Origin of the sequence: Nocardiopsis terrae (assembly GCF_014651695.1) — a bacterium.
GTDB classification, from domain to species: domain Bacteria; phylum Actinomycetota; class Actinomycetes; order Streptosporangiales; family Streptosporangiaceae; genus Nocardiopsis; species Nocardiopsis terrae.
The window spans coordinates 78509-136179 of the sequence record NZ_BMXJ01000007.1 but is presented as its reverse complement, the minus strand read 5'-3'; the positions used below and the strand labels follow the sequence as shown (position 1 = coordinate 136179).

General features: G+C 71.1%; 49 protein-coding genes and 1 tRNA gene (1 of these 50 cut by a window edge). 16 read left to right on the top strand and 34 right to left on the bottom strand.

Translation table 11 applies throughout. The features are described 5' to 3' along the window. Positions 1–2984, top strand: the 3' portion of a protein-coding gene (locus tag IE195_RS20545; protein ID WP_225942538.1) for an SCO7613 C-terminal domain-containing membrane protein. 1228 nt of this gene lie to the left of the window's left edge; only the last 2984 of its 4212 coding nucleotides appear in the window; its start codon lies off the left edge, out of view; the stop codon is at positions 2982–2984. A gap of 81 nt (positions 2985–3065) precedes the next feature. Here the strand turns inward: IE195_RS20545 and phoH2 are convergent, their stop codons facing one another. The 3 genes from phoH2 to IE195_RS20530 form a co-directional block, all read right to left on the bottom strand. Beyond that, entirely contained in the window at positions 3066–4424 is a 1359-nt protein-coding gene (gene phoH2, locus IE195_RS20540; protein WP_229826339.1) for an RNA 5'-3' helicase PhoH2, read from the bottom strand. A gap of 306 nt (positions 4425–4730) precedes the next feature. After that, positions 4731–5492 (bottom strand): isoprenyl transferase, encoded by a 762-nt coding sequence (locus IE195_RS20535; RefSeq protein ID WP_191274044.1) that lies wholly within the window; start codon positions 5490–5492, stop codon positions 4731–4733. Positions 5493–5585: 93 nt separating this feature from the next. Beyond that, positions 5586–6197: an RNA polymerase sigma factor gene (locus IE195_RS20530; RefSeq protein ID WP_191274042.1), complete on the bottom strand. Its 612-nt coding sequence runs from the start codon at positions 6195–6197 to the stop codon at positions 5586–5588. A gap of 312 nt (positions 6198–6509) precedes the next feature. On the opposite strand from IE195_RS20530, the gene IE195_RS20525 reads away from it, so the two are divergent. Continuing rightward, positions 6510–7877, top strand: coding sequence for a serine/threonine-protein kinase (locus IE195_RS20525; RefSeq protein WP_191274040.1), 1368 nt, complete (start codon positions 6510–6512; stop codon positions 7875–7877). Here the strand turns inward: IE195_RS20525 and IE195_RS20520 are convergent. After that, positions 7874–9913, bottom strand: coding sequence for a thioredoxin domain-containing protein (locus IE195_RS20520; RefSeq protein ID WP_191274038.1), 2040 nt, complete (start codon positions 9911–9913; stop codon positions 7874–7876). The two genes, IE195_RS20525 and IE195_RS20520, sit on opposite strands and share 4 nt — an antisense overlap. 332 nt (positions 9914–10245) lie before the next feature. On the opposite strand from IE195_RS20520, the gene IE195_RS20515 reads away from it, so the two are divergent. Continuing rightward, the gene (locus IE195_RS20515; RefSeq protein WP_191274036.1) at positions 10246–10593 is read left to right on the top strand and encodes an alpha-amylase inhibitor; all 348 of its coding nucleotides are present in this window, start codon (positions 10246–10248) and stop codon (positions 10591–10593) included. Between the two features lie 161 nt (positions 10594–10754). Here IE195_RS20515 and IE195_RS20510 read toward each other — a convergent pair whose 3' ends face one another. Together IE195_RS20510 and mca are read right to left on the bottom strand one after the other, a co-directional pair. Beyond that, entirely contained in the window at positions 10755–11030 is a 276-nt protein-coding gene (locus tag IE195_RS20510; RefSeq protein WP_191274034.1) for a hypothetical protein, read from the bottom strand. A 5-nt stretch (positions 11031–11035) separates the two neighbouring features. Beyond that, positions 11036–11914 (bottom strand): mycothiol conjugate amidase Mca, encoded by an 879-nt coding sequence (gene mca, locus IE195_RS20505; RefSeq protein WP_191274032.1) that lies wholly within the window; start codon positions 11912–11914, stop codon positions 11036–11038. Positions 11915–12070: 156 nt separating this feature from the next. Between mca and IE195_RS20500 the strand changes: the two genes are divergently transcribed. From IE195_RS20500 to IE195_RS20490, 3 genes are all read left to right on the top strand, one after another. Further along, positions 12071–12487: a DUF4307 domain-containing protein gene (locus IE195_RS20500; RefSeq protein ID WP_191274030.1), complete on the top strand. Its 417-nt coding sequence runs from the start codon at positions 12071–12073 to the stop codon at positions 12485–12487. Positions 12488–12635: 148 nt separating this feature from the next. Further along, a complete protein-coding gene (greA, locus tag IE195_RS20495; protein ID WP_191274028.1) occupies positions 12636–13136 on the top strand; it encodes a transcription elongation factor GreA in 501 nt (166 codons plus the stop codon). A gap of 161 nt (positions 13137–13297) precedes the next feature. Then, positions 13298–13900, top strand: a complete 603-nt coding sequence (locus IE195_RS20490; RefSeq protein WP_191274026.1) for an RDD family protein — start codon at positions 13298–13300, stop codon at positions 13898–13900. 46 nt (positions 13901–13946) lie between these two features. On the opposite strand, the gene IE195_RS20485 is transcribed toward IE195_RS20490, so the two are convergent. Next, positions 13947–15338, bottom strand: a complete 1392-nt coding sequence (locus IE195_RS20485) for a DUF8814 domain-containing protein (RefSeq protein ID WP_191274024.1) — start codon at positions 15336–15338, stop codon at positions 13947–13949. Positions 15339–15587: 249 nt separating this feature from the next. Next, positions 15588–16742, bottom strand: a complete 1155-nt coding sequence (locus IE195_RS20480) for an FIST signal transduction protein (protein ID WP_191274022.1) — start codon at positions 16740–16742, stop codon at positions 15588–15590. A 136-nt stretch (positions 16743–16878) separates the two neighbouring features. On the opposite strand from IE195_RS20480, the gene IE195_RS20475 reads away from it, so the two are divergent. Further along, positions 16879–18300 carry a sigma 54-interacting transcriptional regulator gene (locus IE195_RS20475; RefSeq protein ID WP_191274019.1) on the top strand — a complete coding sequence of 474 codons (1422 nt, stop codon included), beginning with the start codon at positions 16879–16881 and terminating at the stop codon, positions 18298–18300. Continuing rightward, the gene (locus IE195_RS20470; RefSeq protein WP_191274010.1) at positions 18300–19454 is read left to right on the top strand and encodes a VWA domain-containing protein; all 1155 of its coding nucleotides are present in this window, start codon (positions 18300–18302) and stop codon (positions 19452–19454) included. Before IE195_RS20475 ends, IE195_RS20470 begins: the two co-directional genes overlap by 1 nt. Before the next feature lie 75 nt (positions 19455–19529). Here the strand turns inward: IE195_RS20470 and IE195_RS20465 are convergent, their stop codons facing one another. Then, a complete protein-coding gene (locus IE195_RS20465; RefSeq protein WP_191274008.1) occupies positions 19530–20342 on the bottom strand; it encodes a GntR family transcriptional regulator in 813 nt (270 codons plus the stop codon). A 7-nt stretch (positions 20343–20349) separates the two neighbouring features. Continuing rightward, complete coding sequence (locus IE195_RS20460; RefSeq protein ID WP_191274006.1) at positions 20350–21081, bottom strand: GntR family transcriptional regulator; 732 nt, start codon at positions 21079–21081, stop codon at positions 20350–20352. 297 nt (positions 21082–21378) lie between these two features. On the opposite strand from IE195_RS20460, the gene IE195_RS20455 reads away from it, so the two are divergent. After that, entirely contained in the window at positions 21379–21621 is a 243-nt protein-coding gene (locus tag IE195_RS20455; protein WP_191274004.1) for a hypothetical protein, read from the top strand. A 133-nt stretch (positions 21622–21754) separates the two neighbouring features. Here IE195_RS20455 and IE195_RS20450 read toward each other — a convergent pair whose 3' ends face one another. From IE195_RS20450 to IE195_RS20440, 3 genes are all read right to left on the bottom strand, one after another. After that, entirely contained in the window at positions 21755–22900 is a 1146-nt protein-coding gene (locus IE195_RS20450) for a cystathionine gamma-synthase (RefSeq protein ID WP_191274002.1), read from the bottom strand. 72 nt (positions 22901–22972) lie between these two features. Further along, positions 22973–23701: an acyltransferase gene (locus tag IE195_RS20445; RefSeq protein ID WP_191274000.1), complete on the bottom strand. Its 729-nt coding sequence runs from the start codon at positions 23699–23701 to the stop codon at positions 22973–22975. A gap of 143 nt (positions 23702–23844) precedes the next feature. Beyond that, positions 23845–25212 carry a cystathionine beta-synthase gene (locus IE195_RS20440; protein WP_191273998.1) on the bottom strand — a complete coding sequence of 456 codons (1368 nt, stop codon included), beginning with the start codon at positions 25210–25212 and terminating at the stop codon, positions 23845–23847. Positions 25213–25589: 377 nt separating this feature from the next. Here IE195_RS20440 and IE195_RS20435 point away from each other — a divergent pair, with 377 nt between their 5' ends. From IE195_RS20435 to IE195_RS20425, 3 genes are all read left to right on the top strand, one after another. Then, positions 25590–26660, top strand: coding sequence for an SGNH/GDSL hydrolase family protein (locus IE195_RS20435; RefSeq protein WP_191273996.1), 1071 nt, complete (start codon positions 25590–25592; stop codon positions 26658–26660). A 46-nt stretch (positions 26661–26706) separates the two neighbouring features. After that, complete coding sequence (locus IE195_RS20430; RefSeq protein WP_191273994.1) at positions 26707–27927, top strand: acetyl-CoA C-acetyltransferase; 1221 nt, start codon at positions 26707–26709, stop codon at positions 27925–27927. A gap of 292 nt (positions 27928–28219) precedes the next feature. Next, positions 28220–28471, top strand: coding sequence for a DUF4287 domain-containing protein (locus IE195_RS20425; protein WP_191273992.1), 252 nt, complete (start codon positions 28220–28222; stop codon positions 28469–28471). 124 nt (positions 28472–28595) lie between these two features. Here the strand turns inward: IE195_RS20425 and IE195_RS20420 are convergent, their stop codons facing one another. The 3 genes from IE195_RS20420 to pruA form a co-directional block, all read right to left on the bottom strand. Next, positions 28596–29483 carry a Bax inhibitor-1/YccA family protein gene (locus IE195_RS20420; RefSeq protein WP_191273989.1) on the bottom strand — a complete coding sequence of 296 codons (888 nt, stop codon included), beginning with the start codon at positions 29481–29483 and terminating at the stop codon, positions 28596–28598. Between the two features lie 245 nt (positions 29484–29728). Further along, positions 29729–30655, bottom strand: coding sequence for a proline dehydrogenase family protein (locus IE195_RS20415; protein WP_191273978.1), 927 nt, complete (start codon positions 30653–30655; stop codon positions 29729–29731). Positions 30656–30879: 224 nt separating this feature from the next. Further along, the gene (pruA, locus tag IE195_RS20410; protein WP_191273975.1) at positions 30880–32505 is read right to left on the bottom strand and encodes an L-glutamate gamma-semialdehyde dehydrogenase; all 1626 of its coding nucleotides are present in this window, start codon (positions 32503–32505) and stop codon (positions 30880–30882) included. A gap of 221 nt (positions 32506–32726) precedes the next feature. Between pruA and IE195_RS20405 the strand changes: the two genes are divergently transcribed. Next, a complete protein-coding gene (locus IE195_RS20405) occupies positions 32727–34508 on the top strand; it encodes a PucR family transcriptional regulator (protein WP_191273973.1) in 1782 nt (593 codons plus the stop codon). Positions 34509–35051: 543 nt separating this feature from the next. On the opposite strand, the gene IE195_RS20400 is transcribed toward IE195_RS20405, so the two are convergent. The 15 genes from IE195_RS20400 to eno form a co-directional block, all read right to left on the bottom strand. Next, positions 35052–35125 (bottom strand) — tRNA-Leu (locus IE195_RS20400). A 148-nt stretch (positions 35126–35273) separates the two neighbouring features. Continuing rightward, positions 35274–36650 (bottom strand): NAD(P)/FAD-dependent oxidoreductase, encoded by a 1377-nt coding sequence (locus IE195_RS20395; RefSeq protein WP_191273971.1) that lies wholly within the window; start codon positions 36648–36650, stop codon positions 35274–35276. Between the two features lie 705 nt (positions 36651–37355). Beyond that, positions 37356–38624 carry an ATP-grasp domain-containing protein gene (locus tag IE195_RS20390; RefSeq protein WP_191273969.1) on the bottom strand — a complete coding sequence of 423 codons (1269 nt, stop codon included), beginning with the start codon at positions 38622–38624 and terminating at the stop codon, positions 37356–37358. A gap of 2 nt (positions 38625–38626) precedes the next feature. Next, positions 38627–41125: an ATP-grasp domain-containing protein gene (locus IE195_RS20385; protein ID WP_191273968.1), complete on the bottom strand. Its 2499-nt coding sequence runs from the start codon at positions 41123–41125 to the stop codon at positions 38627–38629. Beyond that, positions 41122–42420: an MFS transporter gene (locus tag IE195_RS20380; protein WP_191273965.1), complete on the bottom strand. Its 1299-nt coding sequence runs from the start codon at positions 42418–42420 to the stop codon at positions 41122–41124. The genes IE195_RS20385 and IE195_RS20380 overlap by 4 nt, the downstream gene beginning before the upstream one ends. Further along, positions 42417–43085, bottom strand: coding sequence for a hypothetical protein (locus IE195_RS20375; protein WP_191273963.1), 669 nt, complete (start codon positions 43083–43085; stop codon positions 42417–42419). Before IE195_RS20375 ends, IE195_RS20380 begins: the two co-directional genes overlap by 4 nt. After that, complete coding sequence (locus IE195_RS20370) at positions 43082–44104, bottom strand: hypothetical protein (protein WP_191273961.1); 1023 nt, start codon at positions 44102–44104, stop codon at positions 43082–43084. Before IE195_RS20370 ends, IE195_RS20375 begins: the two co-directional genes overlap by 4 nt. Continuing rightward, positions 44101–44955: a hypothetical protein gene (locus tag IE195_RS20365; RefSeq protein WP_191273960.1), complete on the bottom strand. Its 855-nt coding sequence runs from the start codon at positions 44953–44955 to the stop codon at positions 44101–44103. Before IE195_RS20365 ends, IE195_RS20370 begins: the two co-directional genes overlap by 4 nt. Before the next feature lie 2 nt (positions 44956–44957). After that, complete coding sequence (locus IE195_RS20360; RefSeq protein WP_191273959.1) at positions 44958–45743, bottom strand: gamma-glutamyl-gamma-aminobutyrate hydrolase family protein; 786 nt, start codon at positions 45741–45743, stop codon at positions 44958–44960. Then, entirely contained in the window at positions 45740–46945 is a 1206-nt protein-coding gene (locus tag IE195_RS20355) for an ATP-grasp domain-containing protein (protein WP_191273958.1), read from the bottom strand. The genes IE195_RS20360 and IE195_RS20355 overlap by 4 nt, the downstream gene beginning before the upstream one ends. A 4-nt stretch (positions 46946–46949) precedes the next feature. After that, the gene (locus IE195_RS20350; RefSeq protein WP_191273957.1) at positions 46950–48566 is read right to left on the bottom strand and encodes a hypothetical protein; all 1617 of its coding nucleotides are present in this window, start codon (positions 48564–48566) and stop codon (positions 46950–46952) included. 948 nt (positions 48567–49514) lie between these two features. Continuing rightward, complete coding sequence (locus IE195_RS20345) at positions 49515–50504, bottom strand: Ppx/GppA phosphatase family protein (protein WP_191273956.1); 990 nt, start codon at positions 50502–50504, stop codon at positions 49515–49517. Continuing rightward, on the bottom strand, positions 50501–51085 hold the full coding sequence (locus tag IE195_RS20340) for a DUF501 domain-containing protein (protein WP_191273955.1): 585 nt from the start codon (positions 51083–51085) through the stop codon (positions 50501–50503). Before IE195_RS20340 ends, IE195_RS20345 begins: the two co-directional genes overlap by 4 nt. A 238-nt stretch (positions 51086–51323) precedes the next feature. After that, positions 51324–51698: an FtsB family cell division protein gene (locus tag IE195_RS20335; protein WP_191273954.1), complete on the bottom strand. Its 375-nt coding sequence runs from the start codon at positions 51696–51698 to the stop codon at positions 51324–51326. Positions 51699–51860: 162 nt separating this feature from the next. Beyond that, the gene (eno, locus tag IE195_RS20330) at positions 51861–53144 is read right to left on the bottom strand and encodes a phosphopyruvate hydratase (protein WP_191273953.1); all 1284 of its coding nucleotides are present in this window, start codon (positions 53142–53144) and stop codon (positions 51861–51863) included. A gap of 322 nt (positions 53145–53466) precedes the next feature. Between eno and IE195_RS20325 the strand changes: the two genes are divergently transcribed. The 3 genes from IE195_RS20325 (at position 53467) to IE195_RS20320 (ending at position 56359) form a co-directional block, all read left to right on the top strand. Continuing rightward, positions 53467–54936: an FtsW/RodA/SpoVE family cell cycle protein gene (locus IE195_RS20325; RefSeq protein WP_191273952.1), complete on the top strand. Its 1470-nt coding sequence runs from the start codon at positions 53467–53469 to the stop codon at positions 54934–54936. A gap of 182 nt (positions 54937–55118) precedes the next feature. Beyond that, on the top strand, positions 55119–55250 hold the full coding sequence (locus IE195_RS26525; RefSeq protein ID WP_264081841.1) for a hypothetical protein: 132 nt from the start codon (positions 55119–55121) through the stop codon (positions 55248–55250). Further along, the gene (locus tag IE195_RS20320) at positions 55247–56359 is read left to right on the top strand and encodes a methyltransferase domain-containing protein (RefSeq protein ID WP_191273951.1); all 1113 of its coding nucleotides are present in this window, start codon (positions 55247–55249) and stop codon (positions 56357–56359) included. Before IE195_RS26525 ends, IE195_RS20320 begins: the two co-directional genes overlap by 4 nt. Positions 56360–56616: 257 nt before the next feature. Here the strand turns inward: IE195_RS20320 and IE195_RS20315 are convergent, their stop codons facing one another. From IE195_RS20315 to IE195_RS20305, 3 genes are read right to left on the bottom strand one after another with little or no spacing between them, the layout of a single operon-like run. Next, positions 56617–56796, bottom strand: coding sequence for a hypothetical protein (locus tag IE195_RS20315; RefSeq protein ID WP_191273950.1), 180 nt, complete (start codon positions 56794–56796; stop codon positions 56617–56619). A gap of 28 nt (positions 56797–56824) precedes the next feature. After that, positions 56825–57019 carry a hypothetical protein gene (locus IE195_RS20310; RefSeq protein WP_191273949.1) on the bottom strand — a complete coding sequence of 65 codons (195 nt, stop codon included), beginning with the start codon at positions 57017–57019 and terminating at the stop codon, positions 56825–56827. Continuing rightward, positions 57016–57261, bottom strand: coding sequence for a hypothetical protein (locus IE195_RS20305; protein ID WP_191273948.1), 246 nt, complete (start codon positions 57259–57261; stop codon positions 57016–57018). The genes IE195_RS20310 and IE195_RS20305 overlap by 4 nt, the downstream gene beginning before the upstream one ends. Positions 57262–57671: the final 410 nt, after the last annotated feature.

Genomic DNA, 57671 nt, shown 5'->3' with positions numbered 1-57671 from the left:
TCGGCCTGGGCGCCCTGGCGCTGGTGCCGCTGGTCGCCGGTCCCGCACACCTGCCGGTGCTGCCCCGGCTGCCGGTCCTGCCGTGGAGCCTCGAACCGGCCGCGATGGCCGCCCCCGCCGTGGAGCTCCTCCAACTGGACCGGGCGAGCACACTGCCGCCGCTGAACCTCGTGTACCTGGCCGGGATCCTGGCCGCCACGGGGCTCGCCCTCGGCACGGTCCGGCTGCTGCGCCGCTCCGCCCTGTCCGTCACGCTCTCCCTGACCGCGCCGACCACGCTCCTCGCCCTTCCCCTGCTCCTCGGCCTGCCGCAGACCGTGGCGGCCGTGTGGGCGCTGGTGGTCGGCGGCTGCCTGGTCCTGGGTTCGGCGGTGCTGCGCAGGTGGACGGGCTCGGTCCCGGTGGTCACCGGGACACTGACCCTGGTGACCGGCCTGGTCTGGGCACTGCCCGAGCGGTACACGACCCTGGCCTGCCTGCTGTTGCTGGCGGTCACCGCGCTGGTCTGCGCGGCCGGGGCACGCCGGTTCACGGAACCGGGGCACAGCCCCGAACCGGGTGGCCGCGCCGCGACCCTCTACATGGGAAGCGTCCTGCTGTGGGGTCTGTCCCTGCTGCTCAGCACCGCCTACCTGCTCGGGAACCGGGGTGCGGAGGGCACCGTTCAGGCCCAGTGGTGGCTGCTGACCGGTGCCGTGCTGCTGTGCGGGACGACCGCGCTGCTGCTCAGCCGGGTGCGGGCCCCGTCCCCGCTCGCGGTGTCCTCCCCAGGACAGGACCGGGCCGCCGACCCCCGCCCGCTGTTCACCCTCGCGGGCCTGGCCCTGCTTCCCGGGGCACCGCTCCTGGCCCTGCCCGAACGCTCACCCGCCCTGACGCTGTTCTCCCCGCGCGTCTCCTGGTCGGAGCCGGCCGAGGCGATGTGGGCACCGGTGAACACCGTGCTCGGCCTCCCCGCGCAGCCGGGAGTCCTCTCCGCGGTGGGTTCGGCGCTCGGCGTCCTGTTGGTGGGCGCGCTGGTGACGGGCCTGGTGGCGTTGATCGACCGCCGTTGGCTCCCGGCTGCGCTGGCCCTGACCGTGCCGCCGACCCTGGTCCCGCTGCCGGTACTGGCGGGTGCACCGTTCGCCGCGGCAGTCGTGTGGACACTGCTCGTGGGCGCCGCACTGTTCCTGTGGGCGTCCAGGCTGCGGAGCCCCGACGCCTGGCTGCCCGGGGTCACCGGCCTGGCCACGATGCTGCTCGCCCTGGCCTGGTCACTCCCCCAACAACACACCACCCTGGTCACACTGCTCCTGGCAGCGGCGGTCGTGGCGCTTTCCGCGCTGGCACGCCGACGCCTCTCCCCCGCCGCCGGGACCCCGCCCGCGGCCCTCGCCGAGGAACGCCTCCTGACACAGCTCACCTACGGGCTGACAGCCATCGCATGGGGTGCGGTCCTCGCCTTCGGGTCCACCGCGCTGGTCGCCTCCGCGACCGTCGGAGCCACCGGCCAGCTCCCGTGGTGGCTGCTCGGTGCGGCCGCCCTCCTCCTCGGTGCGGCCGCGCTGGTACTCGGCCGCCGCGGAAGGGGGAGGGCACCGGAACCGGTCGTGTCGGGCGGGCCCGCCCCGTTCAGTGTGGCGGGGCTGTTCCTGCTGGCCGCCGTGCCACTGGTGGCGGGCCCCCGCGGCCTCCCCGCCCTCGCCGCCTTCTCACGAACCCACCCCCTCCACGAGGCACCGCTCTCCGCGCTCCTGGAGCCCGCGCACGTGTTCGTCGGACTGCCCGCCCCCGCCGACACCCTGAGCATGTTCACCGTCCCGCTCGGGCTCCTGGCCGCCGGAACGCTCGCCCTGGGCACGGTCCTGCTCCTGGACCGCGGACTGCTGCTCCCGGCAGCGGCACTGGTCGCCCCGCTCACCCTGGTCCCGCTACCGGTGGCGCTGGGCGCACCCTTCCTCGCCGCACTGGTGTGGACCCTCGCGGTCGGCGCCCTGTTGCTGACCGGGGCGGCACTGCTCCGCGGGGACCGGACCTCCTGGATGCCGTGGCTGACCGGGCTGTGCACACTCGCGCTGGCACTGAGCTGGGCACTCTCGGAGCGCTACAGCACCGTGGGGGTTCTGCTGGCGGCCGCCGTGATCACGTCGGTCAGCGCCGCACCGGCCCGAACCCGGTTCGTGGCGACGGCCTCCGCCTCGGCCGCCACGGCCGCCACGGGAGCCTTCTCCCTCACCCTGCTGCTGGCCCTGGACGCACCGGTCGGGTACGCGGCCTTCGGTCCCATCGTGGTGGCCGCCGCCGTCGCCGCGGTCGCCCCGCGCCTGCGCGGCCCGCTCGTGGCCGCCGCCGAGGTCCCCGCCGCGTTGTGGGCCGCCGCAGCCCTACTGCTCACGGTCCTCTCCCCCGCCCGCCCGGAAGTGGTGGCGGTGGCCCTGGCCTCGGTCGGCGTGGTGAGCCTGGCCAGCGCGGTCAGGCCGGACCGCCGATGGCTCGCGGTGGTCGGCGGCTTGCTGATGCTCCTCGCCCTGTGGACCGCGCTCGCCGCATGGGACGTCAGCGTCCCCGAGGCGTACACGGTGCCGCCCGCGATCGCCTTCCTGGTCATCGGTTGGGAGTGGTCGCGCAAGGCCGACCCGGCCCCGTCCAGTTGGCTGGCCCACGGCGGCGGACTGGCCCTCCTGCTCGGGCCCACGGTGTGGCAGGTACTCATCTCCGACGACACGCTCTGGCGGCTCCCGGCGGTGCTCGCGACCGGCCTGGCCGTCACCCTGTGGGGGCTGCGCCAACGCCGCCAGGCGGCCCTGGTCCTCGGCGGCCTCACCCTGCTCACCACCTCGCTGCGCGCCTTCGGCCCGCCCCTGTGGGAACTGACCCGGCTGATGCCCAACTGGCTTCCGTTCGCGGTCATCGGCCTGGTGCTGCTGTACATCGGTGCCCGCTACGAAGCCAGCCTGGCCCGCCTGCGCCAGGTCGGAAAACTGCTGTCCCAGATGCGGTAACCGGGGGCGGGTCGGGGTTCAAGCCACCCCAGGGGGTGTCTTGAACCCCGACCACGACCCGGTGCGCCCGGCGCCCCGCGCCTAGCTCTCCAGCATCTCCGTCACGAGTGCGGCGATGGGTGAGCGCTCGGAGCGGGTCAGGGTCACGTGGGAGAACAGCGGGTGGCCCTTGAGCTTCTCGATCACCGCGACGACACCGTCGTGGCGCCCCACCCGCAGGTTGTCGCGCTGGGCGATGTCGTGGGTGAGCACCACACGCGAGTTCTCACCCAGCCGGGACAGCACGGTCAACAGCACACCGCGTTCCAGGGACTGGGCCTCGTCGACGATGACGAAGGCGTCGTGCAGCGAACGCCCCCGGATGTGTGTGAGCGGCAGGACCTCCAGCATCCCGCGGTCCATGATCTCCTCGATGACGTCCTCGCTGGTCACCGCGGACAGGGTGTCGTACACGGCCTGGCCCCAGGGCGTCATCTTGTCGTTCTCGCTGCCGGGCAGGTAGCCGAGTTCCTGACCGCCCACCGCGTACAGGGGGCGGAACACCATCACCTTCCGGTGCTGGCCGCGTTCCAGGACGGCCTCCAGGCCGGCGCACAGCGCCAGCGCCGACTTCCCGGTACCCGCGCGGCCGCCCAGGGAGACGATGCCGACGTCGGGGTCGGTGAGCAGGTCCAGGGCGACCCGCTGTTCGGCGCTGCGCCCCTTCAGACCGAACACGTCCCGGTCCCCGCGCACGACCTTCACCGACTTGTCCGCCTGGACCCGGCCCAGCGCCTTGCCCTGTTCGGAGACCAGCACCAGACCGGTGTGGCAGGGCAGGTCCCTGGCCTCCTCGATCTCGCTCTCGCCGGCGGAGAACAGTTCGCCGATGTTGTGGGCGGGCACGTCCAGCTCCGCCATCCCGGTCCATCCGTGCTCGATGGCGAGCTCGGCCCGGTACTCGTCGGCGGGGAGGCCGATCGAGGAGGCCTTGATCCGCATCGGCAGATCCTTGCTCACCAGGACCACGGAGTCGTCCTCAGCGCGCTCCTCCTGGATGTTGCGGGCCACCGTCAGGATCCGGGTGTCGTTGTCGCCGAGCCGGAAACCCGCCGGAAGGATCGTCGGATCGCTGTGGTTGAGCTCCACCCGCAACGTGCCGCCCTGTTCGTTCACCGGAACGGCGACGTCCAGACGGCCGTAGGAGACCCTGAGGTCGTCCAGGCGGCGCAGTGCGCTGCGCGCGAAGTACCCGAGTTCCGGGTGGTGACGCTTGCTCTCCAACTCGGTGATCACCACCACGGGGATGACGACCTCGTGCTCGGCGAACCTGGCCATGGCCATCGGGTCGGCGAGCAGGACGCTGGTGTCGAGCACGTAGACGCGCGTGCCCTCTCCTACCTCCGCTCGGGGGGTGCTGGGGGGCTGGGTGTCACGGCGATCGGTCGAGGAACTAGCCACTCGTTCTCCCCTTGGGCACCACGGGGGTGCCCTGCTGTCACGGGATCATGGAGGACCGGGACCAGGCCCACGAGGGCCGGCTCCGGCCCTCCTCGCTGAAGTTCCGCTGTGACGCCGAAGTTCAATGAGACGGGGCCTCCCGAACGGGTGGACGAACACCACCCGCTGTTTCCGACGCTACGCGCCCGAGAGCCCGTTTGCCAGAGCCCGCACCCAGCACCCGGTGAACACCGCGTTACGAACCTGCCGTCGACAGACACGGCACGCTCCGCGGAACGGGGGCGGGAGGGGGGACCGGATCGGGGGTCAGGAGCCGAAGCGCCGGTTGCGCGCGCCGTAGGAGCGCAGTGCGCGTAGGAAGTCCACCCTGCGGAAGGCGGGCCAGAAGACCTCGCAGAAGTAGAACTCCGAGTGCACGCTCTGCCACAGCATGAAACCCGAGAGGCGCTGCTCGCCCGAGGTCCGGATGAGCAGGTCGGGATCGGGTTGTCCGCGCGTGTAGAGATGCCGAGCGATGTCCTCGATGTCCAGGCGCTCTGCCAACTCCTGGATATCCGTGCCCTTGGCCGCCTCCTCGTGCAGGAGGGACCGAACCGCGTCAGCGATCTCACGTCTACCTCCATACCCGACGGCGACGTTGACAACCAGGCCCGGGTTACCGGATGTGGCCTCCTCCGCCTCCTTCAGGGCACGGGCGGTCGAGTCGGGCAGGACGTCGAGCGCCCCCACGGGCCGGGTGTTCCAGCCCTCCTCGCGCAGCCGGGCGATGGTCTCCTCGATGATGCGCACCAACGGGCCGAGCTCGGTCTCGTCACGGGTGAGGTTGTCGGTGGAGAGCATCCACAGGGTGACGACCTGCACACCGATCTCGTTGCACCACCCGAGCACCTCGAAGATCTTGTTCGCGCCGGCCTGGTGACCTTGCTCGGCGCCCGGGAGGCCGCTGTTCTTGGCCCAGCGCCGGTTGCCGTCCATGGCCACACCGACGTGCCTGGGAATCTCCTGACTGGTCAGGCGGCGTTCGAGCCGCCGTTCGTACAGCCAGTACAGGGGGTCACGGAGCCCCATTGGCGGAACCTCTCAGAGCTTGATCAGAAGACGGCGCACTCCTGTGGCGGATGTGCCGACGGGGATGCCTCCAGAGTAGTTCGCCCGGGGACGTCACGTCACGGCAAGCGACTTCCGCACGTGCTTACGGCCCTGGTGGATACGGGACTTCACGGTCCCCAGCGCGAGGTTGAGCTCCGAGGCGATCTCGTTGTAGTCCATCTGGCACAGGTCCCGCAGCACCAGCGGCGCCACCAGGTTGGGGCGGTCCTTCTCCAGCTGGTCGAGGGCCTCCAGCAGGTCGATCCGCGAACCGGCGATGACGCTGGTCGTGCGCGGGTCACGCTGGTGCGGCATCCGCTCGGCCTCGGTGGGGAACTCGGCGGAGCGGCGCTTCATGGAGCGGTAGGTCTGCCGGGCCGAGTTGGACACCACGGTGTACAGCCACGTGGTGAACAGGGAGTCGCCCTTGAAGCTGTCGATCTTGCGGGCCACGCGCAGAAGGGCGTCCTGACACGCCTCCTCCGCGTCCTGGCGGTAGGGCAGGAACCGCGCGCAACGGCGCAGCACCTCGGGTTGGATACGCCTGAGCAGATCGTCCAGGGCCACGGCGTCACCGTGTTTGGCCCGTCGGGCGAGCTCCTCCAGTTCCTCGTCGACGTTGCTCGCCACCCTGCGCCGGGGGGCGGGGGTCTCCTGGTGGTCCGAGTGGTCACTACTGCTCATGGCTCATCTCTTCCTGGCTTGCGACAGACGTCCGGTCCGTCCACACGGACGCGTGCGCGCCCGCTCCGAGAGGGTCACACGTCAATTGGACGCCCATGGGCCCCGTCCGGCTCCGACCCCACGAATCCTCACCTTCACCGCTCCGCCATGCGCATGGCGCGACCGGGCCCGGAGGCTCCTCCAGTTTCCATGCCCCGAAGGGGACGGCACCACCCGGAGAGGGGATCATATCCACGGAAGCCAACGTGAAGGCGCAGATGGTGTATTAGTGGGCAACGAACGCGTATTGACCCCCAACAGACCGAGGCGGAAATGAGCCAACCGGAGGCCTTCGGACGTTACCGCGTCATCCGGCGCCTGGGTTCCGGTTCCTTCGCCACAGTCTGGCTGGCGCAGGACGATCTGCTGAACTACCCGGTGGCCATCAAGGTACTCGCCGAGAACTGGGCGCACCAGATGGACATCCAGCACAGGTTCCTGGAGGAGGCGCGCATCCTCCGCCAGACCGACTCCACCTGGCTGGTCGCGGTCCACGACGTCGACGTGCTGCCCGACGGCCGCCCGTACATGGTGATGACCTACGCCGACCAGGGCAGCGTCGCCGACCTCGTCCACCGAGGTCAGCTGCCCCTGGACGAGGCGCTCCGGCTGCTCACGGAGATCGGCCAGGGCATCACCGTGCTGCACGGGCACGGCACGATCCACCGGGACATCAAACCGTCGAACGTGCTCCTGCAGTCCTCCCCGGTCGGCCAGCGCGTCCTGGTCGCCGACCTCGGTTTCGCGAAGTCCATCGACGAGGCCTCCGGCTTCACCGCGGCCGCCGGGACACCCGGCTACATGTCCCCCGAGCAGAGCATTCCCGGCGGTGACCTGGACGTCCGCTCCGACGTGTACTCGCTGGGGGCCGTCGCCTACGAACTCATCACCGGCCGCCCGCCCTCGCGGCCGCCGGTTCGCGTCGCGCCTGGCCGGATCCGGCCAGGTTTGCCGCCCGCACTCGACGACCTGATCCTGTCCGCGCTGTCGGTGGACCGGGAGAGCCGCCCCGCCGACGCCAAGACGTTCACCGACCGGGTCAGGGCGATCCGTATGGCGCCCAACCCTCCCGAGAACTCGTCCTGGTGGAACCGCTACCGGATGCCCTGGCAGCGGGCGGGCGCCCTCGCCCTGGCCTGTGGGCTCCTCGTCACCGTGGTGACCGCCTCCTTCGGCGCACCAGGGGTTTCCCTGGCCTCGGTCCGCAACACCACGGAGGAGATGCGGGTCGGCGTCCCCACGGCGTGGGCCCGGGAGTTCCACAGCGGTCAGGAGGCCCGTCCCGCCCTCGCCGCGGCCGGGGCGGGCCCGGGACTGCTCGCCGCCACCGACGCCGACGACTGGCACTCCACCGACATCCCCTCGTACGGGGTGTACGCCACGGTGGTTCCCGGCACCCCCGACCTGCGCGGTGTCGCCGGCACCGAACCCTGTGCGGGTGCGCCGGAGGAACGCGGCTTCCACAGCGACGGCTGGGAGGGCATGGTCTGGGAATGGCCCGAGTGCAACGGCAACGGGGCGTACAGCACCGTGGCCGTGCACCCGCCGGGCACCCCCAGGACCGTGTACCTGGAGATCCGCCAGCCCGAGTACCGCCCGGACGTGGTGGACGAGATCATCGAGAAGGTCGAGTTGCGTTAGGGGGCTCCGGTCAACTGGGCCCGGAGCTCCTCCGGGGTGGTGACGGGGAGCTTGCAGACGAACCCCTCGCAGACGTAGGCGGTGGCCCGTCCCCCGACGGGCGCACGCCCCTCCAGCAGGGGCACTCCCCCGCTGTCGCGGCCGTCCCCCCGGGACAGTACGGTCCCCAGGGGCGCCCACCGCAGCACCGTACGCACCAGCTCCTCGGTCTCCGGTGCGCCCGGCTCCCCCACCACGGCGACCGCGCGCGGTCCGGTGAGCAGGGCCTCGCCCGCGGCCAGCCCCCACCCGGCGAAGCGGGGTGCCTTCTCCGCGAGCAGCGGCACCACCGCCAGGGCGCCCTCCGCCGCGGCGCGGTGGCGTTCGCTTCCGGTCAGTGCCGCGTACGACAGCAGTGCCGAGGCGGCGGCGAACCGGCCGGAGGGGGTGGCGTTGTCCGTGGGGTCCTGGGGGCGGCTGAAGAGCCTCTCCGCGTCGTCGGCGGTGTCGTAGAACCCGCCCTCCTCGTCGCCGAAGTGGTCCAGGACGGTGTCCAGCAGTCCCCCGGCCTCCCGTACGTAACGGGCCTGTCCGGTCACACCGTGCAGGGCGATCAGCCCCTCGGCGAGGTCGGCGTAATCCTCCAGGACTCCGTCGCTGGGGCCGGGGCGACCGTCCCGGGAGGTGCGCACCAGGCGCCCGTACCGCAGGTGGGTTCCCAGGACCAGGTCGGCGGCCTCGCGGGCCGCGGTGATCCACTCGGGCCGCTCCAGCAGCGCGCCCGCCTCGGCCAGGGCGGCTATCGCCAGGCCGTTCCAGGCGGCGACCACCTTGTCGTCTCGGGCGGGCGGCACCCTGCCCTCGCGGGCGGCGAGCAGGGCGGCGCGCACACGGTCGTAGCGTTCGGGGTCGTCGGGGTCCTCGCGGAGCTGAAGCACCGAGGAGCCGCGTTCGAAGGTGCCCGCCGCGGTCACCCCGAACAGCTCCGCGGCCCAGGCGCCGTCCTCCTCCCCCAGGACCTCGCTCAGTTGTGCGGGGGACCACACGTAGTAGATGCCCTCCTCCCCCTCGCTGTCGGCGTCCAGCGCCGAGGCGAACCCGCCCTCGGGCGTGCGCAGGTCGCGCAGCATCCAGTCCGCGGTCTCCTGGACGACGCGCAGCAGCAGCCCCCTGCCCGCGGCGGCCGCCGGGTCCCCGCCCGCCGGCTGCCGGGCCATCCGGGTGTAGGCGCGCAGCAGCAGAGCGTTGTCGTAGAGCATCTTCTCGAAGTGCGGGACCAGCCACTCGCGGTCCACCGAGTAGCGCGCGAACCCGCCGCCGATCTGGTCGTACATTCCGCCCCGGGCCATCGCCACGGCGGTGCCGCCCGCCATCAGCGCCGCTGGGGTGGGCTCGTCCGCGGTCTGGAACGGGAGGGTGCGTTCGTGCTGCGCGGTGAGGAAGGACAGCAGCATCGACGGCGGAAACTTCGGCTCGTCGCCGAAGCCGCCGTTGACGGCGTCGTAGTCACGGACCAGCGCCTGGACGGCGAGGTCCAGGTCGGCTGCGGTGGGCGGGGGCGAGGACGCCAGGCGGCGCGGGGCTCCGAGCGCCTCCACCACCCTCCTGCCCTGGTCCAGCAGGTCGGCACGGTTGTCCCGCCAGGCGTTCGCGACGCCTTCGAGCAACCGCCGGAAGTGGTCGCGCGGGAAGTAGGTGCCGCAGTAGAACGGGGCGCCGTCCGGGGTGGTGAACACGGTCATGGGCCAGCCGCCCTGGCCGGTCATGGCCTGGGTCGCCTCCATGTACACGGCGTCGACGTCGGGGCGCTCCTCCCGGTCGACCTTGACGTTGACGAACAGGGCGTTCATCAGGCTCGCGGTGGCGGGGTCCTCGAAGGACTCGTGGGCCATGACGTGGCACCAGTGGCAGGCGGCGTAACCCACGGAGACGAGGAGGGGCACGTCGCGGCGGCGGGCCTCCGCGAAGGCCTCCTCACCCCAGGGCCACCACTCCACGGGGTTCTCGGCGTGCTGCAGCAGGTACGGGCTGGTCGCGTCGCTCAGGCGGTTGGACATACCCCCACTCTGCCAGCCGGCCGCACGCCCCACCGTGCGGCCGCCCCGGGGACCGGCCGGGGGACCGGCCGGGGGCCGCTGGGACGGCGGGGCTCCGGGGACTGCGGTCTCCGCGCCCGTCGCACCGACCGTCAGCACCGTCCGAAGCAGCAGAGAAGCGACAGACAGGTCAGCAGTGGGCCACTACCAGCAGCAATACACCGGAAGCCCTGCAAGTTATTTCAGCCGCAGAAAGCCCTCTGGACTGCAGGTTACTGTCGCGTATCAGTAGGTTACTGAAAGTCCTTTCAGATACTTGCGCAAGATTGCCGTGCCCCTGAAAGATGGCGGACATGACAAACCCCTCTCCCACGACCCGTACGTCACGCCGCATCGCCTTCGCCGCCGTGGCCGCGGGCGGCCTCCTGACCCTGGCCGCCGCCCCGTCCGCCGCGGCGGACACCGCCGCCCCGCCGCCGGAGTGCGTGCAGTACCACTCGAGCTGGCGCTACACCCATGTCTCCAACGGCTGCGAGTCCACCGTCGCCGTCACGGTCGAGTACACCGACGGCCAGGAAGCCTCATGCCGCGTCATCGAGCCGGGCGGATGGGCGACCTTCAACGGTTACGGGCCTCAGCTCAACTACGTCACGGGGCTGCGGGTGTGCGCCCCGGACTCCACCACGACCAGCGACGGCTGAGCCCCGGCACCTCCGGGAACGAGTCGGCGCGGGACAGCGGTCCTGCCTCCGCCCCCGCGCCGCACCCGGAAAACCAGCCCGGCCCCGCCCGGCGTGACCGGAGCCTCCGGCGGGCCCGGCCCCGCGGGTACGCGGCGGGGCCGGGCCCGACCGGACACGGTCTATCCCCTGGCTGAGGGGTCCCGCTCCGGGGTCGCCGCGGCGTCCGCCCCGGCGACCGCCTCCCGTCCGTCCCCGTCCGCGGTCCCGGCGGACCCGAACGTCTCGGCGCGCGCCGAGACGCCGCGCAGCTTGCCGACGAGGCTCCTCATCAGGAAGTACAGACACACACCGATCGCGAAGACGGCGAGGAAGCCCAGTACACCGGGGGTGACGGTGTCCTTGTCCAACGCGAAGTCCCCGGCGAGCACCGTGGCGGACGTGAGAAGGGTGTTCATGCCGTTCATACTCTCATTGCCTCGCGCACACCCGCGAAGAGGTCCTTCTCCGGGACCTCGGTGTCCACCAGGGAGCGGACGAGGTGGTAGTCCTCGGTCGGCCAAGCCTCGGCCACGACGTCGTTGGGCACGGCGAACCAGAAGCCGTCCGGGTCGATCTGCGTGGCGTGGGCCCTGAGCGCCGCGTGCGCGGTGTCGAAGTGCTCACTGCAGTGCACGCGGGTGGTGATCTCCCAGCGCGGCCGGTCCCGCTTCCTGATCCGCTCGGTCCACTCCGCGAAGGGGTTGTCCAGACCGCGTTCGGCGAGGATCTCGGCGAGCGCCTCGAAGCGCTCCGGCGGGAACGAGACGAAGTAGTACAGCTTGAGGGGCTGCCAGGGATCCCCCGCCTCGGGGTAGGCGTCCGGCTCGGCGGCGGCGTCGAAGGCGTGCATCGACACCTTGTGGGTCATGATGTGGTCGGGGTGCGGGTAACCGCCGTTCTCGTCGTAGGTGAGGACGACGTGCGGGCGGAACCGTCGGATCGCCGCCACCAGGGGCTCGGCGGCCTCCTCCACCGGCAGGGTCGCGAAGCAGCCCTCCGGCAGCGGGGGCAGCGGGTCGCCCTCGGGCAGGCCGGAGTCGACGAAACCGGCGAACTCCTGTTCCACACCGAGGATCTCGCGGGCGCGTCTCATCTCCTCGCGACGGACCTCGGCGATGTTCTCGCGGATCTCGGGACGTTCCATCGCGGGGTTGAGGATGTCGCCGCGTTCACCACCGGTCATGGTGACGACCAGCACTTCCGTGCCCTCTTGGACGTAACGCGCCATGGTGGCCGCGCCCTTGCTGGACTCGTCATCGGGATGGGCATGAACGGCCATAAGCCGCAGGCGCTCGGACAACGAAGGCTTCTCCTTGGCTCGGTCGACAGCCGCTGGACGCGGCCGTCCGCCGCCGCCCCGGGGCGCGGCGCGGACGACTCACGTGCGGGCCGCGTAGGGGGGCTGTCAGGTCGGGGATATCTTAGACAACACCGTCCCCTTGCTCGGAGATTCCCAATGTCAGCGACCCCGGAAGATGATGCCGTGAACAGTGCCGACACCGCGCCAGCGCTACGCAAGCGCCACGGCAACGGGCCCGTCTTCTTCGTCGTCGCGACCGTCTTCGCGGTGGCCGTCACCATCGGCTGGGGGTACTCGGTGATGAGCTACAGCGGGCTGGGCGGCGGCGTGTACCACCAGGTGATCTCGGTGTCCGCACCCTCAGGGAGCGAGGCCCGGATCTCCTTCGAGGTAAACAGCAGGGAAGGGGCGGAGTGCCTGGTGCAGGCGCTCGACGACCAGATGGTCCTCGTGGGTGAGGAGAAGGTCGATGTGGAGAGCGGGAACCGGATGGTCAACAGGACCGTTGAAACGGTTCGTCAGGCTTCCACGGTAGAAGTGGCCTCGTGCAGGGAACAAGGTTCGCAGGACTGATCCACCGAACCCTCCCCTGGACGGTACCGGAACCGGAGCGGAACCCCCGGGAACAAGGGCACCGATGCGCGGTCGCGCACGGTGATATTCTCGTAAGTTCAGCTCTGGCCGCCTGGTGGCCTTTGCTACTAGTACACAAGGAGTTCCCGTGACCCAGACCCGCGATGACAACGTCACCTGGCTCACCCAGGAGGCGTACGACCGGCTCAAGGGAGAGCTGGACCACCTGTCGGGGAGTGGGCGTATCGAGATCGCGGAGAAGATCGAGGCCGCCCGGGAAGAGGGTGACCTGAAGGAGAACGGCGGCTACCACGCCGCCAAGGAGGAACAGGGCAAGATGGAGGCCCGCATCCTCCAGCTCACCGAGATCCTGCGCACCGCGCGGGTCGGCGAAGCGCCCCGTACCGAAGGCGTGGTCGGCCCCGGCATGACCATCACCGTCAGGTTCGACGGCGACGACGAGGAGGTCACCTTCCTGCTCGCCTCACGTGAGGAGAGCGGCTCCCCCATCGACGTGTACTCCCCCAAGTCCCCGCTCGGCTCCGCCATCAACGGCAAGCGTGTGGGTGAGACCGTCAGCTACAACCTGCCCAACGGCAAGAGCCTCGGTGTCGAGATCATAGAGGCGGTCCCCTACAGCGGCATGTGACCCACCGCTGCGCGGCCGTTCGGCGGGCCGGGACCGAAGCACGACGGGGGCGGCTGCGGCCGCCCCCGTCGTATGCGCCGTGCCCGGCGACCGTGCGCCCTGGGTAACCTGCTCTTGTCCCCGCTCTCCACGACCTCGTCCACCCAGGAACTGGCGGCCGCATGTCCTCGCCCCACTGGAACCCCCACCACCCCCACCAGGGAGGTCAGCCCCCCTATGCCGGGGGATGGTCCCACGGTGGGCCACAGATTCCCGCGCCCGTTCCCCCCGTTCCGGGGGCTCCCGGCGGCCCGTGGTCCGGCCCCCCGACGGCCGGTTTCGGCGTCAGGCTCCTCGCCCGGCTCATCGACTACGTCCTCGCCTTCGTCACGGCCGCGGCGTTCTTCTTCGTCATGGCCGTCGTGACCGTGCTGCTGACCGGGAACACGGAGACCACCGATGCCGAGGGTGAGCTCTGGGCGTACCTGTTCGTCTTCGGCTGGGGCGTGCTGCTGTTCTTCTACGACTGGCTCTACCTGGTCACCTGGGGCCGCACCCTCGGCAAGATGATGGTGGGCGTCAAGGTGGTGAGCGCCTCGGGCGGGGGCGGGCTCAGCCAGGGCCAGGCGGTGGGCCGCTCCGCCTTCTTCTGCCTGCCGCAGTCCCTGCCCTGTGTGGGCCACCTGTTCTCGACCGCGGAGTCCATGGCCATACTCGGCGACACACGCGGGCGTGCCCTGCACGACCGGGTGGCGGGCACCCTGGTGGTCCGCACCCGTCCCTAGCGACCTCCGGAGCGGGTCCGGTCGGCCCCGGGCCACCGGGCCGGTCCTATCCCTGCCCGGCCCGCGTTCCCTCGGCGTCCTCCGCATCCTCGGTGCCCTCGACGCACTCGGGGGCGTCCGCCCCTCCGTCGGCGAAGGCCGCCGGAACGTAGTGCCCCGCACCGATGCGGTACCAGACGTCGGTGGTACCGGAGGGACCCGTGGCCTCGTCCCCCGTGGTCTGGCAGGCCACGTCCACGTTGGCCTTGTAGGCGGCGAGCCCCACGGTGTCGTGGTCCGTCCCCGGGCCGTCCCGGAGGATCACCGGGTCCGCCTGGGTGGCCGTGACGATCTCGGCGCGGGCCCGGTACTCGGCAGTCCACAGGTAGTCGACCTGCACCCAGCCGTTGGTGGGCAGCTGGAGGCCCTCGTTGAAGGCTCCGTCGGCGAGATCGATGCCCGCCGGGTTGCGCACCCGGCGCCCGAACCCGTCCAGGCCGCTGTTGTGGTTCTCGGTGTAGGCGGCCTGGGCCTGGGGTCTGCCGCGGTCCAGGTCGCGCCAGGACTCACGGTCGTCGTTCCAGTGGTCGTCGGTGATGTTCCAGGGGCCCACGTCCCACACGGGCAGGTAGGCGCAGCGCGGTTCGTGGTTTTCGGTGTCGCCGACCGCCTCGGGGCCCAGTTCACCGGTGCTGCACACCCGGACGGTGTACTCTCCGCCGCCCCGGTTGGCGAGCCCCCGGCGGGAGGGCAGGGCGACGAAGTGGTCGTCGGGGCGGACCGTGTGCCCGTTCGCGGTGGTGTTGCCGACCAGTCCGATACGGGTGGCGAAGAGCCGCGCGGAGAAGGGTTGCGGTACGTCGTCACCGACCGGGGGGTCCTGCGCACCCTCCGCACCCTCCTCCGTCTCCTGCGGACCACCGCCGTCCGGATCACCGACGGACGGCGAACCCTCGACCGGCCGGACCCGCACGTCGGTGACTGCGACCTCCGTGTTCCCGGGCGCAGATTCGACCCCGATCCGCAGCTGGACCTCGATGACCGCCTCCGTCAGGGTCACCCGGCCGCCGCCGGAGGCCGTGGGGTACCACTCGGTCCACATCCCGTCGGCGCGCACGCCGCGGGCCTCGGTGAGCACCTCCTCCGCGTCCCCGGTGGTGCGCACGTCCACGTCGAGGGTGTCGGTGGGCTCCTCCAGCGCCTGTTCGGGGAAGACCGCCAGGCCGGTGCGGCGTGCGGCGGGGTCCAGGCGCGGCGACGCCCCCAGGGCGGAGGCCCCGGCGGTGTCCAGGCGCAGCGCACCGGATTCCAGGGCCAGGCCGACGCGGTCGGTCGAGGCCAGGTCCTGTTCCAGCCAGGAGGAGTCGGCCAGGGCCGCGGTGGGTGTCGCCAGCGGGGCCAGCAGTGCGAACGCCCCCAGTGCCGCGAGGGACGTGGTCGTGCGCCGGTTGTCGGCCATCGTTCCTTCTCTCACCAAACACACAAAGTGACAATATCCGTCACTCTTAGTAATAGCCCTGGTGTGGGCACACTCAAGGAGCTTGTGGCGAGTGTTGGCGATCCGACGTTAAAAGTCCGACTCGGAGACGTTCGCGACCGTTTTCGCCCCCTCTTCCGCGGTGATCTTGCTACCAGGGGCGATCTCGGCGCCGAAGTTGCCCCTGGTAGCAAGATCACCGGGGTTTGGCGGGCACGGGTCAGTGGGCGTTCAGGGGGCGAAGGCCAACAGGCAGGCGGTGAAGCCGTGCACGTGGTTCACCCCGGAGACCGGACCGATCTCCCCCAGCCCGAAGAACCCCGTCACCGGACCCACGCCGAGGATCCTCCGGACCGCCAGGACGTCGTGGTCCGCCTGGGCGAACAGGTTCGCGCCCCGGCCGTTGCAGGAGAACAGCAGTCCCGCGCCCACGGCGTGCTCGGCACCGAACTCGGACAGTTTGCGGGCCAGGTCCTCGTCGGCGGTGCCGGCGTCGCGGACCTGGAAGCGGACCGTCTGGCCGACCTCCACCATGTCGTCGATGGTGAGCGCTCCCAGGTCGGGGTCGGCGCCGCTGAGCGTACGGATGAGGAAGTCGCCCTGCTCGTGGTGGTCGGCGTACTCGTCCATCGCGATGCCGACGTGCAGCCCCCGCTCGGCCAGTTCGCGGTCCTCCTCGGGGAGCTCCTCCACCAGGCTCTCCAGCTTCTCGTAGGCGTTGGACCCGGCCAGTTCCAGCACCAGGTTGCCCTCGGCCTTGGTGACGGTCATGCTCGGACCGACCGGGCGGCAGCCCTGACTGACCACCGTGCCGATCACCCCGTCCCCGCCGAGCAGCACGCCGATGGCCCCGTTCGGCGCCACGTCACCGTCACAGAACAGCCGCACCGAGTCCTCGCCGCGCATACCGTCGGCCATACCGCCGACCAGCGGCAGGCCGTCCAGGGCCGCGGTGGTCTCCCGGACGAACGCCTGGGTGGGGAACTCGTAGGGGTTGGCGAGCAGGATCCCCGCCTGGTCCCGCGGGGTCGGCTCGCGCATGCCCACGACCGCCAGCTGGTCGGCCTCGATGACGGTGTCCAGCTGGAACGGGGTCAGCTCGACCCCGGGCAGGCGCGCGCTCCACACGCTCACCGCGCCCTGGTCCTGCACCCCGCGGCCGCCGCCGATCACACCGGTGGCGCTGCACCCCAGCGTGACCGCGTCCCCGGCCAGCTCCATGACCCGTTTACCGGCGAGCGTGACCTCCTCCGGGTCCGCACCGCTGACGAAGAAGCAGACCAGGTCGGCGGGGCCGTCCATCTGCTCCAGGGCCTGCAGGACGGCACGTTCGGCCGCGTTCACGAGGTCGGCCCCCGTCGTCAGAGCATCGCCGAACCTAACCACCAGCTGCCACCCCCGCCTTCACCGGCCACCGGGGCCGGGCCTGGGAACCTTGCCGTCCCATTCTTCCATCCGAACTCCAAACAGGGGCTTTCCTCCAGCTGGCCCCTCAAACGCCCCCGCCTCTAGACTCCTGCCTGTGACCCACGCCGCCTCCCCGCCGAGCGGACTCCCGCGCACACGCGCCGCACTGCGCGAGTCCGGCCACGTCCACCGCTCCACGGCTGTCGAGGTCCGGGAGAACCTCCTGACCCGCATGGCCTCGGGCCGGCCCCGGTTCCCCGGTGTGCACGGCTTCGACGACACCGTGCTGCCCCAGTTGGAACGGGCCCTGCTGGCCGGACACGACGTCGTCCTGCTGGGCGAGCGCGGCCAGGGCAAGACCCGGCTGATCCGCACGATCGCCGGGCTGCTCGACGAGTGGTCGCCCGCCGTCGCCGGATGCCCGGTCAACGACCACCCCTACGCTCCGGTCTGCCCCTCCTGTGTGCGCCGCAGCGCGACCGAGGGGGACGACCTCCCGGTGGTCTGGCGGCATCGCGACGAACGCTACGGCGAGAAGCTGGCCACCCCCGACACCGGCACCTCGGAGCTGGTCGGCGACGTGGACCCGGCCAGGCTCGCCGAGGGGCGTTCGCTCGGCGACCCCGAGACGGTCCACTTCGGCCTGCTGCCCCGCGCCAACCGCGGCGTGTTCTGCGTGAACGAACTCCCCGACCTGCCCGCCCGCGCCCAGGTGGCCCTGTTCAACGTGTTGGCCGAACGCGACATCCAGGTGCGCGGATACACCCTGCGCCTGCCCCTGGACCTGCTGCTCGTGGCCAGCGCCAACCCCGAGGACTACACGAGCAGGGGTCGGATCGTCACCCCGCTCAAGGACCGCTTCGGCGCCCAGGTGCGCACGCACTACCCGCCCGACCTCGACGCCGAGCTCTCCCTGGTCCGGCAGGAGGCGCACCTGCCCGCCGGTACGACCGTCCCCTCGCACCTGGTGGAGGCGGTCGCCCGCTTCACCCGGCTCGTCCGCTCCTCCAACCGGGTGGACCAGCGCTCGGGCGTGTCCGTGCGCTTCTGCGTGGCCGCGGCCGAGACCGTGGCCGCCTCGGCGCTGCGCCGGGCCGCGCTGGTCGGCGAGGAGGTGCCGGTGGCCCGGGTCTGCGACCTTTCCGGGGTGGCCGAGCCCCTCCTGGGCAAGGTGGAGTTCGAGACGGGGGCCGAGGGACGTGAGGCGTCGATCCTGGAGACCCTGCTGCGCCGGGCGGTCGCCGAGACCTTCCGGGCCCGCCTGGGCGGGGCCGACCTGGAACCGCTCAGCGACCGGTTCGCCGGCGGCGCGACCGTGGAGAGCGGAGACCTGGTCGGCGCGGCCGAACTGTTGCGCAGGGTCGGTGCGGTGCCCGGGCTGGCCGGGCTGATCGAACGGGCGGCGCCGGAGGCGTCGGACGGTCCGCCCACCCCGGGGCTGGCCGCCGCGGTGGTGGAGTTCGCCCTGGAGGGCCTGTACCTGGAGCGCCGGCTGTCCAAGGACACGGCGCCCGACGGGGGTGTCTACCGCTTCTGATGCGATTCCGGTACCGGGCGTACACGGGCGGCCCCGACCCGCTGGCGGAGCCCGACCCCCCTCCCGAGGAGGCGGTGCGGGCGGCCACCGAACTGTTGGCCCTGGTCAACGGGGCACGCTCAGGTGATGCGCTCCCGGAGGAGGCACTGGAGGCCCTGGCCGGGGCCGAGGACGCCCTGAGCCGTTACGCGGACGGCGACCGGGCCGCGGTGGACGGGGTGGACGCCGGGTTGCTCCGTGGGCTCCTCGGGGGCGCCGCACGCGGTCCCCTGCAGCGCCTGGACGCCGCCGACCACGAGTTGACCCCGCGTGAACTGCGCAGACTGGGCGAGGCCGCGCTGGCGGAGATCGAGTCGGCGCGGCGGGCCGCTCCCGGAGGGCACCGGGGCGGTGAGGGCGCCGGCGGCGAGCCCACCGGCGCCGCGGTGCCCCGCGACGGCCTCGACCGGGCCCTGGACCCCGTCGCGACGCTGCGCGAGGCGATCGTGCGCCGTGCGGCACAGGGCGGCCTCCCGGGGGACGGCCGCGGCCCCGGAGGCGCGGACGCGCTGCGCCCCGAGGACTTCCGGTACGCGGAGACCGAGCCCGCGGGGGCCGCCGCCGTGTGCCTGCTCGTGGACCTGTCCCACTCGATGGTGGCCCGCGGCCTGCACGAGGCCGCGGTGCGCACCGCGTTGGCCCTGCACACCCTGGTGCGCACCCGGTACCCCGAGGACCGGGTCCTGCTGGTCGGCTTCGGCGACCGGGCCCGCGCGATGACCCCCGCCGACCTGGTCGGGCACGACTGGCGGCGGACACCCGGCACCAACCTCCAGCACGCCCTGCACCTGGCGCGGCGGTACCTGCGCCGCCACCGGGGGTTGCGGCCGGTGGTACTGGTCGTCACCGACGGCGAGCCCACCGCGCACCTGGGCGAGGACGGCGACGCGCGGTTCTCCTGGCCGCCGGCGCCGCGCACGGTGGAGCTCACCGCGGCCGAACTCGACTCCGTCCTGGGTGAGGGCGCCGAGGCCACGTTCTTCCTGCTCTCCGAGGAGTCCGGGCTGCGCGCCTTCCGGGAGCTCCTCGAACGCCGCCGGGGCGTGCGCGTGCTGCACGCCGACGCCGGGGCGCTGGGGCCGCTGGTCGTCGACCGCTACCTGCGGCGGCGCTGATCCGGTCGCGCGTCCGGCCGGGGCCGCGTCCCGGTGCGGTTCCGGGGAGCCGCGGCCGTACCGGGCACCGGGCGGTCAGTGCTCGAAGATGCTCAGGTCGGTGTCCACCACCGGCAGGTTCTCGGGGGCGTCGCCGCCCGTGTAGAGGAGCTGGTGGCGGTTGGCCGGCATGAACGTCTCGGTGAAGCGCAACGGGCGCTGTCCCTCGTAGGACACCCGTTCCTGGACGAGCAGGGGGGTGCCGGGGCCCAGCCCGAACGCGTCGGCCTCCTCCTGGGAGGGCATGCGCGCGCCCACGAGGTCCCGGTTCCACTCCTCGTGGAAGCCGAGCGCGCGCAGGGTCCCGGCGATCCCGCCCGCCAGGTGCTCCGGAGTCATGAGCGCCGTGTTGTTGGCGATGCTGAAGGGGAAGTAGGTGATCTGGGTCTGCCACAGGCCGCCGTCGACGAGGTGTTCGGAGGCGCGGATCACGACGAGCCCGGCGTTCGGGCTCTGCTGTTCGGGGCCGTTGACCAACCGTTTGGCCACACGCGGGCGCATGGTGTCCAGGCTGACCCTGACCCTCTCGTCGACGTCGCCGTGGCCGGCCTGCCTCAGGCGGGAGCTGTAGCCCGACTCGAGGCTGCCGGAATCGCCGTCCGCGGCGACCGGTTCCGCCAGGTGGGTGATCGGCCGGTGGTTCGCGACGAACGCGCCCCGCCCGACCTGGATGGCGATCCGGCCCTCGTCCTGGAGGATGCGCATGCCCAGACGCGCGGTGGCACGTGAGACGTCGAGCTCCTCGGCGAGCTCCTCCTCTCCCGGAAGCCGTTCTCCCGGCCGGTAGGCGCCTCTGGCCAGCGCGTCCCGAAGGTAGTCGGCGACCACGGTCTTCTTCGTCGTGCTCATGGTCTGCTCAGTCCCGGTGGTAGGCCTTGAGGTCGCCGTGCTCGAACTGGTAGCGGATGCTGTGTCCCGCGTGCACGGTGTGCACCAGCCGGATGGGGCGGTCCTGCGAGTAGTCGGTCCGGTTGACGTTCAGCACCGGAACGCCCGGGGGGAGTTCGAGCTGGGAGGCTTCCTGGGGCGTGGGCATCCGGGTCTCCAGCTCGTCCACGTACCCGACCTGGCGGTGGCCGTGTTCCATGAGCACGACCAGGGCGCTCTCCACGTCCTCGGGCACCATGAGCGGGGTGGACTGGACCAGGTCCATCGGGTAGTAGGCGGAGCTGATCGAGCCGGAGCGCTCACCGGAGAAACGGTGCATGCGCCGGACCACCGTCATCTCTCCCTCGGGGACGCGCAGGCGGCTGGCGATGTCGGCCGTGGCGCTGAGGAGTTGGAGCTCCTCCAGGGTCAGCCCGCTCATGTTGGACTCGTTGAGCCCGTCGGGACCGCCCTTGGTGCGGGTCGCGTAGAAGGTCTCGGGGACCACGTCCTGCACGAAGTGCCCGCGTCCGGGCCTGCTGACGATGAGCCCCTGGTTGCGCAGCATGCCCAGCGCCAGGCGGATCGTGTTGCGGGAGGCCTCGAAGCGATCCTCCAGCTGCTTCTCCGAGGGGAGCTGGCCGCCCAGGGGCAGACTCCGCTCCTGGATCTCCCGTCGCAGCACTCGGGCGATCTGTCGGTATCTGCTTTCTGCCCGCATAAGTCCGCCCTCTGGGGGGTAAAAGACCAACAACTTAGCTTGTACCAACAAGCTGAGTGGTACACCAGTCAAACAGGTACAACCGGTTTCGTTGAACCCATCTTAGTTGAAGGACTTCACAGGTACAGGACGGCTCCACCGTCCGGGCACCGTAAACGGAGAACACGAACCCCTCGGGGTCGGTCCCGCCCCACACCGACAGCAGAAACCGGATCTCATGCGACACATCCCGCCGCCCCCTCGAACGACCGGGGGGCCGATCAGGACCTGACCGCCCACCACCACAGAGGACCCGCCATGGAAACCACGTTCGTCATCCTCTCGTTCGCCGGGCTCGTACTCATGGGACTCGCCACGGGGTTCTTCCTCACCGTCTCCATCGGTATCCGGCGCCAGGACAGCCGCGGCAGCTACCGTTCCCTGCGCAGGGGCGGCAACGACAGCGCCCTGGACCGCTCCGGCCGGGCCGTCTGCGGCCTGCGCTTCCGCGAGGACCGGAGCGAACTCCCGGACCAGAGCCGCACGCCCACCGCGGTCTGACCCGGACGAGGGGCCCGGACCCGAAGATCCGGAGCCCCGCCGGCCGACACCGATGAGAGGCCGCGACGGGCCCGGAAGTGCGGCCGCGGAGCCCGCGCGGCAGCGCCGCACGGCCCCCGGAACCTCCGCGGAATCAGCCCTCCAGGGCCTGCAGCAGGTCCGCGACCAGGTCGTCGCCGGACTCGATACCCACGGAGACCCGCACCAGGTCGGCCGGAACCTCCAGCGGGGACCCCGCGGTCGACGCGTGCGTCATCCGCCCGGGGTGCTCGATGAGGGACTCCACCCCGCCCAGGGACTCGCCCAGGGTGAAGATCCTGGTCCGCTCACACAGCTCCAGAGCGGCCTTCTCCCCGTCGCGCAGAGCGAAGGAGACCATTCCGCCGAAGGACCGCATCTGCCGCTCGGCGATCTTGTGCCCCGGGTGGGAGTCCAGCCCCGGGTAGTAGACGCGCCGCACCGCGGGATGTGCGTCCAGGGCGGCCACGACGCGTCCGGCGTTCTCGCTGTGGCGGTCCATCCGCACTCCCAGGGTCTTGGCCCCGCGCAGGGTCAGCCAGGAGTCGAAGGGGCCCGGGACGGCACCCATGGTGTTCTGGTGGAAGGCCAGCCGCTCCCCCAGCTCGGCGTCGGCCACGACCAGCGCTCCCCCGACCACGTCGGAGTGCCCGCCGACGTACTTGGTGGTGGAGTGCACGACCACGTCGGCGCCCAGTGTGAGCGGCTGCTGGAGGTAGGGGGAGGCGAACGTGTTGTCGACGACGTGCAGGGCGCCCGCGTCGTGGGCGACCTGCGCGACCGTCTCGATGTCGGTGATGCCCAGCAGCGGGTTGGTGGGCGTCTCCGTCCACACCACCCTGGTGTTGGGGCGCACGGCGTCACGGACGGCGTCGACGTCGGTCTGGTCGACCGCGTCCCAGCTGACGCCCCAGCGCTCGACCACCTTGGAGATCAGGCGGAAGGTACCCCCGTAGGCGTCGCCGGGGATGATGACGTGGTCGCCGGGGGAGAGCACCGTGCGAAGCAGGGTGTCCTCGGCCGCCATTCCGGAGGCGAAGGCCAGGCCGCGCGCTCCGGACTCCAGAGCCGCCAGGCATTCCTCCAGCGCGGTGCGCGTGGGGTTGGCGGTGCGGGAGTACTCGTATCCCTGTCGCATCCCGCCCACGCCGTCCTGGGCGTAGGTACTCGTCTGGTAGATCGGCACAACCACGGCACCGGTGCCGGCGTCCGGCTCCTGGCCCGCGTGGATGGCCAGCGTTTCAAACCCGTCGAACTTCATGTGGCCACAATAGTGCCCGTGGGCCGCCCCGAACCCGTTGTCAACAGGGAGGTCTCAGGATCCGGACAGGGGTCAGGCCGGTGGGAAACGGGTGGACGAGCCCGGCTCCGGGGGGTCGGCGGGCACCTCGGGCGGCAGCCCGGCCACGGGGGTGGGGACGCGGGTGGGCGTCCCGGTCCCGCGCAGCGGCGGGTCCCAGCCCAGTTCGGGATCGTGGGTGCGCACGACCTTGCCGGGGATGCCCGCGATGACCGCGTGGTCGGGGTACGTGCCGGGCCGGACCACGCTCCCGGCGGCGACCACGGAGTTCCTCCCCAGGTGGACGCCGGGCAGGATCACGCTGTTGGCACCGAGCCAGCTGCCGGCGCCGATGCTCACCGGGTCGTCCACCGGCCACTGGAGGCCGACGGGGATCTCGGTGTTGGCGTAGGCGTGGTTCTGGTCGGTGATGTAGACGTAGGGGCCCGTGTAGACGTGGTCGCCGATGTCCACGGACCGGTGGGCGACGATGTGCGACCCCCGGCCGATGGCGCAGCCGGACCCGATCCGCACGACCGTGCCCTCGCCGAGGTCGTAGTCGGGCCCCATCCCGGCCGCCAGGGTCATGTCCCCGCCCAGGACGGTGTGCACGCCGATCTCGATCCACGGCTCCCCGTAGAGCGTGGCCGTGGGGAAGGCGATCGCCGAGCCGGCGCCGAAGCGCGCGAACCTCCGGGCGGCCCTGGAGCCGGCTCGGATCTCCGCGTGGCTCCGTGCGTACGACCAGACGGAGCGAATCATCCAGGACAGAAGCCGTGACACGCCTGCACCCACTTATTACCCGGCAGTAACACTGATATCGAACATTAGCAGTGTCCGAGTATGCGGCAACGTGTCCGGTGGGCGAACAGCGGGGCCCGAACGACGCTCGGTACGGGCGCCGTCCGGGCCGCGGGGCGGGTGACTCAGCCCGAGAGGTGGGCCAGCAGGTCCTGCCTGGTGAGAATCCCCACCGGCTTGCCGTCGCGCAACACCACCAGGGCCCCGGAGGCGCGCAGCAGGCGGACGCAGTCGCTGACCGGGGTGCCCGTGCCCACCGTGGCCAGCGGCTTGCCCATGTGCGTCTCCACCAGGTCGTCCAGCTCGGCGCGGCCGTCGAAGAGGGCGTCCAGGAGATCGCGCTCGGCGATGGAGCCGACCACCTCGGCCGCCATGACCGGAGGCTCCTCCTTCATCACCGGCAGCTGGGAGACGCCGTACTCGCGCATGATCGCCACGGCGGTGCCGACGGTCTCGTCGGGGTGGCTGTGCACGAAGTCGGGCATCTCGCCCTCCTTGTCCGCGAGCACCTGGCCGGCCGTGGCCTCCTCGGTCTCGGCGGACAGGAAGCCGTAGTCGGCCATCCACTCGTCGTTGAAGATCTTGCCGAGGTAGCCGCGGCCGCCGTCCGGCAGCAGGACCACGATGACGTCGTCGGGTCCCGCGTCCCGGGCCACCCGCAGCGCCGCCTCGACCGCCAGGCCGCAGGAGCCGCCCACCAGGAGGCCCTCCTCCTTGGCCAGGCGGCGGGTCATCAGGAACGAGTCCTTGTCGCTGACCGCCACGATGTCGTCGCAGATCGCCGTGTCGTAGGTGCCGGGCCAGATGTCCTCGCCCACGCCCTCGACCAGGTACGGGCGGCCGCTGCCGCCCGAGTACACCGAACCCTCGGGATCGGCTCCGATGACCTGCACCCCGCCCCTGGAGGCCTCCTTGAGGTACCTGCCGGTGCCGCTGATGGTGCCGCCGGTGCCGATGCCCGACACGAAGTGGGTGATCCGGCCCTCGGTCTGGTCCCAGATCTCCGGACCCGTGGAGTGGTAGTGCGACTCCGGGTTGTTCTCGTTCTCGTACTGGTTGGGTTTCCAGGCGCCGGGGATCTCGGCGGCCAACCGGTCGGAGACCGAGTAGTAGGACTCGGGGTGCTCGGGAGCGACCGTGGTCGGGCAGACCACGACCTCCGCGCCGTAGGCCCGCAGTACCGACAGCTTGTCCGGGCCGACCTTGTCCGGGCAGACGAAGACGCAGCGGTAGCCCTTCTCCTGCGCGACCAGGGCCAGACCGATACCGGTGTTGCCGGAGGTGGGTTCGACGATCGTGCCGCCCGGCTTGAGCTCACCGCTCTTCTCGGCGGCCTCCACCATCCGCAGCGCGATGCGGTCCTTCACCGAACCGCCCGGGTTGAAGTACTCGACCTTCGCCAGGATCGTGGGGGCCAACCCCTCGGAGACCTTCCGAAGACGGACCAGCGGGGTGTCCCCGACCAGGTCGATGAGTGAGTCGTGTACCCGCAACTTCGCTCCTTCGCATAGTGGCGACCGGGTCTTCGGCCCGCCGGTGTCGCTTCCCCGGTGACGCCCGGGGCGGGTGGGACCGGTCCGGTCCCCCACATCCTGACTCTAACCTCACCAACCAGCGTATTCGCCGCGCCAGCAGGCGGTGTGGACCGGTCCGCTCCACGCCCGGAGGGCTCCTCTTCGGTGTCCTCGGGGCCCGGATTGTCTGCCGCCGGGTTACGTGACCCGGAAGTTCCCCGCCGGTAACGTCGAGTGGGAGTGTTCCGCGGGCGTCCCGGGCGGGCACGTGCCGGTGACGGCCCCGGGAGCGGCCCGAAGGAGCCCGGCCCACAGCGGCCCGCCCCCGGGCGGGCCCGACGCTTCGGGGAGTACCGATGCTGCGAGCCGTTCGAGCGCGGCGCATCGCCGCCGCCACCGCGTTCGGCGGGGGCGGGCTCACACTCGTGGGCGGGGGCACCGTGGCCCTGCTCTACCTCCAGGCGAAGTTGGCCAAGAACGCGATCGGCCACACCGACTGGCGGCGCCCGAAGGCGGACGGGACCTACGGTGACGGCGAGGGTCCGCCCCTGCGGCTCCTCATGCTGGGCGACTCCACCGCCGCCGGTTTCGCGGTGGCCCGGGCCCGGCAGACCCCCGGTGCGCTCCTCGCCGCCGGGATCGCGGCGGCGGCCGACCGGCCCGTCCGTCTGCGGTGCACCGCCACCCCCGGTGCCACCTCCGCGGACCTGGCGGCACAGGTGGAGCGGTCCGGGGCCGCAGTGCCGGGATCGGGCTACGACGTCGCGGTGGTCTTCATCGGCGCCAACGACGTCATCCGCCGGGTCCGCCCCAACGACGCGGTGGCCGCGCTACGGGACGCCGCCCGGGACCTGGTGGGCCTGGGCACCCCCGTGGTCGTGGCGACCTGTCCCGACCTCGGCACCGTACGCCCCATCAGCTGGCCGCTGCGCTCGGTGGCGCGACGGGCCTCCCGGCAGCTGGCGGCCGCGCAGACCATCGCGGTGACGGAGGTCGGCGGCCGGACGGTCTCGCTGAGCGACATCCTTGCCGAGGATTTTCGGTCAGATCCAGTTTCCATGTTTGGGCCCGACCGTTTTCATCCGTCAGCTCGCGGGTACGCACAGGCCGCGTTCGCCGTACTGCCCTCCGCCTGCGCGGCCCTGGGGCTGCTCCCCGAACTGGACGAGGGCGAACGCACCCGGGGCGTCCTGCCCGTCGACCGCGCCGCGGTGGTAGCCGCGCAGACTCCGGGTACGGAGGTCTCGCGGGCCGCTGACCAGGCACCATCCGGTGCCCGGGGCAGCTGGGCCGCGCTCGTCCGCGGCCCCTTCCGGCCCCGGGCCGCACCGCGGTCCGCACCCTCCGGAGCCGCCTCCGACGGCGGCACACGGGAGGACTCGCCAAGGCCGACCCCGGGTGGCGCCGGAGAGCACCGGACGGGTTAACTGGTCAGTAACAAGTCTTGCCGTGACCCGAACAAGGACGAAGAACATGCCCGAAGCAGTCATCGTCGCCACCGCGCGCTCCCCGATCGGCCGAGCCTTCAAGGGCTCCCTGAAGGACATGCGCCCGGACGACCTGACCACCCAGATCGTCGGCGCGGCCCTGGCCAAGGTCCCCGGGCTCGACCCGAAGAGCATCGACGACCTCATGCTCGGCTGCGGCCTGCCCGGCGGTGAGCAGGGCTTCAACATGGCCCGCATCGTCGCCGTGCAGCTCGGCCTGGACACCGTCCCGGGCACCACCATCACCCGGTACTGCTCCTCCTCCCTCCAGACCACCCGGATGGCCTACCACGCCATCAAGGCGGGCGAGGGAGACGTGTTCGTCTCCGCGGGTGTGGAGACCGTCAGCCGCTTCGCCAACGGCAGCAGCGACAACCCGCAGAACCAGAACCCGCTCTTCGCCGACGCCACGGCGCGCACCGAGAAGCGCAAGGAGGGCGGCCAGGGCACCTGGACCGACCCGCGCGAGGACGGCAACCTGCCCGACGCCTACATCGAGATGGGCCAGACCGCGGAGAACGTCGCCGAGATCACCGGCGTCTCCCGCCAGCGCCAGGACGAGTTCGCCGTCCGCTCGCAGAACCTCGCCGAGAAGTCCCTCGACAACGGCTTCTGGGAGCGCGAGATCACCCCGGTGACCCTGCCCGACGGCACCGTGGTCAGCACCGACGACGGCATCCGCCGCGGCACCACCTACGAAAAGGTCTCGCAGCTCAAGCCGGTGTTCCGCCCCGACGGCACCGTCACCGCGGGCAACGCCTGCCCGCTGAACGACGGCGCCTCCGCTCTGGTCATCATGAGCGACACCAAGGCCAAGCAGCTGGGGATCACCCCGCTGGCCCGCATCGTCTCCACCGGTGTGACCGGCCTGAACCCCGAGATCATGGGCCTGGGCCCGGTCGAGGCCTCCAAGCAGGCCCTGGCCCGCGCCAACATGGCGATCGGCGACATCGACCTCGCCGAGATCAACGAGGCCTTCGCAGCCCAGGTGCTGCCCTCCGCCGACCAGCTGGGCATCGACGTCGACAGCCAGCTGAACGTCAACGGCGGCGCCATCGCCGTCGGCCACCCGTTCGGCAGCACCGGTGCCCGCATCACCGGCACACTGATCAACGGTCTCCGGTTCCACGACAAGACCTTCGGTCTGGAGACCATGTGCGTCGGCGGCGGTCAGGGCATGGCCGCCGTCTTCGAGCGCCTCAGCTAGGCGCTCCCCGCCCTCGGGCGGACCGAGCAGGCGGACGAGGGGTCCCGGGCACCGCCCGGGGCCCCTTTCCCCGTGTCCGGGCCCGTTCCGGGCGGTTCGCGAACAGTGTTCCCCGCCCGCCGGAACACGCGCGGACCACCGCGGCCGCGATCCGGTTCGGCTACGGAGGGGACAGGGGGAAACGTTCTCGCACGGGCAAGGTAAAAGCTGGTGACCGGGGCTTGTCCAGAAGGTGATCCTGATGCAGGGTCGCAGGTAAGTGCCACACACCGAACGCACTGCGGAGGTGCCTATGTCGGTAACCCACTCGCCGGAGATCCACGCAAAGCTCATCGAACGCATCCCGGCCGTCACCGGCCGCGGACTCCACGAGTGGTTCGACTCGCTCGACAGGGGACCCGGACTCCTGCGCACCGCGGACCGGTCGTACTGGCTGGCTGACGAATACGACCTCACCCACGGCTACGCCCAGGCCATCGTCACCGAGTACGACCGCCGCCGCAGGAACCGTTCCATCCCGGCACCGCGCCGGGAGACCTCCTGACCGCCGAACTCCCGACACCCGCGTGACCGACCGCCGATGACGGCGAAGGGGCCGCCCCCGGGAGAACCCGGGCGACGGCCCCTCATCGCGCGAAGGTGCGCCTGGAAGGCGCGTGTCCGCGAGGCTACTCCGCGAACATCGTCTTGATGATCCAGAGCAGGCGCAGGATCTCGATGTACAGCCAGACCAGGGAGACGGTCAGGCCGAAGGCGAACTGCCAGGCGAACTTGTTCGGGATGCCGGCGTTGACGCCCTCCTCGATGCCGCGGAACTCGATGGCCAGGGTCAGGGCGGCCAGGACGACGAACACGATGCCCACGCCCAGACCCAGCCAGGTGGGCTCACGGAGACCGATGCCGCCAGCGATGAAGAAGCTGAGCACGAAGTTGACCAGCATCAGCGCGGCCGCGCCGAGCACCGCGTAGGAGACGGCCTTGACGAAACCGTCGGTCACCTTGATGACGCGGAACTTGTACAGCGCGAGCATCACGGCGAAGACCGCGACGGTACCGATCACGGCCTGGGACACCAGCGAGGTCCCGGCCGAGGCGTCACCCATCTGGATGGAGAGCATGTTGCCGAGCAGGGCCGAGAGGCCGCCGACGAGCAGGCCCTCCAGCCCCGCGTAGGCCAGGATGGCGACCGGGTTGGTGATCTGCTTGAAGGCGATCACCAGACCCAGGACGAGCCCGCCGAGCACGCCGAGGATCATCAGGCCCAGGGCCAGGCCCGGGTTGACCGAGAAGAGGAAGTAGTTGAGGACGCCGAAGAGGGCGACGGTACCCACGGTCATACCCGTGCGCACGACGACGTCGTCGATGGTCATCGGCTGGTCGCCGGTGGCCTGCTGGGGGTAGCCCTGCTCGGGGTAGGTCTGCTGACCGTAGGGCTGCGACGGGTACGGCTGTCCGTAACCCTGCTGCCCGTAACCGGGTTGACCGTAGCCCTGCTGGGGACCGGACTGCTGTTGTAGCGCCCGCTTGAGGACGGGGTTGGAACTCCGCATCCGCATGTCTAGTAAAGGCCTTTCACGCGTGGATTGCTGCCCACAAGTTAACGTACGGCTCTGGTCACCGGTTCCGCCGCGAAGGTCACCGTTGCGAAACGGCTTCGGATTCCTCCCGATCGCGTTTCCCGCCCGTGGCGCCGGTCACGTTCCGCGGACACGGAAAGGGGTCCGCACCCGTGTCAGGCGGTGCGGACCCCTCCCACGCGGACCCGGGGCGTGTTCGACGCACACGCCCCGGCGGACGGCCCTCAGTTGCGGGTCATCAGGGAACGCGCGAGGAAGAGCATGTTGGCCGGGCGCTCCGCCAGGCGGCGCATGTAGTAGCCGTACCATTCGTCGCCGTAGGGGACGTAGACGCGCATGCGCTTGCCCTCGGCGGCCAGGCGGACCTGCTCGCCGTCCCGGATGCCGTACAGCATCTGGTACTCGTAGTCGTCCGCTCCGCGGCCGTTGGCAGCGGCCAGTTCACCCGCGATGGTGACCATACGCGGGTCGTGCGAGGCGACCATCGGGTAGCCCTCGCCCGCCATGAGGACGCTCAGCGCCCGCACGTAGGCCTTGTCCACCTCGTGCTTGTCCCGGAAGGCCACGGACTCGGGCTCGTCGTAGGCGCCCTTGCACAGGCGCACACGCGATCCGGCTCCGCTGAGGTCGTGGCAGTCGGCCACGGTGCGGCGCAGGTAGGCCTGGAGCACCGCGCCCACGAACGGGAAGTCCTCACGCAGCTCGCCCAGGATGCCCAGCGTGGAGTCGACGGTGGTGTGGTCCTCCATGTCGAGGGTCACCGTGGTGCCGACCGCCTTGGCGGCCTCGGCGATCCGGCGCGCGTTGTCCAGCGCGATCTTCTCACCGTCCTGGTTCAGGAACTGGCCCACGGCGGAGAGCTTGACCGACACCTCGACCCGGTCGCCCAGGCCGGCCTCGCCCAGGGCCGCGAGCAGGTCCTGGTAGGCGGTCACCGTGGCGGTGGCCTGTGCCAGGTCCGCGGTGTCCTCACCCAGGAAGTCCAGGGTGGCGTACCGGTCCCTGGCGAGTTCCTCGACGGCCGGAAGAGCCTCGTCCAGGGTGGACCCCGCGACGAAGCGGGAGACCATGGCCCGGGTCATGGGCGTGCGCTCGATGATCTTGCGGCAGGTCGCGGACCTGGCGGCGAGCAGCAGGGGTTTACGAAGCATGGAGACCTCGAAGAAGACGTGCGCGAGCCGGTGGGCTGGCGCGGACGATGGGCGCGGCCGGTGTGCCGACCGCGCCGGTGGGTTCCTCGGGGGGCAGGCGAGCGCCCCGCCGGATCCCGGGGGTGCGCTCCCCGGGGCCCCGCCCCGGTGCTCTCGGGCACCGGGGAGCGGGCCCCGCGGTGGCGGCGCACCCCTCAGGACGGAGGAGGGGGCGCCGCCGGTGACTACCCCTGGTGGGGGTAGGAGGAGTTCGTCGGCGCGACGAACGTCTCCTTGATGGCGCGCGGGCTGGCCCAACGGGACAGGTTCTGGGCGGAACCGGCCTTGTCGTTGGTACCGGAGGCACGACCGCCGCCGAAGGGCTGCTGACCGACGATGGAGCCGGTCGGACGGTCGTTGACGTAGAAGTTGCCGGCGGTGAAGCGCAGGGCCTCGGTCGCCTTGGCCACCGCGGCGCGGTCGTTGGCCAGGACGGCACCGGTCAGGGCGTAGGCGGAGCCCTCGTCGACGACCTTGAGGATCTCGTCGTACTCGTCGTCCTCGTAGACGTGGACGGCGATGATCGGACCGAAGTACTCGGTGCGGAACACGTCGTTGGTCGGGTCCGTGCCCTCGATGATGGTCGGACGCACGAAGTAGCCGACCGAGTCGTCGGCGGTGCCGCCGGCGATGATGTCCAGGGTCGGGTCGGACTTGGCGTCCTCCAGGACCTTGGCCAGCTTGTCGAAGGAGCGGCGGTCGATGACGGCGCCGATGAAGTTCGACAGGTCGGTGACGTCACCCATGCTCAGGGCCTCGGTCTCGGCGACCAGGTCGTCGCGCATCCTCTCCCAGACGGACCGGGCGACGAAGGCGCGCGAGGCGGCGGAGCACTTCTGGCCCTGGTACTCGAAGGCGCCGCGCACGATGGCGGTGCGCAGGATCTCCGGGTCCGCGGAGGAGTGGGCGACGATGAAGTCCTTGCCGCCGGTCTCACCCACGATGCGCGGGTAGGAGCGGTAGTTGGAGATGTTCTCGCCGACGCTCTTCCACAGGTGCTGGAAGGTCCTGGTCGAACCGGTGAAGTGCACACCGGCCAGCTCCGGGTCGTTCAGGGCGATGTCCGAGACGGCCAGGCCGTCACCGGTGACCATGTTGATGACGCCGGGAGGCATGCCGGCCTCCTCCAGGAGGCGCATGGTCAGCTCGGCCGCGAACTGCTGCGTCGGGGACGGCTTCCACACGACCACGTTGCCCATCAGGGCCGGGGCGGTGGGCAGGTTGCCCGCGATGGCGGTGAAGTTGAAGGGGGTGATCGCGTAGACGAACCCCTCCAGCGGACGCTGCTCCATGCGGTTCCACACGCCGCGGACGCTCAGGGGCTGCTGCTCCATGAGCTGGCGGGCGTAGGAGACGTTGAAGCGCCAGAAGTCGATGAGCTCACAGGCCGAGTCGATCTCCGCCTGCTGGACGGTCTTCGACTGGCCGAGCATGGTGGCCGCGTTGATCGTGGCGCGCCAGGGGCCGGCGAGCAGCTCGGCGGCGCGGAGGATGATCGCGGCGCGGTCGTCGAAGGACATGGCGCGCCAGGCCGGGGCGGCGGCCTTCGCCGCGGCGACGGCGTCGCGGGCGTCCTGGTGGGTGGCGTTGCGCATGGTGCCCAGGACGGAGGCGTGGTTGTGCGGCTGGACGGCGTCGATCGGCTCGCCGCCGCCCATGCGGCTCTCGCCGTTGATGCGCATCGGCAGGTCGATGCTCTCGCGGCCGAGCTCGTCGAGTTTGGCGACGAGCTCGGCGCGCTCGGCGCTCCCGGGCGCGTAGGTGAGAACGGGTTCGTTCACCGGCAGCGGGACGTTGGTCACGGCGTCCATGGGCACCTCCCTGAAAAGAATGTCCCTGAACGAGCAGGGTCTGGCTGATTCAACAGTCCCAGAACGGGCCCCGCCAGACCTTGTGGGGCGGGCCACTCTTTGCCAGCCTTATTTGTCCGGTAGGACAAAGTCAGACACGGACGGACAATCACGCCCCGGCGCCCCGCACCGGCTGCTCCAGTAGTGTCGGTCCCCGGACACGACCGGTGAGGAACGACGTCATGCCTGTTCAACCAGGATCACAGGACGAAGAGGTGGCGGGCCTGCCCCTGCGCCGCCTCCTTCTGGCCCTCGGCGACCCCATCGTGGACGTTGCGGCGGCCCCCGACGGACTTGATGTCCAGGTGGACAATGTCGTCATCATCGACCCCGAGGACCGGGTCGAGGCCCGGGAGGGGGACCTGGTCCTGCTCATCGGGGTCCGGGGCGGGGCCGCCCGGCGCCTGGTGCGCATGCTGGCCGGGCAGGGTGCGGCGGCCGTCGCGGTCAAGGCCGGCGGGCACTCCCCGCCCGAGGAGACGCTCCCGCCCTCCGGTGACCAGCGGAACCGGCCGCCCAGGTCCGGCGCCGACGAGCTGCGGGCCCTGCGCACCGAGGCCCAGGAGAGCGGGGTCGCGCTTCTGGCGGTCCGGCCCGAGGTGCGCTGGGACCAGCTCCAGTCGGTGTGCCAGAGCATCGTGGACGACGCCCGGCTGACCGCCTCCGAGGACCTGGGCGAGGCCACCGGCGACCTGTTCTCCATGGCGCAGACGATCGCACAGCTCACCGGTGGCCTGGTCAGCATCGAGGACTCCGCGAGCCGGGTGCTGGCCTACTCCAGCGGCGCCGAGGTGGACGAGCTGAGGCGGCTGTCGGTGCTGGGCCGCCAGGGCCCCGAGTCCTACCTCGCGCTGTTGCGGCAGTGGGGTGTGTTCACCAAGCTGCGGGCGGGAGAGGAGGTCGTCCGGATCGAGGAGCACCCCGAGCTCGGTATCCGCCGCCGTCTGGCGGTCGGTATCCACGCCGGACGCCAGCCGCTGGGCGCGATCTGGGTGCAGGAGGGGTCCCAGCCCCTGGCCCGGCACGCGGAGGAGGCCCTGCTCGGCGCCGCCCGCACCACCGCGCTCCAGATGATCCGGCAGCGCACCCAGACCAGCGCCGGGCTGCGGCTGCGCGAGGACCTGCTGTCCAGCCTGTTGGAGGGGCGGATCGACGCGAGCGCGCTCGCCGACACCGTCGAGGTGCACACCGACCGGGCCGCGCTGGTGGTCGCCTTCTCCCTGAGCGGTTCCGCGGGCGGGGGTACGGGCGAGGCCGCCGAGCCGGAGGGCGCCCAGCCCCAGGGACGACCCGACCGCCCCGCCCGGGAGCTGCGCCGCCGCCAGCTCATCGACCTGGTGTCCGTGCACACGGCCGCCTACCGGCGCAGTTCACTGGTGACCGAGCTCGGCGGACGCGTGTACGTGCTGTTGCCGGACCTGGCCCGCGGCCCGGGCAAGGAGGGGTGGCGGGGGGTCGAGCACTCGGTGCTGGCGCTGACCCGCAAGACGGTGGCGGCAGCGCGGGCCGCGCTGGGGTCGCACGTGCAGGCGGCGGTGGGTTCGCTGGTGGAACGGTTGGCGGACGTGCCCGAGTCCCGCGCGGAGGCGGACCGGGTTCTCGACGCCATGGGCCGTGACCTGGACCGGGACACCGACTGGGAGGTGGCGACCATCTCCGACGTGCGCTCCCGGGTGCTGATCAGCGAAACCCTCGCGCACCTGCGTGCGGATCCGTCCCTGCGCGACCCACGGGTGATCCGTCTGATCGAGTACGACCAGGCGGGCGGCGCGGACCTGGTGCACTCGCTGCTGGCGTACCTGGAGGCCTTCGGTGACGCGCGGGCCGCGGCCGAACGGCTGCACATCCACCCGAACACGCTCCGCTACCGGGTCCGCCGCGCGGCCGCCGTGAGCGGCATCGACCTGGGCGACCCCGGCGAGCGCCTGTTCACACAGCTCCAACTGCTGATGGAGCAGCACTGACGGGCCGACCGGACGCGGACCCCGTCCCAGCCGCATTAGATTTGGGTCCCTCTATTGGCGGTGATCTTGCAACAACCACTTGACCCCAGGGGCGCCGAACTTGCCCCTGGTAGCAAGATCATCGCGGTTGGGAGGGTTCTGGAAGCAGCGGACACCCTGCCGGACGGGTTTCGGACGCTGCAGGGGTCCCTCAGACCTGTCAGACCCTCCGAACCGGCGGCAAACACCGGCCCCAGGGGTCCCCTGATCGACTCACCTCAGCCAGAGGGGGTGTCCACACCCCTCCGCCCCAGGGGGCGTCCCTGCCTGCCCACCTCCACCCCAGGGGAGTGCTTCCCGCTCACCCGACCCCAGGAGGTCCCCTACCTGCCCACCTCCACCCCAGGGGGTGTTCTTTGGTTCGAGCGCCGGGGAGGGTTCTGCAAGACGAGGCAAGCCGCCAGCGAGGAACGAGCAAGGCGCAGCCGAGGATGAAGAATCCCTCCGCAAAGGCGCCGAACACGGTCCGAAGCGAAGCGGAGGACCAAAGCAAGCACTAAAAAGTACCCCCGGTCGGACTCGAACCGACACTTGTGACCCTTTTAGGGGGCCTGCCTCTTCCATTGGGCTACGAGGGCACGCCCATCATACCGGCCGGGCCGATTGCCCACTTTGGATCAGCTTGGCCGGATGGGGACACGAAACGACCGGCTTCCAGTGGAAACCGGTCGTTTCGCGGATGTGACGGCGATTCGGCGGCGGGTGGGCGGCGCCGCGGGCGTCGGATCAGCTGACCCTGCGCAGGTGTCCGTCCTCGACCTGGGGCTGGCTGGCCTCCTCGAAGGCCTGGCGCGGCTCGGACATCTCCGGGAGCGCGGCGAAGTCGCGGCGCAGGAAGAAGGCGAGCGTCCAGTCCGAGAGGACCCGCAGCTTGCGGTTGAAGGTGGGCACCGCGAGCAGGTGGTAGGAGCGGTGCGCGTACCAGGCCAGGCGGCCGTTCAGCTTGATCTTGCCGAACAGCTGGGCCGCGCCCATGTGCAGGCCGAGCCCGGCCACGGCGCCGAGGTTCTTGTGCCGGTAGGCCTTGAGCTTGCCGTTGCGCAGGGTCGCGATGACGTTGTCGGCGAGCACCGGCGCCTGGCGGACGGCGTTCTGGGCGTTGGGCGGGTAGTAGCCGCCGTTGCCGTCGGGGACCTGGGCGTTGTCGCCGCCGGCGAAGACGTTGTCCGTGCCGTTGACGGTGAGGTACTCGCTGGTGTCGACGTGGCCCTTGGGACCGAGGGGCAGGTCGCTGGCGGAGACGACCGGGCTGGGCTTGACGCCCGCGGTCCACACCAGGGTGCCGGCTTCGAACTCGCTGCCGTCGCTGAGCTTGATGCGCTGGTCGGTGGCGGATTCGAGGAAGGTCTTGAGGCGCACGTCGATGCCGCGGCGGCGGAGCTGGTTGAGGGCCTTGCCGCCGACCTCGGGACCGACCTCGGGCAGGATCTTGTCCGCGGCCTCGATGAGGTAGAAGTTCACGTCCTCGAGGTCGATCGAGGGGTGCAGGCGGACCGCGTCGCGGACCATGTCCTCCAGCTCGGCGATGGCCTCGGCGCCGGCGAAGCCTCCGCCGACGAACACGAAGTTCAGCGCCTTGGCGCGGACCTCCCTGTCGTTGGTGGAGTCGGCGATGGCCAGCTGGTTGAGCACGTGGTTGCGCAGGTAGGCCGCCTCTTCGACGGTCTTGATGCCGACGCCGCACTCGGCCAGGCCCGGGATGGGCAGGGTGCGGGAGACCGCTCCGGCCGCCATCACGAGGTAGTCGTAGCGGAGGGTCTCGGGCTCACCGGCGTTGGGCTCGTAGCGGACCGTGTTGTCGGCGTGGTCGATGCGCACGACGCGTCCGCCCAGCACGCGGACCCGGTTGAAGACCTTGCGCAGCGGGACCACGACGTTGCGCGGGGAGATGTTGCCCGCGGCCGTCTCGGGCAGGAACGGCTGGTAGGTCATGTAGGAGTTCGGGTCGATGACGGTGATACGGGCTTCACCGGACCCGAGCTTCTTCTCCAGCCGCCTCGCGGTGTACATCCCGAGGTAACCGCCGCCGACGATGAGGATGTGCGGGATCTCCGCCTCGTCCCCGCCACCGTGTACCAGCCGGTAGTTCCTGCTCTCGGTCATCGCATTTCCGCCCTAACGGTTGTTCTGTGGCGCCCTTGCCTCAAGGGCCGCGAAGGCTGTCACGGTCTTCGGTCTCCCGCGCCGGTCGGCGCCGGCCCCCCGAGCCGTGGTTTGGGCCCCGACCCGAAGGCTGCTTGTGCATTCTTTCACAAGCACCTACCGACAGGAAGGTTCACATCCACCCACCTTCCCACCATCCCCACGTGCACATAAAGGAAGTTGTTGCAGGTCAAAAGGGTTGTGAATGCATTCACAAGGGTCATACGGGTGATGCGTCTCACCTGAGGACCCGGAGCCGACCTCCCCGAAGGTCCCCTCGGAGGTGCCCGAAGTGCTCTTTTGGGAGGTTACGCCCTGGTTGACACTAGTTTGAACCGGTTGGGACCTGCAGAGCAACAACCCGCTGGTTCAGGCCGAACCGGACAGGCGGCGCGGCCACCGACCGCGCGTCAGGGGTGGTGGCGTGGGATACGCCGGCCCGTCAGCACACTCGCTGACCGGCTTCCGGCCGTGGTTTCGCACGACCGGTTCGCTCCGCCCCGAGTCCAGACCGCGGACCTGTTCGGGCCCCGACCCGCAACGGTCGACCGACGACCTCGCGGGCACCGCGGGCGCCCCTGCACCAGCAGGGACCACGACAACGAGTTCCTTCTCCGCCAGCCCTCAGCGGCCGGGGCTCTGTGCTGGTGGCCGGGCGGGGAACGCTCACCCGGACGGAGCGATCTCCGTCCGTATCGCGCCCACAGCGGCGTCCAGGGACCGGGTGACGGAGGCGGCCGTGTCCCCGGTGGCGATCACCGTTCCGAGGAGGCTGGAGGAGAAGTGTTCCGGGGGGAGCCTGATGGCCGCCCCAGGGGCGCGGTCGAACGCGACGTGTTCGACGCCGGGGACACCGAGAGCGGCGTCGACACCGTCGACCCGAACGAGTTTCCCCGCCGCGGGGGCCGCGACCTTCCGCAGGCCGGCGTAGCGGAGCGGATGGTCGGCCAGGCGCGGCGCCCGACCCGTGCAGACCCGGATCACGTTCTCGTGGAAGGGAACCCCGGACGCCAGCCCGACGAGGTGGGAGCCGATGTAGTCGCCTCCGGCGCGGGCCGCGGCTTCGACCAGGCGCGCCCCCCGTTCCGGGTCGTACATGCACTCCACGTGGAAGGCACAGTCGTCGAAGCCGAGCGCGAGGACGGTCTCCCGGGTGAGGCCGAGCACCGCGGAGCGCGCGGCGGCGGGCAGGGTGCTGGGGTGCAGGTGGGCGAGTTCCAGACGGAACGGCTCGCTGGTGGTCTTGTCCGTGATCCCGGCGACGGTCACCTCGCCGCGATGCACGAACCCCTCGACGCTGTGTTCACTGCCGACCAGCAGCTCCTCGAGGAGGAGTTCACCGCGATCGTGGCGGAAGATGCTGCCGCCGTCCGCACCGGTCAGGCGGGTCAGCTCATCGAACGCGGGCCGCAGCCCCCCTGCGTCCCGCAGGAGGAAGATCCCCTTGCTGCCGCTGCCGGCCGCCGGTTTCAGCACCGCGGGAAGCCCGATGTCCTCCAGAGACCGCACGGCGTCGTGCCAGGTCCGGACTCGGGCGAAGCGGGGTACCAGATGCGGCCTGCCCGCCAGGGCGCGGCGCATGAGGTACTTGTTGCGGCTGAGGCGTGCGGCAGCCGGGGCGATTCCGGGCAGACCGAGGCGCCGGGCGGCGCGGGCCGCCGGTTCGACGCCGGCGTCGGACCAGGAGACGACACCGGCGACGGTGTACGCGCGGGCGGTGTCGTCCACCGCCGCGTCGAAGGCGCCGGTGTCGTGCGGATCGACAGCGCGCACAGCGGCGAGCGGTTCACGGGGGAGTCCGGCGGGGGGATCCTCCGCGAGGAGTACCACGGAGAAGCCGTCCCGGTGCGCTGCCTCCAGCGCGGGCCGGTGTTCCAGCGGGTTCTTGCGCACCCCGACGAAGATCACGACGGGGCGCGGAGAGGGACGGGACATGTTCATTCCACCTCGATGACGAGCTCGGACTCGACACGGTCGAGGAGCGCCTCGAACCCCTCCTCCGTGTCCGCGCCCACGACGACCAGCAGGCACCAGTCCATGGCGTGCGAGAGACCGAACGTTTCCCCGGGCTCCTTCGTCCTGCGCCAGCCGAGTACGCCGTCCACCGCGCCGAGCCGCCCGTCCGTCGGCAGGGCGGTGATGGTCCCGGCACGGGACGGGCGCAGGTGCAGGGCCCCGATGTACCGGTGCGAAGGCCGCGCCTCCTCCGCGTGTCCGTACAGGAGGCCGCTGGCGACCGTGTCGTGCACGCCGTGTCCGAGATACGCGGTCAGCATGTCGGGCACCCAACCGCCGCCGATACGGGTGGCGATCTCGGAGAAGACCAGCTCCCCCTCGGGGGTCTCGAACACTTCCAAGTGGGTGACGGCGGTTTCGATGCCCATCGCCCGGTTCACCGTGGTGTTCATCTCGAGGAGGCGCTCGTAGAGCTCGGGGTACTCCTCGCGGGGCAGGATGTACGATCCGTCGCGGGCCCGTGGCACCCCACGCTCACAGCCGCCCGAGGCGACGAGGTCGATCCGCGGCACGTAGTACGAGCTCACGGTCAGGAACAGGGGTTTGCCGGCCCACCACAGCGCGTCGATGTGCAGTTCACGGCCGTGCACGAAGCGTTCGACGATGAGGTGTCCGGAGCTGAGCCTTTCCGGTTTCCGCAGCTCCTTCAGAGCGGCGGCGGCCTGCCCGGCGTTCTCGGCTCGGACCGTGCCCATCGTGCCGAAGCCGAACGCGGGTTTCACGACGGCGGGAAAGCCCACGTCAGGAAAGGTGTCGCCCTCGGCGAAAGCGGTGCCGACGGGCAGGGACGCCCACTCGGTGACGGGGACTCCGGCGGCGGCCACGAGGTGCTTCATCATCCGTTTGTCGCGGACGGCCGCCCTCATCGACGCGCTCGCCCCGCCGAAGCCGAGCAGCGTGCGCAGGTGCGCCGCGCCGAGCTGGCCGTCCTCGGAGAAGCAGAGCACCTGGTCGACGCTGGTTCCGCGCACCAACAGGTCCGTGGCGACACCGGTCATCTCCTCGATGGAATCGGTGCTGCCGACGCGGTAGACCGCACGGGCCGCTTCGGTCAGTTCGGGTGAGGCCGCGGCACGGTCCGCGTCGGCCTCGTCGAGCACCAGGTAGAGGTGGGGCGTGGCCGCGAGGAGCGAGCGGACCATGTCGGCACGCCACTTGCAGAGCACGACCGTCGGTCCCCCATCGGCGATCCGGGGCCGCCGGGCTGCCGGGGCGGGCCGCCGCTCGGAGACCGTTCCCTCCGGGGCCACGCGTATGTCGATCCGCCGACGCGCGATCCCAGCGGCGGCGTCGACCTCTGCGGGGCTGTCCGCGAGAAGCACCACGTGGGCGACCCTGTCGCCGGACGAGTGGAGGTCGGCGACGACGTCGCCGACGTGTTTCCTCTGCCCGACCCTGACCACCTCCGGGAGGTCCACCACCTCCTGGGGGACGTCCACGGCCGCGATGCGCCCCGGGCGCGGCGCGGGAAGGAACAGCACACCCGCGGTACGCGAGCGGCCCGCGGGGAGGCCCACCTCCCTGCCGAGCGACAGTTCGATGGCGCTGCGGAAGAAGTCGTGCCCGTACGCCCGGCACATCAGCTCCATGATGTGGTCCCCCGGGGTACGCACCGCGAACTCCATCGGCCGGAGCGTACTGCCGTCGTCGCGGTACTCCAGGTGCACGAAGCCAGTACGGATGCCGGCCGCGGCCACCAGCGCGGCGACCTGCTGGTCCAGACGGTCCCGATCGGCGGGAAGGTACGGTAGCTGGTGCTGGAGTTCGACGAACTCCGGAGGCCCGGTGGTCACCTTGCGGGTGTGGTTCCCGAAGAGCACCTCTCCGCGCTCGACCAGCCCCTCCCAGCTGTACTCGGGGCTGTCCAGATACTCCTCGACCAGCACCGGCCGGTCCAGGTTCCGGCGAGCCAGGTCGGCGCGCAGCTCGGCTTCGCCCCCGACACAGCGGACCCCGACGCTGCCCATGCCGCGCAGCGGCTTGACGACCACCGGGTAGCGCCCACTGCTCCATGCGGCCGCCTGGTCGGCGTCGCCCGCGAGGACGTAGTCGGGCTGGGGGAGCCCGGCATGCGCGAAGAGGGCTCGTTGGACGGCCTTGTCGCGGCTGGCCTCGGCCGCTGGGAGGGAGGGGCCGGGCAGCCCGAGCCGGTCCTGCACCCTGGCCGCAGCCAGAACGTGCAGTTCGGAGAAGGGCACGACACCCTGCGGACGGTGGCGGCCAGCGGCGTCCAGCCCTGCCTGGAGCCAGTGCGACTCGGAGGCCCCCGGGGCCTCCTCGAAGTACGCGACGCTGCTCTCGTGCCGCTCGCGCCAGGCCCCCTCGTCGAGCAGCACGGTGCGCAGCCCCAGGTCGCGGGCGGCATCGACGTAACCCCGTCCCATGATGCCCGCACCGATCAGCAGCAGTGTGTCTGTCATGTCTTGTCCTCTGTGGGTGGCGCGGATATCCGTTCGGGTGTGCCCTCGACGGTCTCCGGCTCGGTACGCTGCCGCCCGACGGTGAGCAGCAGGAGCAGGCAGAACGACGCGAGGCTCAACCAGACCGCGACGGCTTCGCCGCTGAGTGCGAGGGCGACTCCGACGGAGGGGCCCGTGGCCGTTCCGATGCCCATCGCGCCGCTGGCCAGCGCGGAGACACGGGTCACTTCCCGCTGCCGCACCGACGCGATCAGCCACGGATGGAAGGAACAGGAGTAGGCGCACTCGCCGATCGCGAAGACGACGGCGAAGAGCAGGAGTCCCGTGAGGCGGACGGAGAACGGACCGAAGGCCGAGAGCGCGGCGACGACGTAGGCCGCGGACCACAGTACGACCGCCGTTCGGAGTCCGAACGCCTCGTCACGGCTGCTGAGCAGGCGGGTCACCAAGGTCTGCCCGAAGGCCACGACGGCGGTGTTCACCAGCAGCAGCGCGGACACCGTGCCGAGTCCGATCCCCATCAACCGGACGGCGACGAGCGGTGCCGTCGCCTCGAACTGGCTATGGCCGAACAGGTAGGCGCCGAGCTGGAACAGGACAGCCATCGCGCCGGCTGCGCCGAGCCACTTCCAGCGGCTGCCGGAGGCGTCCCGCCGGTCGCCCCCGTCGGCGTCCACTCCCTGTTCGGGTTCGGCGTTCCCGGTAGGCCTGCGACGCTCCCGGGCCCAGACGCGGTGGAAGGCGTACGTGAGCGGCAGGTAGGTCAGCGCGTTGCAGACGAACATCCACGGTACGACCGAGATACTGAGGAGACCTGTGGTCAGGCCCGCGGTGAGAGCCCCCAGACCGAGCCCCACGTTGACCGCGCGGTAGCGGCGGGCGAAGACCGACCGCCGCTGCTCCCCCGTTGTCAGGGAGTTGAGCACCGGCACCATGGCGACGAGGAGGCAGCCCTGACCGCAACCGACGAACAGGACGGCAGCGGCGAGGGCGGGCAGCGATTCCACCACGGCCGCCCCCAGGAAGCCCAGGGCGAGCATCAGCGTGCCGACGAGCCCGAGAAGGGCGGGCGGCGGCCTGAGCCAGCCGGTCGCGAGGACCGCGGAGGTGGCCAGATTGGCCGCTGCGGCACCGCCGTAGAAGACGCTGACACCGGCCAGCCCCATCCCGGGCGTCCCGGAGAGGTAGAGCGCGGTGTACGGGTAGACCAGGCCGGAGCCGAACACCGACACGCCGTTGAGCAGGATCAGCGCGTCGACCATGGTCAGGCGGGGGGAGCGCCGTTGTCCGGTCACGCCGCCGGGTCCTGTCCCCCGAAGGCCGAGTTGAGGAAGTACATCCGGTCCGGCGCTCCCGGGTCGGAGACGTGCAGCAGGTTCTCCACCGCGTCGTAGTGGGTGGTGGAGTAGCGGACGACCCGCCGCACCATCTCCTTGAAGATGTGCAGGGTCGACAGCTCCTGTTCGCCGGCGAACAGGTGGATCTCGACATCCCGGCCCACCAGGTAGGAGCACAGGCTGCCAGCGAGCCGGGTGAAGTGGGTGTTGTCAGCGTAGAGGCCGAGGAAGTCGCGGTATGTGCAGCGGGTACGCACACTGTCGACGGCCGTGAACCCGAACGCCTCCACGACGCTCAGCACCACATCGGCCGTGCGGAGGGGATGACCGCCCGGCGGGTTGAAGGCCGGTCCGGCCGTCAGGCTCCGCAGGGCCGCGAGCCGGAGTTCGGAATCCTGGAGACGACGGACGTACCAATCCCTCGCGCGCACCTTGCGGTCGATGTTGGTGACCGCCCAGGCGACCGCCTGCTCCGAGGTGTCGGCTTCGAAGGTGAGGGGCGCGGCGGGGTCGTACACGCGCAGGAGGCCGCGCACGGTGTCACGGGCGAGAGCAGCGGGACAGACGGCGTAGGGGCCATCGAGGATGTCGGGTTTGAGAACGAGCAGAGGTCCTTCGCTCACCGGGCCTCCCCCAGAAGGACATCGAGCAGACGGAGCAGGCGGACGAGGTCGTCGTCGGGGACCGCACGGCTGAGTCCCACGCTGAGCGCGGTGGGCCGCGCGGGGTCCGCGAGCCCGTACACGATCGACCGCGCCTCCAGGAACTCCGCCAGCTCGCGTACGGAGGCGGGTGTCAGGGTGGTGGGCAGGACGGCGGCGAGGTCGCGTCCCGCACGGTACGGCGAACCGGCGAGCCAGGTGCGGCCGGCCGTGTGGTCCGCGACCAGTTCCAGGCGGGCCTCCGCCTCGCTCTCCACCCGTTCGGGGTGCGATTCGGCGAGGGTCCGCACACCGTGCGCGAACATCATGAGGTCCGAGGCGCTCGGGCGGGGCGCGCCGGACGCATCCGATTCCAGCAGGGCGCGAACGCTGAAGGGGCCCTCAGCCTCTCGCGCCCGGGCCGCGGCGGCGGCCCGGGCGGACAGGGTCAGAACGGTGGATCCGGGGACCACGCCGAGGAGCCAACTGGGGCAGAAGACGGCCACGTCGAGTTCGCCGAGAACGGTTTCGTCGAGCGGCCAGGAGGTGCGGGAGAGATCCGCGGCGGCCCAGCCGTCGGGACCTCGGACCGCGGAGGGCCGCTCGGTGTGGTCGAGCGGACCGGGGACCGCCCCGTGGTCCACGGCCCACCCCTCCCGGGCGAGCAGCCGGCGGACGGTGCGAGGGGGAACGGGCACGATGACGCAGCTGTGGTCGTCCGGCAGGTGCACGAGCGCGCGCAGTTCCTTGAAGACCGACGCGGTGAAGTCGCCGGTGCGGGCGAGCCCGGGCGGGAGTCCCAGGACTGCCGGTCCGGAGCGGGCGAGGGACACGAGGCGGTCGGCGGGTACCGGAACGCACGCACCGCCCAACCGCGGTTCGCGGGGTATCGCGGAGTCGGGGATGCGGTGCAGCTCGACAGGGGTGAAGCAGCGCTCCCCTCCCCGCGGTTCGCCGGGTGCCGTCCGAGCGCGGGACGGCACCTCGGTGTGTACGGTCATCCGCGTGCCTCCAGCTTGGGTCGGGCCACTGTGCGTACGTACGGACCCGCCTGGTCCCCCGCGGCGTCGATGACCGCGGCGAGTTCGGCCCGTGTCTCCTCGACCGCCCCGGGGGTGTCGGCCGGCGGGGCGAGCAGGCGACGCGCGACGTGCGCGGCGCAGTCGGCGCTGTCGCGAAGCTCCTCCTCGCGCTGGAGCAGCCTGATGAGCCACTTGGTGGAGGGGACCGTCACGCCCGCGGCGGCGAGCGCGCACTGACCTGTGTGCACGAGGGCCTCGCGGTACATCCAGGCGGCCGAGTCGGAGTGTCCGGAGGCGAGTTCGCCCGACACGTCCGTGAGACGGTTGACCGCGGCGACCGCGGCGACGTTCAGCAGGTAGCGGGGCAACTCCTCCGTACCCAGGTCGTCGCGCAGCCGCTGGAACCTGTCGGGGCGCCGGAAGGCGCTGCCGGTCCGGACACGGTGCAGGATCTTGAGATCGTCCCCGTCGACGAGTTGGGCGATGCCCCTCTCCTCCGACAGGCTGGCCACGCTGGCGCGGAAGGCCTCCCTCAGGCGGGCGAGCGCGGCCGGGGCCAGCACCGCGACGTTCACTTCGCGGCCCCCGTGGTAGGCGATGGTAGCGGTGCGCTCACCCCGGCGGGCCGCTGTCTCCGACCCGGTGACCCGGAATTCGCCGACGACGTAGAGGTCGAGATCGGAGTTGCGGTTGGCGAGTCCGTCGGTCGTGGAGCCGCCGAGGAAGAGCAGCTCCTCGTCGGTGCCGCCGATCGCCCCGAGTGCTGTGGCGGCCAGCTCCGCGTAGTCGGCCGCGGTCTCCGCCCCTGCGGCGTCTGTGGTCCCCGGCATGTTCACCGCTCTCCCCTCGACGCCGTCCGGAGCCGGCAGCGGGCCCCGAAGGTCGCCAGGATCCCGCCGTCCATGGGCGACCGATCGATGTGGTGCTCGAAGTGCCACTGCACCCCGAGGACGAAACGCTTCGGCGCGTCGACGCTGATGGCCTCGATGATCCCGTCCGGGGCCGTGGCCTCGACACGGACCTCGCCGGGGACCTTGGCCACGTAATCGCTGTGCTGCGAGTTGACCGGCACGGCACCCGGATCCTGTCCCGGGCCGACCAGCCCGGCCAGGAGCCCGCCGGGCCGGACCTCCACGGTGTGCGCGGGTGCCCACCGGTCGGGCCCGTCCACGCCGGCCCGCAGCCGGTGCCGCACGTCCGAACCCGGGACGGTTCCGAGGGTGCCTCCGCGGTGCACGGCGAGTTCCTGCATACCGCGGCAACTGGCGAGCACCGGCAGGTCGGGGATCCGATCGGCTTCTCGCAGCAGTCCGGCCGCGGTCGCGTCCCGGGCGGGGTCGTACTCCCGGCCCGGCACGGGGACGGCGTCCCGTCCGTGGTTGCGGTCCGGGTGGACGAACGATCCGCTGCCGGGGAGCACCAGCCCGTCGAGGCGGTCCAGGATGCTCCCGGCATGTTCGGGGCGCACGGTGTGGAGCAGGACGGCGGCCACACCGGCGTGGACGAGGAGGGCTTCGGTCAGATGGTCGTTGACCCGAGAGTACGTTGTGCCGTTCGCCCGCTCCTTCTGGCAGGCGAGGACGCCGACCAGCGGGAGGCGTGGCGTGTCGGCGGTCACAGCACCGACCCGCGCAGCTCCGCGACGGCCGCGGGGAGGTCGGCCGGATCTTCGGTGACGACGACAGCCACGACCGTCTCCGTCCCCGGCCACTCCTCGGCTAGGACCACGCGAGGACGGGCGAGCGCGGCCCCGGCGCACTCCTGCGCCCGGCGTCCGGCCAGCGGGAGCAGCACCATGGCCGCGCCGCGCTCCGGCTCGGAGACCTCATCGGGCAGGTCCCCGTCGGCGAGCAGAGCGAGGAGTGCCTCGTAGGGGCGAACAGCCCCGCGGTGCGCGTACGGGATGAGGTGGGAATTGATCAGGTCGCCGCCGAGCCGCCCGCCCACCTCCAGGACAACCGGGCCCTCGGAGGTGAGGCGGAGGTCGATGTGGAATCCGCCGGTACGCAGGCCGACGGCGAGCGCAGCCTGCGCGGCGGCCTGGCTCAGGTCCTTGACCCGTGCGTCCGCGAGGGCGGACGGTACGGACGTGGCCCACGACGGCGACAGCGGCCCGTCGACCCTCTTGTCGGTGACACCGAGGATCCTCACCGTGCCGTCGGAGACGACACCGGAGACGGAGTGCTCGGAGCCGTCTACGTACTCCTCAACGAGGAAGTCCGTCGTCCCCGAGTAGTTGGCGGCCGTCAGCGCGAACACCTCGTCCAGGTCGGTGTCCCCGGTGATCAGCGCCATACCGCGCCCGCCGGAGCAGTGAGCGGGTTTGAACACCAGCGGTCTGCCCCCGGCACCGAGCTCCGCGACGGCGGTCCGCAGGTCGTCGGCCGTCCGGCCGGCCCGCCAGGCAGGGTTGAGCCCGTAGGGTTCCATGACCCGGCGCTGGTCGGCCTTGTCCGTGGCCGTGGCGGCGGCGGCGGTGCCGATACCGCGCACCCCGAACCGCTCGGCGAGCAGAGCGGTCAGGCCGACGTACTTGTCGCCCCAACAAGCCACAGCGGCCGGGGCCGGGCCGGGCCACACCTGCGCAGCCTGATCCGGGAGCGGGGCGCCGCGGTCGAAGGATCCGCGCCTGTGGTCCGGAAGCCCTGTGTGGGAGACGTCGGCGTCGGACGCGACGTGCACGCACAGCCCCAGCGCGGCGGCCGCGTCGAGTTCGGCGCGCCACTCCAACGGGGAGCGCCGAAGGCCGAGGTAGAGCACCGCGCGGTCGTCCGCCCCGTCGCCATCGCCCGCGGTCGTCGGCTTCAGTTCTGTCGTCATCTGGTTAGGCCCTGGTCCCGTTCACTGTCGTAGCCTTCGCTTCCGTCTCTGGGGCCTCGGCATCGTATCGGCCCTGATACCACGCGTTGCCGAAGTCGTTGACCACGAAGGCCTCTTCGCGCTTCTCCAGCCGGAGGGCGTGTTCCTGGTAGAGGCCGCGCAGGATCTCCCCCATCGCGATCGCCGCCCGCAGGTCCCGCAGGTCGTACGCATCGCCCTCGCTGCGCATCAGGCGCAGGTCATGTATCCCGGCCCGGTGCGCCCCGGCGAGCATGACGCCGAAGGGGACGCGGATCGCGTGCCGCACACCGTGGGCCACGTGTCCTTGGTGGTGGTGCGAGGTCCACTCCGTCATGTCGGGCATCGAGGGGGCGAAGAACCAGTCACGTTCGGCGAGACTCCCGTCTTCCGTGACCGACGCGGAATGCGGCATGAAATGCCATCCGTTCCAGCGCATGCGGGCCGCGATGGCACGCACCACCTGGGACACCTCGCCGGGGACCCCCGCGTCGGCGAACCTGCGGCGGAAGCCCTCGCTGGGGACGACGCAGCAGTAGTACTCGCTGGTCTTCCAGTGGCCCGGCTCGACACTCCCCTCAGCCAGCAGGGAGCTGAGCCGCAGGGTGTCCCGAGGACCGCGTGACATGCTGGCGTCGGAATCGGTGCTGACCGCGGCCGCGGCGACGAGCTGGTGCAGCACCTCCTCGAAGCGGCTGCTGAACCCCTCCTCCAGGGGGCTCGGGTCGCCGTCGAGGAGCGGCCCCCAGTCAACGCCGAGTGCGCCGTCGCGCACCGCGGCGGGCGCGGAGGGCACGATGTCCGCGAGGGCGTCGAGGAACGCCTCTGGAACGTCCGTACCGGTCACCGCGGTGTCGAAAAGGTGTTCCTTTTTGTTGATAGTCATCGCCTGAACCGTGCGGTAGACGGCTGCTCCGGATTCCAGTCTGCGTGATCTCAGTTCACGGGACCGATCCGAGAGTTCGAAGAGTCTGCCGACTGGCGAACCCGAGTCCGGGATGTCGGAGACATCTCCGCCGTACGCGAGAATACGGCCTTCCAGGAATTCCGTGAGCCTGCTCGGAATGAGCTGGGTGCCGCTGAACTCCTCAGTTCGGGAGGGGGTCCCAGAAGAGGTCAGAGCCGACATGCAGACGACGAAACAGGCGTCGGTCGCGCTCCAATCCCGAAGCGGGGTATCGGAGAGGGCCTTCATCCGGCAGCGATCGGACTCGGCGCCCAGGGACTTCCCCACAAGGTTGCCCGCCCGGCCCAAGTTCGTGTAGCAGAAGTCGCCTATGTAGAGGCGAATCGGTCCGACGTGCCGAAACAGGAACCGCAGCCGTTCCACCAGGCCCCCGGCGTGGTCTCCTCCCCGCTCTGTGAGCCAGAGGCGGCAGGACTCGATCTCGGCGCGCTCGCGTTCGGCGAGACGCGCGAGTTCGGCGTCGAGCCCCTCCGGAGGCCCGTCGGGCCAGGTGATTCCGGCGACTGCACACAGGTCGGGGCCGCCCGTCTCACCGGGACCGAGAACGCAGGCCTTGCCCGTCTTCAGTTGGCCCAGGCGGTAGCCGTCCGCGTGCTCGGGCGCGTGCCGAGCGACGGTCGCGCGAACCTCTTCCATCGCGTTGAGCAGGTGCTTTTCGCCCGGCCTGAGCGCATCGAGCGCGACTTCCGATGCGAGTCGCCCTCCGATCGTGGCGAGGTGGCGGAGGGCCGACGCGGCGGTTTCCTGTGCCGATGCCTCTGAGGCGACAGCCTCGAGCAGCTTCTCGAATCCCTCAGTGCGAAGGAGTCCCATCTATGATTCCTCTGCATGAAAAGGTGGTGAAACGCATGCGGGCATTCGCCGGCGGGAGCTCGCATGCCATGGCAGGAATCCGGAAGAGCTCCATTGCTTATTCGGATGGGGCGGCGCATGCCTCGCATGCTTCGCTCGCCCTCAGGGAACCCTAGCCGAGGCTTAAGGCCGACCGCACACGGTTGGCCACTTCCGGACATTCGACGGGGAGGCGATATAGGCCATGATGAGAGCCTTACCCTGACTATTCACGTGGTTTCCGGGAATCGGGCCCAGCGGACGGTTGACTGCGGATTCGGGGAGGGAATCATCGGCGGGGCAGCGGCCGTGGCGGCATGATCGGGGCATCGCCCGATGGCACCACGTGGGGGATGGCGGAGAAGGAACTCGTTGTCGCGGTCCCTGCTGGGAGGCCCCTGCCGGGAGAGGGGCACCCGCCGTGCCCGCGAGGTCGTCGGTTGACCGTTGCGGTCCGGACAGCTTGGTCACGGCGCGGCGGCACGGCCAGGCCAGATCGGGGCGGGGCCGAGCGAAGGGGCCCGGAGGCGTCCAGCGTCGGCGAACGCCTCCGGGCGGAAGATGGAGTCCCACCCGCCGTGCCGGTCATCACGGGTGAGCGGCGGTGCCTTCCTCTGTCGGGAACTGACGCGCACACCGGTGGCGACCCGTGGCGCAAGAGCCGGTGTCCAGTTCGGCGCGCACGCTCAGCCCGGCACGGGTGGCGGCGGCCGCGATTCCACCCGAACCAGCGGGTTGTTGCTCTGTCAACCCCTACTCCGGCACGATGAGGCTCCACGCGACACCGTCGAGGATGTCGTGCTCACTCGCCGTGAAGTGGTCCGCGCCGGTGCGCGCGAGCACACGGGAAAGCACCAGGGCGCCCGCACCGATGACGTCGACCCGCCCCGGGTGCATCACCCCGACCTCCGCCCGCTCCGCGTGCCGCGAGGCCAGCAGGTCCCCGGTGATCCGCTCCAGCTCCGCGGCCGACACCCGGGTGTGGTGGATGCGCTCGGAGTCGTACTCGGGCAGGTCCAGCGCGATCCCGGCGACCGTGGTCGCGGTCCCGGCCACACACACCACCGAGCCGGCCTCCCGCAGCGGGACGACCTTCTCCACCTCGTCCAGAGCGGCCTCAATGTCGGCCGTGGCCGCCTCGACCTGCTCCTTCGTCGGCGGATCGGTACGCAGGTGGCGCTCGGTCATACGCACACAGCCCACGTTCACCGACAGGGCCGCACGCACCAGCTCCTCGTCCTCACCCAGGCCGCCCAGCACGAACTCCGTGGATCCGCCACCGATGTCGACCACCAGGAACGGCGGGGTGAAGTCGCCGGCCCCACCCTCCGCGGCCTCGGCCTCCAGTTCCGCGGTGGCGCCCACGAAGGACAGCTCGGCCTCGTCCAGGCCGGTGACCACCTCGGGCTCCACGCCCAGGATGCCGCGGACGCCGTCCACGAACTCCTGGCGGTTGCCCGCGTCCCGGGTCGCGCTGGTCGCGACCATCCGCACCCCGTCCGGGCCCAACGGGATCCCGTGCGCCTCGATCGCCTCGGCGTAGCCGCGCAGCGCGTCGAAAGTGCGCTCCAGGGCCTGGGGCGCGAAGACACCGGTCTCGTCGACGCCCTCGCCCAGCCGCACGACCTCCATCCGCCGGTCGGCGTCGACCACCTGGACCTCGTCGCCGTCCAGGAGGACGACGTCGGCGATCAGGAGCCTGATCGAGTTGGTTCCGCAGTCGATCGCCGCGACACCGCTCATGAAACGTCCGTCCCTTCAGCGCCCTCAGGGGCGTTCTCGTCCACGCACACACAGGGGCCCTTCGCCCACCACTCGGGGAGTTCCGTCAGCGCCTCGGCGCCGAACGGGTTGGTCCCCGGCGCGGCCAGCTCGTGGCCGACCAGCGCGTGCAGGCACTTGACCCGGGAGGGCATACCCCCGGTGCTCTGCATACCCTCGGGCAGCGGCTCCAGCCCGTCGGCCCGCGCCTGCTCGGCCCGCTCCTCCAGGTAGGACTCATGGGCCCTGGTGTAGGCGGCCCGGAGATCCGGGTCCCCGCCCAGGCGCTCCTGCATCTGGCGCATCAGGCCGTCGTTCTCCAGCCGGCCGATGGCCGAGGCGGCGCGCGGACACGTCAGGTAGTACAGCGTCGGGAAAGGGGTGCCGTCCTCCAGGCGGGGGGCGGTCTTCACCACGTCGGGAAGACCGCAGGGGCAGCGGTGCGCGACGGCACGCACCCCGCGCGGCGGGCGGCCCAGTTGGAGTTCGATCGCGGCGAGGTCCCTCTCGGAAGCGGGACCGCCGTCGGTGTGCCCCGGAACGGGCTGATCTGCGGAAGTCATGACCAACACAGCATAGGCCCACCCGTCGCCCACCACCGCCCTCAACGGACGCCTCCGGCGCAGCCCCACCTCACCCGTCGCCCTTCGCCCTCAACGGACGCCTCCGGCGCAGCCCCACCTCACCCGTCGCCCTTCGCCCTCAACGGACGCCCCCGGCGCAGCCCTCCGTCCCCCTTGGCTCTCCGAGGAAGGTGCTCAGGGCCTGCCCGGACCGGACGGGAGTGGTCCGGACGACAGGTCAGAGCCCGTCATCGGGTTCGGGGCGGTCCGCCTCCTCGACCGAACGCCACAACTGGGTGAACCACGGCTCGTCGGGTGCGGCCGGGTCGGCCTCGTCCTCGGCCTCCGACCCGGGGCGGATGACGATGTAGGCGGTCTCGTCGGGGTACTGGTAGTGGAGGCGTGCCCGGGCCTCGCGCTCCACGTAATCCTCGTCGCTGAGCGCCTCCTCGCGCTCCTCGAGGTGGGAGACGTTCTCCCGCATACGGGCGCGCTCGTCCTGGAGCTGGGCGATCTGGGACCGCTGCATGACGTACTCCCGCAGCGGATACGCCAGGCTCAGCGCGATCACACAGACGACGAGGGCGAGGATCGCCGCCCGACTGGTGAGCATGGGCCGCACCCTGGGGGTGCGGCCCTCACTCGCGTTCCCCGTGTCCGCTTTCGCGGCACCGGGGGCGCCGCGCCTGGCAGCGGCCTTCACCGGCCTGTCGGCTTTGGCCGCCTTCTTGGCCTTTGTGGGCTGCTGTTTGGTTTCGCGGGACACTGGGGCAGACTAGCCGCGCTTGGCGAACCTCGGGAAGGCCGACACGCCCGCGTAGACGGCGGCGTCGTCCAGTTCCTCCTCGATACGCAGCAGCTGGTTGTACTTGGCGACACGCTCGCTGCGCGCCGGGGCACCGGTCTTGATCTGCCCGGCGTTGGTGGCCACCGCGATGTCGGCGATGGTCGTGTCCTCGGTCTCACCGGAACGGTGGCTGATCATCGCCGTGTAACCGCTGCGCTGGGCGAGGGAGACCGCGTCCAGGGTCTCGGTGAGGGTACCGATCTGGTTGACCTTCACCAGGAGCGAGTTCGCGGTGTCGGCGAGGATGCCGCGCTGGAGCCGCTCCGGGTTGGTGACGAACAGGTCGTCACCGACCAGCTGGACCCGGTCACCGAGCTGCTCGGTGAGCTTCTTCCAGCCGTCCCAGTCCTCCTCGTCGAGGGGGTCCTCGATGGAGACCAGCGGGTAGGCGTCGACGAGCTCCGCGTAGTAGGCGGCCATCTCCTCAGCGGTGCGGGTCTGGCCCTCGAAGGAGTACACCCCGTCGGAGAACAGCTCGCTGGCGGCCACGTCCAGGGCCAGGGCGATGTCGGTGCCGACCTTGTACCCGGCCTTCTCGATCGCCTCGACGATCAGGTCCAGGGCGGCGCGGTTGCTGTCCAGGTTGGGGGCGAAGCCGCCCTCGTCACCGACACCGGTGCCCAGGCCGTGCGCCTTCAGGACCGACTTCAGGGAGTGGTAGACCTCGGTGCCCCAGCGCAGGGCCTCGGAGAAGGTCGGCGCGCCGACGGGCGCGACCATGAACTCCTGGATGTCGACGTTGCTGTCGGCGTGCGCACCGCCGTTGAGGATGTTCATCATCGGCACGGGCAGGACGTGCGCGTTGGGGCCGCCGATGTAGCGGAACAGGGGCAGCCCGGCCTCCTCGGCAGCGGCCTTGGCCACGGCCAGGGAGGTGCCCAGGATGGCGTTGGCGCCGATCCGGGACTTGTCCGGGGTACCGTCCAGGTCGATGAGTGCACGGTCGATGATGCGCTGCTCGTCGGGCGTGTGGCCGAGCAGCTCGTCGGCGATCTCGTCGTTGACGGCGGTGACCGCCTTGGTCACGCCCTTGCCGCCGTAGCGGTCGCCGCCGTCACGCAGTTCGACGGCCTCGAACCTTCCGGTGGAGGCACCGCTGGGGACACCCGCGCGGGTAATGGTCCCGTCGTCGAGCAGAACCTCGACCTCGACTGTCGGGTTGCCCCGGGAGTCAAGGATCTCCCGCGCCTGTACTGACTCGATGGACGCCACGATCTCTCCGTCTCTTCGGTGTCTGGGTCCACGCGTTCCGGACCCGGACACGAGACTAGCGACCCGTACCCCGACCGGTGGACCCCGCCCTGCCGGATTGGTCTAGTCCATACCGGACATTCCACTTCCACGGACCGCGGGTGCGGGGCCCCGGATCCCTTCGGGGGCGGCCGGGACGCCCCGTGCCCGTCCCAAACCGAACCGCCCGGAACCGGCCGTTCCGCTTGAACCCGCCCCGCCCGTGCCTATAGTTCCAACTACGGGCCATGCCCCACCCCCGCACAGAAGCTCCGGCCCTCGCGCGAACGGTAAGAGGACAAGCATGGCCAATCCGCAGACCGACCCGACAGACGGGACCCTGCGCCCGGTGCGCCGAAGACGCGCCGAACTCACCCTCCTCCTGGCCTCGATCGGGGTGACCGCCGCCGCACTGCTCTTCGCCTCCGTCTCCGTCACCGACGGGATCGACTCCCGCGCCGTGGTCTACACGCTGACGCTCGGGGCGGGGGCGCTCGGCCTGCACGTCCTGCTGCGCTTCGTGGCGCCCTACGCGGACCCGGTCCTGCTCCCGGTGGCCACGGCGCTGAGCGGGCTCGGAACCACCATGATCTGGGCGCTCCAGATGACCCGCGACAACGATCCCGGCAACGGCGAGGCCGACCGCCAGCTGCTGTGGACCATGATCGGCATGGGGTTGTGCGCGGCCACAGTGCTGTTCGTACGGCACCCCCGCCGCCTGACCATGTACACCTACCTGATCGCGCTGTGCGCGCTGGTCCTGCTCCTGCTTCCGCTGTCACCGCTGGGACACGAGGTGCTCGGCGCCCGGCGGTGGATCATGGTCGGCCCCTTCACCATGCAGCCCTCGGAGTTCGCGAAGGTACTGCTGGTGGTCTTCCTGGCCTCCTACCTCGGCCGCCAACGCGACGTCATGGCCCTGGTCACCCGGACCTTCCGGATCGGCGGGGTGAAGGTGTTCAGCGCGCCCCGCGCCCGCGACCTGGCACCGATGGCCGTGGGCTGGGGCATCGCGGTCCTGCTCCTGGTCGGCACCAAGGACCTGGGCACCTCCCTGCTGCTGTTCGGCACCTTCCTGGCGGTGCTCTACGCGGCCACCGCGCGCAAGTCCTGGGTGCTCATCGGACTGCTGGCCTTCTCCGCCGCCGCCTACGTGGCCTACCTGCTGTTCGGGCACGTCCAGAACCGGGTGCGGATCTGGCTGGACGCCTTCGACCCGGAGGTCTACCACAGCGACGGCGGCAGCTTCCAGGTGGTGGAGGGGCTGATCGCCCTGGCCTACGGGGGGCTCCTGGGCACCGGCTTCCATGACGGCGAGATACAGAACCTCTTCGCCGCCGACAGCGACCTGATCCTGGTCTCGGTCGGCGAGAAGCTCGGCCTGACCGGGCTGCTGGCGGTACTGGTCCTGCTGTTCCTGTTCGCCCAGCGCGCCCTGCGGATCGCGTTGGGCTGCCGGGACGTGTTCCTCAAGCTCACCGCGTTCGGCTACGGCTTCATCACCGCGTTCAACGTGTTCATCGTGCTGGGCGGCGCCACCCTGATCATCCCGCTCACCGGTATGACCACGCCGTTCCTGTCGGCGGGCGGGTCCGCGCTGATGGCCAACTGGCTGATCGTGGGCCTGCTGCTGACCATCAGCGAGACCGCCCGCCGCCCCCAGGAGTCGTTCAGCGCGGGGCTGGCGCCCAGCGACCCCTCCACCGAGGTGATCAACGTGAGCGACCTCCCCGAGAGCGTCCGGGACCGCCGGCAGTCCCCTCCCGCCCCCTGAGGGCCCGGGAGCCGAGGGGCCCGGGGGGGCACTCCCCGGGCTCGGCCCAGTACCCGCGCCACTGCCGTTCGGTGAGTTCACGCGGCTCGCGGACGGGCATGACCGGATACGGACGCTCCGGATTCCCCTGGACGCGCCCGGGGTAGTACGCGAAGGAACCCCCCTTCGTTCAGGAGATCCCCATGGCTCAGTGCTCCGTGTGCAACGGTGAGGGAACTGTGGTGGTCAACTCCGACGGTGACGGTAGCGGCGGCAGCTGGACCCATCAGGAAGTCGTCACCTGCTCGGGCTGTAAGGGGACGGGCGAGAAGTGACGACGGAAGACCTCTCAGCGCTCCACACCGACCTGGTGGAACGCCTCGACACCGCAGACACGATCCGACAGGCCTTCGCCGAGCATCCCCGGCACAGGTTCATCCCCGACATGATCTGGCCCGACGCGACCGGACTGCCGCTGTACCGAACGGCCGACCCCGGCCGGTGGGCGCGCCTGGTCTACGGCTCCGAGGCGGTCACCACCCAGGCGAACGACGGCGGGGGCGGACCCCGCAACGAACCCAGCTCGTCTTCGTCGGCCCCCCAGGTCATGGCGGACATGCTCGCCGCGGCCGGAGTCGGGGAGGGCATGCGGGTGCTGGAGATCGGCACCGGCACGGGATGGAACGCTGCGGTCCTCTCCTCCCTGGTCGGTGTGAAGGGGTCCGTCACCAGCGTGGAGATCGACCCTGGCGTGGCGGCCCTGGCCAGGGAGCGCCTCGGAGGGACAGGGGTCACCGTCCGCACCGCCACACAACCGCCCGAGGGTGAGGTCTTCGACGCGGTGATCGCGACCTGCGCGGCGACCCGGATACCCGCGGGGTGGTTCGCCGCAGCAGAGCCGGGCGCGCGGATCGTGCTCCCCTGGAGCCCCCATCCAGCCGCGCACAGCACGCCGATCGTTGCCATGACGAGGAGCGATACCGACGCGACCGGGCCGTTCGTGCGGGAGGCCGCATTCATGCGGGACCGTACCCATCGCGCGGGCGATCTTCCGTTTCCCGGCCTCGGTCGGCCGCCGACGCCCTTGGCGGACTTCCCGGTCGGATCGGTCGAGCTGATCGGCTCGGGGATGATGACCCGACTCATGCTCATGCTGCCCGGGGTGCGCCTCGGCACGGGGGTCCGGCCCTTCCGGGGCGGTCACGGCCGGATCGTGTGGACGGGCGCGGGCGAGGCGTGGGCCTACGTCTGGCCGGACGGCACGGTGACCGGTGGTGGCGACCGCGACCTGGCCGCCGAGTTGGCCGATGCCTACCAGCTGCTGAGGAAGGCCGGTCTTCCGGCGATGGACGCCTTCTCGTTGGAGGCCGGTGCCGAGCGCGATTCCTACCGGGTCGCGTGCGGGACGGTCGGCCGGAGCTGGAACCACCCCGTCACGTTCTGAGCTTGGGCTGTTCCGGTCGGCTCGGAGGGTTGGTCACGGTCAGCACGTCCCGGCAGTGGCGGCAGGTCGCCGTCCGGACACGGGGTGCCGAGGGATCGGGTGGATCGGGAACGTAGTCGTGGGTCCTACCGGGTACGCACCTGGGCATGTGGCCTCGCCGGAGAGGTGGGTGCCTCCGCCCGGATGGGGCGGAGGCACCGTGGCCGTGTGAGCCGCACGGCCGAGGGGTGGATCGGGGCCCGGCCCGGTAGGCCGTCCTACCGGGTCGGGGGGTCGAGTGCCTCCCACAGCAGGCGCTGAACCCGGGCAACGGGGTCACCGAGGGCAGGACTGCGGCGGGGCTCGATGATCGCGCGGCCGATGATGTCGACCACCCGCAGCGGAGGTTCGGTCGTGGAGCCGGAAAGACTCGCGCCGGGTCTTCGGTCGGGGGTCATGCGCGAGCCTCCAGGGGGCTTCGCCACGTCAGCGCCTGAGGGTTGGATCACGGCCGTCGCCTCGGGCGACCCGTTCGACGCTGCCGAACCGGGTGAGGTAGACGGGGTGGCCGTAGATGTCGGGCCCGGCGTAGGAGACCGGCGACCGGTGCAGGTGCGCGAGTTTTCGCAGGACGGTCACGCTGCCCACCTCGCGGATGTCACAGACGGTGCGGTGCTTCACCCGGCCACCGCCGCCACGGCGTAGGTCAGGGGGAGCTGACCGATGCGCCGGTCGAGCAGGTCCAGACCGGCGCAGGGGTCACCGCTGTCGCGGGCCAGGGTGACCGCGTCACGGACCGCCTGGAAGCGGTCCTGTTCCAGAGCGGTACGGCGGATCGTCTCGATCGAGTCGGCGGCAGGGGGCAGGGTGAGCGCTTCGGTGATGGCGTCGAACAGGTCTGCGGTGGTGGTGTCGAAAGCCATCAGGCCACCTCCGGGAGGCATCGGAGACCGTCCAGGACCCGGTGCAGGAGGGGAAGGAGGGGACGCCGGGGCACCGGAACAGTGGGACCGCCAGGACGCGGCCGGGGCTGAGGGTGGTCGGAGAGCAGCCGGATGCACGCGGCCGGGGCGGGCGTGGCGAACCGCCGCACCCGAGAAGCCCGCCGCCGGGGGCGGTCCGGCCGCGGGGCGGCCCTCACGTTGGAGAGTGGGGGCCAGCCCCGAGAGGTAGAGTCGTTCACGTCAGCGCTCCTTGCAAGCGTTGGCCAACGCCCCGGACGTTCCCGCGTCGCGGGGCACCTTCATCTGAGACCCAAGTCTCTCTGTGCGACACATAAAAAACAAGTCGTTTTAGAGATTTTCGCTAAACGACTTTGTTAAACAACTCCCCC

Coding starts and splice junctions, on each gene's coding strand:
- IE195_RS20535 (WP_191274044.1), bottom strand. CDS start 5,492: ATGGGGCTCCGTGACCCCCTGTACTGGCTGTACGAACGGCGGCTCGAA.
- IE195_RS20530 (WP_191274042.1), bottom strand. CDS start 6,197: ATGAGCAGTAGTGACCACTCGGACCACCAGGAGACCCCCGCCCCCCGG.
- IE195_RS20525 (WP_191274040.1), top strand. CDS start 6,510: ATGAGCCAACCGGAGGCCTTCGGACGTTACCGCGTCATCCGGCGCCTG.
- IE195_RS20520 (WP_191274038.1), bottom strand. CDS start 9,913: ATGTCCAACCGCCTGAGCGACGCGACCAGCCCGTACCTGCTGCAGCAC.
- IE195_RS20515 (WP_191274036.1), top strand. CDS start 10,246: ATGACAAACCCCTCTCCCACGACCCGTACGTCACGCCGCATCGCCTTC.
- IE195_RS20510 (WP_191274034.1), bottom strand. CDS start 11,030: ATGAACACCCTTCTCACGTCCGCCACGGTGCTCGCCGGGGACTTCGCG.
- IE195_RS20500 (WP_191274030.1), top strand. CDS start 12,071: ATGTCAGCGACCCCGGAAGATGATGCCGTGAACAGTGCCGACACCGCG.
- IE195_RS20490 (WP_191274026.1), top strand. CDS start 13,298: ATGTCCTCGCCCCACTGGAACCCCCACCACCCCCACCAGGGAGGTCAG.
- IE195_RS20485 (WP_191274024.1), bottom strand. CDS start 15,338: ATGGCCGACAACCGGCGCACGACCACGTCCCTCGCGGCACTGGGGGCG.
- IE195_RS20470 (WP_191274010.1), top strand. CDS start 18,300: ATGCGATTCCGGTACCGGGCGTACACGGGCGGCCCCGACCCGCTGGCG.
- IE195_RS20465 (WP_191274008.1), bottom strand. CDS start 20,342: ATGAGCACGACGAAGAAGACCGTGGTCGCCGACTACCTTCGGGACGCG.
- IE195_RS20460 (WP_191274006.1), bottom strand. CDS start 21,081: ATGCGGGCAGAAAGCAGATACCGACAGATCGCCCGAGTGCTGCGACGG.
- IE195_RS20455 (WP_191274004.1), top strand. CDS start 21,379: ATGGAAACCACGTTCGTCATCCTCTCGTTCGCCGGGCTCGTACTCATG.
- IE195_RS20450 (WP_191274002.1), bottom strand. CDS start 22,900: ATGAAGTTCGACGGGTTTGAAACGCTGGCCATCCACGCGGGCCAGGAG.
- IE195_RS20435 (WP_191273996.1), top strand. CDS start 25,590: ATGCTGCGAGCCGTTCGAGCGCGGCGCATCGCCGCCGCCACCGCGTTC.
- IE195_RS20430 (WP_191273994.1), top strand. CDS start 26,707: ATGCCCGAAGCAGTCATCGTCGCCACCGCGCGCTCCCCGATCGGCCGA.
- IE195_RS20425 (WP_191273992.1), top strand. CDS start 28,220: ATGTCGGTAACCCACTCGCCGGAGATCCACGCAAAGCTCATCGAACGC.
- IE195_RS20420 (WP_191273989.1), bottom strand. CDS start 29,483: ATGCGGATGCGGAGTTCCAACCCCGTCCTCAAGCGGGCGCTACAACAG.
- IE195_RS20415 (WP_191273978.1), bottom strand. CDS start 30,655: ATGCTTCGTAAACCCCTGCTGCTCGCCGCCAGGTCCGCGACCTGCCGC.
- pruA (WP_191273975.1), bottom strand. CDS start 32,505: ATGGACGCCGTGACCAACGTCCCGCTGCCGGTGAACGAACCCGTTCTC.
- IE195_RS20405 (WP_191273973.1), top strand. CDS start 32,727: ATGCCTGTTCAACCAGGATCACAGGACGAAGAGGTGGCGGGCCTGCCC.
- IE195_RS20395 (WP_191273971.1), bottom strand. CDS start 36,650: ATGACCGAGAGCAGGAACTACCGGCTGGTACACGGTGGCGGGGACGAG.
- IE195_RS20390 (WP_191273969.1), bottom strand. CDS start 38,624: ATGTCCCGTCCCTCTCCGCGCCCCGTCGTGATCTTCGTCGGGGTGCGC.
- IE195_RS20385 (WP_191273968.1), bottom strand. CDS start 41,125: ATGACAGACACACTGCTGCTGATCGGTGCGGGCATCATGGGACGGGGT.
- IE195_RS20370 (WP_191273961.1), bottom strand. CDS start 44,104: ATGACCGTACACACCGAGGTGCCGTCCCGCGCTCGGACGGCACCCGGC.
- IE195_RS20365 (WP_191273960.1), bottom strand. CDS start 44,955: ATGCCGGGGACCACAGACGCCGCAGGGGCGGAGACCGCGGCCGACTAC.
- IE195_RS20355 (WP_191273958.1), bottom strand. CDS start 46,945: ATGACGACAGAACTGAAGCCGACGACCGCGGGCGATGGCGACGGGGCG.
- IE195_RS20350 (WP_191273957.1), bottom strand. CDS start 48,566: ATGGAAGAGGTTCGCGCGACCGTCGCTCGGCACGCGCCCGAGCACGCG.
- IE195_RS20345 (WP_191273956.1), bottom strand. CDS start 50,504: ATGAGCGGTGTCGCGGCGATCGACTGCGGAACCAACTCGATCAGGCTC.
- IE195_RS20340 (WP_191273955.1), bottom strand. CDS start 51,085: ATGACTTCCGCAGATCAGCCCGTTCCGGGGCACACCGACGGCGGTCCC.
- IE195_RS20335 (WP_191273954.1), bottom strand. CDS start 51,698: ATGCTCACCAGTCGGGCGGCGATCCTCGCCCTCGTCGTCTGTGTGATC.
- IE195_RS20325 (WP_191273952.1), top strand. CDS start 53,467: ATGGCCAATCCGCAGACCGACCCGACAGACGGGACCCTGCGCCCGGTG.
- IE195_RS26525 (WP_264081841.1), top strand. CDS start 55,119: ATGGCTCAGTGCTCCGTGTGCAACGGTGAGGGAACTGTGGTGGTCAAC.
- IE195_RS20315 (WP_191273950.1), bottom strand. CDS start 56,796: ATGACCCCCGACCGAAGACCCGGCGCGAGTCTTTCCGGCTCCACGACC.
- IE195_RS20305 (WP_191273948.1), bottom strand. CDS start 57,261: ATGGCTTTCGACACCACCACCGCAGACCTGTTCGACGCCATCACCGAA.